Below are 56866 nucleotides of genomic sequence, written 5' to 3'. Positions count from 1 at the left end.
CGCTCGACGGCAAGCCGGTGCGGACGCCCGGCAAGCAGCCGCTCGTCCTCCCCACCCCCGCGCTGGCCGAAGCCGTCGCCGAGGAATGGCGCGCCGTGGCAGAAGGCGCCGAGATCGATCCCCGCGCAATGCCGCTGACCGGGCTCGCCAATGCAGCGATCGAGCGGATCGACCCCGCCGCCTTTTCCGCCGCGCTCGCTGCGTTCGGGGAGAGCGACCTGCTCTGTTACCGCGCCGAGAGCCCCGACGATCTGGTCGCGCGGCAGGCCGCCTTGTGGGACCCGATCCTCGACTGGGCGCGGACGCGCTACGATGTGCATTTCGAGATCGCCGCGGGCGTGATGCACAAGCCCCAGCCGCCCGCGACGATCGCGCGGCTGGCCGAAGCGATTGCCGCGCGGAACGCGTGGGAGCTGGCGGGCCTGTCCCCCATCGTCACCATCGGCGGATCGCTGGTCGCGGCGCTGGCGCTGGCCGAAGGCGCGGCGACGGCGGAGGAAGTGTGGCGCGCAGTCGAGCTCGACGAGGACTGGCAGGCCGAGCAATGGGGCCGGGACGAGCTGTCGCTCGGCGCGCTCGAATCGCGGCGTCGGGATTTCGATGCGGGGGTTCGGTTCCTAACCCTGATTCGCTAGGCTCACTCGCCCGTTGGAGAGGTCCGGATCAGCTTGCGGATGAAACCGATGATCCCGGTCTGGCGCGAGCGCTTCAGGCGTTCGGCCGCGAGGATCGTCGTCACGCACTCGAAGCAATGGTCGACATTGTCGTTGACCAGGACATAGTCATAGCCGTCCCAGTGGCTGACCTCGTTCGCCGCGCGGTCCATGCGCGCGTCGATCACTTCAGGCGTATCGGTCGCGCGGCGCTCGAGCCGGGTGCGCAGTTCGGCCATCGAGGGCGGCAGGATGAAGACGCGGACGATATCGCCGCCGGCGAGCTGGTGGAGCTGCTGCGCGCCCTGCCAGTCGATGTCGAACAGGATGTCGCGCCCCTGTTCGAGCACGTTCCAGACCTGCGCCTTTGGCGTGCCGTAGCGATGGCCGAAGACATGCGCCCATTCGAGGAATTCGTGATTCGCGACCATCGTCCGGAAGGTTTCGAGGTCGACGAAATGATAGTCGACGCCGTCCACCTCGCCCGGGCGCATCGGCCGGGTGGTGTAAGAAACCGAGACGACCAGCTCGGGCTGGTCCTCGCGCAGCTTGCGCGCGATCGTCGATTTGCCGGCGCCTGACGGCGAGGAAAGAACAAAGAGTACACCGCGGCGTTTGAAGCCGTGCGGATCGGGATCATGGGCGTCCATGCGCGCTAGTGGCGCGGGCGCCCTCCTCCCGTCAACCCGTCTTGCGGCAGATCAGCTTTCGGTGGGACGCTGGCCGAGCACTGAATCGGTCAGCTTGCTCAGGCCGCGAAGCGCCAGCCAGCCGACCGCGAAGGTCACCGCGATCGGCACGATTACCCGCGCCGCAGTCACCACTCCGGCGCCGATCAGCGCGCCGTCCACCGTACTGTCGTCGCCGCTGCGCTTGTCGATCGCGCTGCCGATCAGGCCGCCGATGATGGTGCTGGCTTTCATGGGGTGTCCCTCCGTTTCGAGGAGCACAGCGCGTGAGCGGGCGGGTGGTTCCCTTTAGTTCCTCCCCGGAACGGGGAGGGGGACCATTCGCCTCTTCCGGCGAATGGTGGAGGGGCTTGGAGTGCGGAACGTCAGTCACGCACTCCAAGCCCCTCCACCACCCGCTGAAGAAGCGGGCGGTCCCCCTCCCCGAGCAAGCTCGGGGAGGAATTTTCACACCATCGTTTCCGGCCGCACGAGCCGGTCGAAGGTCGCGGCGTCCACCAGGCCCAAGTCGAGCCCCGCCTCCTTGAGCGTCAGCCCCTCGGCATGGGCGTGCTTGGCGATCTTCGCGGCATTGTCGTAACCGATCTCGGGCGCCAGCGCCGTCACCAGCATCAGCGACCGGTCGACCAGCTCGGCGATGCGCCCGCGATTCGGCTCGAGCCCGTCGACGCAGCGTTCGGCGAATCCCTCCATGCCGACGCTCAGCAGATGGATAGAGCGCAGCAGGTTCGCCCCGATCAGCGGCTTGAACACGTTGAGCTCGAGATGCCCCTGCAACCCGCCGATGGTGATCGCGGCATTGTTGCCCATCACCTGGGCCGAAACCATGGTCAGCATCTCGCATTGGGTGGGGTTGACCTTGCCCGGCATGATCGAGCTGCCCGGCTCGTTCGCCGGCAGATCGAGTTCGCCGATGCCCGAGCGCGGACCGGAGCCGAGCAGGCGGATATCGTTGGCGATCTTGGTCAGCGCCACCGCCAGCGTGTTGAGCGTGCCCGAGAGATGGACGATCGGATCGTTCGAGGCGAGCGCCTCGAACTTGTTCTCGGCGGTGAAGAAGGGCAGCCCGGTGAGGTCCGAAAGCTGCGCCGCGATCGCCTCGCCGAAATCCTTCGGCGCGTTGAGGCCGGTGCCGACCGCGGTCCCCCCCTGGGCGAGCTGGCACATGCCGTGCACTACTCCGGGCGTGATGCGCGCGCGGCAGCGATAGAGCTGGTTGGCATAGCCGCCGAATTCCTGGCCGAGCGTGACGGGCGTCGCGTCCTGAAGGTGCGTGCGGCCGATCTTTACGATGCCGGTCCAGGCAGTCGCCTTCGCCTCAAGCGCATCGTGCAGCCGGTCGAGCGCGGGGAGCAGCCGCTGCGTCGCCGCCATCGCCGCGGCGATATGCAGCGCGGTCGGGAAGCTGTCGTTGGACGACTGGCTCATATTGACGTGATCGTTCGGATGGACCGGCACCTTGCCGCCGCGCGTGCCCGCCAGCATCTCGTTGGCGCGGCCGGCGATCACTTCGTTGACGTTCATGTTGCTCTGGGTGCCGGAGCCGGTCTGCCAGATGACCAAAGGGAACTGATCGTCGAGCTTGCCGCTCGCGACTTCGGCCGCGGCGGCTTCGATCGCGTCGGCGACCTTCGGGTCCAGTCCATGCGCCCGGTTCACCCGCGCGGCGGCCTGCTTCACCAGCGCAAGGGCATGGACGATGCCGATCGGCATGCGCTCGGTCGCGCCGAACGGGAAATTCTCGATCGAGCGCTGAGTCTGGGCGCCCCAATAGGCGTCGGAGGGCACTTCGATGGCGCCGATCGAATCGGTTTCGGTGCGGGTTTCCTGAGTCACGCAAACCTCCGTTCGCCCTGAGCTTGTCGAAGGGCTGCTTTTCTTGCCGCAGAAGTGGAGGCAGGACAGCGCTTCGACAAGCTCAGCGCGAACGGAAGGTCACTTCTTCCGCTTGAAATCCACCGAGACGACGTTCGATCCGTCCTCGACCGGCGTGACGGTCGGGCCGTCATTCTCCGCTTCATCGTGCGGATCGGGGCCTTCGGGGCCTTCCTGTGCCTGGAAACGCAGCTCGAAATTGACCGAGGGATCGTGGAAACCCGTCACCGCCGCATAGGGGATGACCAGTTTCGAGGGCACCTGATTGAAGCTCAGCCCGATCGAGAAGCCGGTATCGTCGACGACCAGATCCCAATAGCGGTTCTGCATCACGATCGTCATCTCGTCCGGGAAACGCTCGATAAGGCGCTGCGGGATGTCGACGCCGGCCGCCTGGGTCTTGAAGGTGATGTAGAAATGATGGTCGCCGGGCAGTCCGCCATTCTCGGCGACGGAGCCGAGAACACGGCCGACCACGGCGCGCAGCGCCTCCTGGACGATCTCGTCATAGGGAATCAGACTATCGGGCAGGCCATCGCTCATCGCGCATGGACTAGCGGCCTTTGAAAGCCCGTCAAGATTGTCCGAGCAAGATTGCATGATGAGACGTGGACGCTATGGGGATGCGCATGCGCACCGCCACCATCTCGCGCTCCACCAAGGAGACAAAGATCGACGTGACCGTCAACCTTGACGGCACCGGCAGCTACACGATCGAGACCGGCATCGGTTTCTTCGATCATATGCTGGAGCAGCTCTCGCGCCATTCGCTGATCGACCTGAACGTGAAGGCGGTCGGCGACCTGCATATCGACCAGCACCACACGGTGGAGGATGTCGGCATCGCGATCGGCGAGGCGGTCGCCAGGGCGCTTGCCGACAAGAAGGGCATTCGCCGTTATGGCGACGCGCTGTCGCCGATGGACGAGACGCTGACCCGCGTCGCGCTCGACATCTCGGGCCGGCCCTATCTCGTGTGGAAATGCGAGTTCTCGCAGAAGCGCCTCGGCGAGATGGACACCGAGATGTTCGAGCACTGGTTCCACAGCTTTGCCGGTTCGGCGGGCCTGACGCTCCATGTCGAGACGCTGTACGGCAGGAACAACCACCATATCATCGAGAGCGCGTTCAAGGGCCTGGCCCGGGCGCTGCGCACCGCGGTCGAGATCGACCCGCGCAAGGCGGACGCGATTCCCTCGACCAAGGGGATGCTGGGTGGCTGAGACGCTGGCGCTGATCGATTACGGCGCGGGCAATCTCCATTCAGTCGCCAATGCCCTGAAAGCGGCCGGCGCCGGCAATGTCGCGATCACCGATTCCGCTGATGTTGTCGCGCGGGCCGACCGGATCGTGCTGCCCGGCGTGGGTGCGTTTGGGGCCTGCGCCTCGGCGCTGCGCGCGGTGCCGGGCATGGTCGAGGCGATCGACCGCCGCGTGCGGCGGGAAGGCGCGCCGTTCCTTGGCGTCTGCGTCGGCATGCAGCTGATGGCCGATGCCGGCGAGGAGAATGGGATTCATCCGGGCCTGGGCTGGATCAGCGGCAGCGTTCGCCTGCTCACCCCCGCCGATCCCACGGCCAAGGTACCGCATATGGGGTGGAACGACGTCGTCCCTTCCGTGCAGCATCCGCTGATCGAGCCGGGCGAGGCTTATTTCCTGCACAGCTATGCGTTCGAAGGCGCGGATGTGATCGCCAGCACCGATCATGCCGGCCCCGTCGCCGCGGCGATCGGGCGCGACAATATGCTTGGCGTGCAGTTCCATCCCGAGAAGAGCCAGCGTTACGGGCTGGAGCTGCTCGCACGTTTTCTGGAGTGGCGGCCATGAGCCTCATCGTTTTCCCGGCGATCGATCTGAAGGGCGGCCAGGTCGTGCGCCTCGCCGAGGGCGATATGGACCGGGCGACCGTGTATGGCGACGATCCCGCCGCCCAGGCGATGATCTTCGCCGGACAGGGCGCCGAATACCTCCATGTCGTCGATCTCGACGGCGCTTTTGCCGGCGCTTCTGTCAATGGCGAGGCGGTGAAGGCGATCGTCGAGCGCTTCCCCGGCCATGTCCAGCTGGGCGGCGGCATCCGCGACYGCGCCGCGATCGAGCGCTGGTTCGATTTGGGCGTGTCGCGCGTGGTGATCGGCACCGCCGCGCTGGAGAATCCGGAGCTGGTGCGCGAGGCCGCGCGCGATTTCCCAGGCGGCATCGTCGTCGCGGTCGATGCGCGTGACGGCATGGTCGCGACGCGCGGCTGGGCCGATGTCTCGACGGTCGCAGTGATCGATCTTGCGCGGCGCTTCGAGGATGCGGGCGTGGCCTCGCTGCTGTTCACCGATGTCGGGCGCGACGGGATGCTCAAGGGGTGCAACGTCGAGGCTACCGTCGATCTGGCGCGGGCGGTGCGGATCCCGGTGATCGCATCGGGTGGCGTGAAGGGCATTGCCGAGATTCATGTGCTCGCCTTGCACGCGGCGGACGGGATCGAGGGCGTCATTACCGGGCGGGCGCTGTATGACGGCCGGCTCGATCTGGCGGCTGCGCTGAGCGTGGCGGCGGCGGCGTGAGGGGAGAACGCCTTTCCCTTTCCCTCTCCCTTGACGGGAGAGGGTTGCGCAGACTTGGGTCGCGTTCTTCACGCGGCCCTATTCGTAGCTGGGAGAGGGTGATTCTTTTCGGCCGCAGACGCGGCCGGCCCCTCTCCCCTACCCGCAGAGCCGCCCTTTGGTTCGTCCGGGGGACGAACCTGCGGCTCTGCGCCCGCAAGGGGGGAGGGCAAGAAGAATGACCGTCCGCGCGCGCGTCATCCCCTGCCTCGACGTCGCCAATGGCCGCGTCGTCAAGGGCGTCAACTTCGTCGATCTGCGCGACGCGGGCGATCCGGTCGAACAGGCCCGCGCCTATGACGCGGCCGGGGCGGACGAGCTCTGCTTCCTCGACATCACCGCCAGCCACGAGGCGCGCGGCACTATCCTGGACGTCGTGCGCCGCACCGCCGAGGTGTGCTTCATGCCCGTCACCGTCGGCGGCGGCGTGCGCAGCGCCGAGGATGCGCGCGCGCTGCTGCTCGCCGGCGCGGACAAGGTCGCGGTCAATTCGGCCGCCGTGTCCCGCCCCGAAGTGGTGTCGGACATCGCCGACCGCTTCGGCAGCCAGTGCTGCGTCGCCTCGATCGACGCGCGGCGGGTGGGCGACCATTGGGAGGTGTTCACCCATGGCGGCCGGCGCGAGACCGGCATCGACGCAGTCGAGCATGCGCTGAAGCTGGTCGCGCTCGGCGCGGGCGAGCTGCTCGTCACCTCGATGGACCGGGACGGCACGCGCGACGGATACGACCTGGCGCTGATCCGCACCATCGCAGATCAAGTCGCGGTGCCGGTGGTCGCCTCGGGCGGAGTCGGCGGGCTGCAGGACCTGGTGGCGGGCGTGCTGGATGGGCATGCGAGCGCCGTGCTGGCGGCGTCGATCTTCCATTTCGGCGAGGCAAGCATCGCCGACGCGCATGCCGCGCTGGCGGCCGCAGGCGTGCCGGTGCGGACACCCCTCGCCGCCTGAACCACCAACGGGATTGACCTTCGCGCCCGTCCGGGGCAGCCCGCGCGCATGGCCGATGATTTCCTCGACACGCTCGAAACCGTGATCCGCGCGCGCAAGGGCGGCGATCCCGACACCTCCTATGTCGCGAAGCTGTTCATGCGCGGCCGCGCCAAGATCGCGCAGAAGCTAGGCGAGGAAGCGACCGAGACAGTGATCGCCGCGATCCGCGACGACCGGGCCGAGATCACGAGCGAAGCGGCGGACCTGGTCTTCCACCTGCTCGTTCTGCTGGCCGATGCCAGTGTGTCGCTCGATGATGTCCGTGCCGAACTGCGCCGTCGCGAGGGCGTGTCGGGCATCGACGAAAAGGCGGGGCGGACCTCTTAATTCTCCCCTCGCGCTTGCGGGAGGGGTCGGGGGAGGGCATGTCCAGGATCGATGCCGCCGGGAGTCTATGGGGACAGGCCCTCCCCTGACCTCTCCCGCAAGCGGGAGGGGAATAGCCATGCCGATCGACGCCACCAAGCCCTATGACGACCAGAACATCTTCGCGAAGATCCTGCGCGACGAGATCCCATCGAAGCGCGTCTATGAGGACGATTTCGCCATCGCCTTCCACGACATCAATCCGCAGGCACCGACGCATATCCTGGTGATCCCGCGCGGCCCCTATGTCTCCTGGGACGATTTCAGCGCCAGGGCGTCCGATGCGGAGATCGCCGGCTTCGTCCGCGCGGTGGGTGCCGTGGCGCGTGCGAACGGCGGGGTCGCGCCGGGCTACCGGCTGCTCGCCAATACCGGCCAGCATTCCGGGCAGGAGGTGCCGCACCTCCATGTCCATGTCTTCGCCGGCGCGCCGCTGGGGCCGATGCTCGCGCGCTGATGCTTTTCGGCGCGCCGCCGGAGCGCCGCGCGTTTGGGGATTGCGCCCCCTTGATTTCAGGCTAGGCTCCCGCGATCGAAAAACTTGGCGGCGCCGTAGCGCTGCTATTGGCGAAATCCGGCGGCACCGCGGTGTCGCTCCTGGGGGGTTCCTCGTTCATGATATTCGGACGCATCAAGTCGCTCGACGCCATTCTGGCGACGGCCGAGAAGAAATCGCTCACGCGAACACTCGGCCCGGTCCAGCTCACCCTGCTCGGCGTCGGCGCCATCATCGGCACCGGAATTTTCGTGCTCACCGCTGAGGCCGCCCAGAAAGCGGGCCCCGGCATGATGATCAGCTTCATCATCGCCGGTTTCGTCTGCGCCGTGGCCGCACTCTGCTATTCCGAACTTGCCTCGATGGTGCCGGTCTCCGGCTCCGCCTACACCTATACCTATGCCGTGATGGGCGAGTTGCTCGCCTGGACGGTCGGCTGGGCACTCGTGCTCGAATATGCCGTCGCCGCCTCAGCCGTTTCGGTCGGCTGGTCGGGCTATATCGTCGGCCTGTTCCGCGATTCACTCGGCATAACCATTCCGCAGGCGCTGTCCGCGGGGCCATATGCCGGCGGCATCGTCAATCTGCCCGCGATGTTCATCGCGCTGATGGTCACCTGGTTGCTGATGATCGGCACCACGGAGAGCGCGCGCGTCAACGCGGTGCTCGTCGCGATCAAGGTTGCGGCCCTGTCGCTGTTCGTCATCATCACCCTGCCGCTGATTAAGGGCGGCCATTTCACGCCCTTCACGCCCAATGGCTGGGGCATCATCGGCGTCGGCGGCGCTGCCGCATCGATCTTCTTTGCCTATGTCGGCTTCGACGCTGTCTCGACCGCCGCCGAGGAAACCAAGAACCCGCAACGCAACGTGCCCATCGGCCTGATCGGCTCGCTCGTGATCTGCACGATCTTCTACCTGCTGGTCGCGGCCGGCGCGATCGGCATGGTCGGCGCTCAGCCAGTCGCTGGCGTCGACGGCGCCGTGCTGTCGCCCGGTTCGGTCGAGCTTGCCAAGCGCTGCGCCGAGATCGTCGCCTCGGGCGTGACCGAGCCGCTTGCCTGCTCCAAGGAAGCACTGGCGCACGTTCTCAAGGTCGGCGGTTATGACTGGGCCGGCTATTTCATGGGCCTCGCGGCTGGCCTTGCTCTGCCGTCTGTCATCCTGATGATGCTGTTCGGCCAGACCCGCATCTTCTTCGTGATGGCACGCGACGGCCTGCTGCCGGAGAAGCTCGCCAGCATCCACCCCAAGTGGAAGACCCCGCATATCGTCACTCTGCTCACCGGCATCTTCGTCGCGATCGCAGCAGCATTCCTGCCGGTCGGCAAGCTCGCCGACGTGTCCAACTCCGGCACGCTGTTCGCCTTCTTCATGGTCGCAATCGCGGTACTCGTACTGCGCCGCACTGATCCTGACCGCCGCCGTCCGTTCCGCACGCCGTTCGTCTATATCGTGGCGCCGCTCGCCATTGTCGGCTGCGTCGGCCTCTATCTGCTGCTGCCATTCGACGCGAAGATGGTGCTGCCGATCTGGGGCGGCCTGGGTCTGATCATCTATTTCGGCTATGGCTATCGCAAGAGCCATGTCGGTCGCGGCCTGGTGGAAACCCATGAGACCGACGCAGACGCGCCGCCACAGCCAGTGCCACCGCTCGCTGAATAAGCGAGCCCGCACGGGCAAAAGAAAAGGGGCCGGGGATCAACTCCCCGGCCCCTTTTTCATGGGCGAAAGACGCTCGGGGTTAGCCCAGCTTCTCCGCGACCAGCGCCTTCATGTCGCACATCGGCCGTGCGCCATAATGCGAGATGATCTCCGCCGCGCAGATCGCGCCGAGGCGGAGCGACTGCTCCAGGCTCTTGCCCTGCGCCTGGCCCGACAGGAAGCCGGCCGCGAACAGATCGCCCGCGCCCGTGGTGTCGACGACCTTCTCGATCGGCTCCGCCACCACCGACGCGCGCTGGCCGCTGGATATGGCGATCGCGCCCTTCTCGCTGCGCGTCACCACCAGGGTCGGCACCTGCGCCGCCGCGGCCTCGACCGCCGCCTCGAAATCCTCGGTCTCCATCAACGCAAGCAGCTCGGCCTCGTTGGCGAACATGATGTCGACCAGCCCCTTGGCCATCAGGTCGCGGAAATCGCCGCCATGGCGCGAGATGCAGAACACGTCGCTGAGCGTGAAGGCGACCTTGCGGCCGGCCTTGCGCGCAACCTCGATCGCGGCGCGCATTGCCTTGCGCGGTTCCTCGGGATCCCAGAGATAGCCCTCGAGATACAGGATCGCACCCGAGGCGATCAGCTCGCGATCGAGCGCACTCTCGGGCAGGAACTGCGACGCGCCGAGAAAGGTGTTCATCGTCCGCTGCCCGTCGGGCGTGACGAAGATCAGGCAGCGTGCCGTGGTCGGCTCGCCGTCGCGCGCCGCGGTGGTGAAGGCGACACCGGTCGCGCGGATATCGTGCGCGAACACTTCGCCGAGCTGGTCGTTCGCCACCTGGCCGATGAAGCCGGCGCGACCGCCGAGCGCCGCGATCGCCGCGACGGTGTTCGCCGCCGAACCGCCGCTCGCTTCGATCCCCGGGCCCATCTTGGCGTAGAGCGCGTCGGCGTCCTCGGGCGAGAACATCAGCTGCATCGAGCCCTTGGCCATGCCCTGTTCGGTGATGAACGCATCTTCGGCCTGGGAGAGCACGTCGACGATCGCGTTGCCGATCGCAACCACGTCATAGGTTGGGCTGGTCAAGTCAGTCTCCTGAATGGAAATACCGGCTGGCCGTAAAGGGGCACGCAGACGAGCGCAACCGTCTGGACTTGAGAGAAGGCCCGGCTACACCGGCCCAATGCTCAGCGCCTTCTTCCTGTCTGTCGGCCAGCTCGGCGATCCGAAGATCATCAGGGTCTTGCTGAAATCGCTCGGGGTGACGCTGACAGTGCTTCTCCTGGTCGGTGCCGCCCTATGGTACGGGGTAGTGCGGCTGGTCGCCTGGATCGGCGCCACGCCGGAGGCAGGTGGCTGGGCCGGCGCCGCAGCGGTGCTGCTATGGCTGTTCGCCGGCTTCTTCCTGTTCCGCGTGATCGCCGTCGCGGTGATCGGCATCTTTGCCGACGAGGTGGTCGCCGCCGTCGAGGCGAAACATTATCCCGAGGCGCTCGCCGAGGCGCGCGACGTGCCGTTCGGACGATCGGTGGCGATGGGGCTTGGCTCGGCCGGGCGGCTGATCCTGGTCAACCTTGCCGTGTCGCCGCTGTACCTGCTGCTGCTGATCACCGGGGTCGGCACGGCGTTGCTGTTCTTTGTCGTGAACGGCTGGCTGCTCGGCCAGGATCTGGGCGATATGGTCGCGGCACGCCATGTGCCGCGCAAGGACATGAAGAGCTGGCGCGGCTCGACCAGCTTCCAGCGTTTCTTGCTCGGCCTTGCCGGGACCGGTCTGTTCCTGATCCCGATTCTCAACCTCGTCGCCCCAGTGCTTGGCGCCGCGATGGCAACGCATCTGTTCCATGGAAAACGGCGGATATGAAGGTGTTTGCGTCATGAAGAAACTGGCCCTCGCGATCCTGCCGGCACTGATCCTCGCCGGGTGCGGCGACACGGGCGTGGCCCCCCGTCCGGCGCGCGCGGCGCCGGTACCGATTCCGATCCCTGGCGGCACTACCGGCCTGGACCGGGTGATCGGCCAGACCGGTAACGCGCTGATCGGCCTGTTCGGCAAACCGGCAGCCGATGTGCGCGAGGGCAATGCGCGCAAGCTCCAGTTCGGCAATGCGACCTGCGTGCTGGATGCCTATCTCTACCCAAAAGGCCGCGGCGAGGCCGTCGTCACCTATGTCGACGCGCGGCAGACCAACGGCAGCCCGATCGACCGCGCCAGCTGTGTCGGGGCGTTGAGCGTGGGACGAAACCCCGCAAGATAGTCGCCATCATGTCGGGCTTTTCACTAAAAATCGCAGCCAGGCTGTGATAGTCCGAATCGCGCCAGCGGAAAGTTAGAAGCGGAGGGACCGTAGGCAATCCGCCTGGCGGGGGGTTGGACATGAACATTTTGCAGCTTTGGCGATGTGCCTTGGGGCGTCACAAACGCGATCGACGATTGGTGAAGCATGACGGCGAGGATTTCCGCAGCGTCTGCACCGGGTGCAGAAGGCAGATGATCCGTAGAGAGGATGGCTGGCATCTGGCGAAAGCGGCTGACGCCGCGTGGCGCAACATATCGGCGTGATCCGGATGTCGGCATGAGTCGGAGCGCCCGTCTTACAGGGGCGGACGGGCGCTCCATTCCGCCAGAACCGTCTCGTCCGGCTCGCCCGGGCGCCGTAGCGCGCGTTCGTTTTCCCAGCGCTCCGGATCGAGCCGGCCAAGCGCCCAGATCGCCGCGCCGCGCACCACCGGTGCCGCGTCGTCGAGCAATCCTGCCGCCGGCTCGGCCAATCCCGCCGCCCCGCTGTTGCCCGCGGCGATCAGGCAGTTGCGCACCATCCGGTCCCGCCCGATCCGCTTGATCGGCGATCCGGCGAACACCTCGCGAAAGCCAGCATCGTCCAAGGCCAGCAAATCCGCCAGCGCCGGTGCCGCCAGTTCCGCGCGCGGCGCAAAGGCCTTGTTCGCGCTAGCCGCCGCCGCGAACTTGTTCCACGGACACACCGCCAGGCAATCGTCGCAGCCATAGATACGGTTGCCCATCGCCGCGCGGAATTCGTGCGGGATCGGACCGGCATGCTCGATCGTCAGATAGGAAATGCACCGCCGCGCATCGAGCCGGTACGGCGCCGGAAACGCGTCCGTGGGGCATGCCGTCTGGCAGGCGTCGCACGACCCGCAGGTCTGGCGGCCCGGTCTGTCCGGCACCAGGTCGAGCGTCGTGTAGATCGCGCCGAGGAACAGCCAACTGCCATGGTCCCGGCTGACCAGGTTGGTGTGCTTGCCCTGCCAGCCAAGCCCGGCCGCCTCGGCCAGCGGCTTCTCCATCACCGGCGCGGTGTCGACGAACACCTTCAGGTCCACGTCCTTCACCTCGGCGACGAGCCACCGCGCCAAGGCCTTCAGCGCGCGCTTCATCACGTCGTGATAATCCGCGCCCTGTGCATAGACCGAGATGCGCGCCTTCTCCGCCTCACTTGCCAGCGCGAGGGGGTCAGTGGCGGGCGCGTAGCTCATGCCCAGCGAGATCACGCTCTTCACCTCCGGCCACAGCCCGGCGGGGCTCTCGCGGTGATGCGCGCGGGCTTCCATCCAGATCATGTCGCCGTGCATGCCCTCGCCCAGCCATTGGCGAAGCCGCTGCGCGGTCAGCGGCGCCGCATCGGCACGCGCAATCCCGCACGCCACGAAGCCCAGCTCGGCCGCCTTCGCCTTCAGTGTTTCATTCAGGGCGATCTCGTCGCGCACGCGCACCCGCTACCATAGCGGCCGTAAAATGCGACCCACCTGCCATAAGTGTCGAGAGGTCGAGACACATTAACGAAGCGCTGGTATCTGGCCTGTGACGTCCCGTTCGGGACGAACGGAAGGTGAGACTTGATAACCGACAATCTGGCGATCAGCGCTACCGGGCTGGTCAAGAAATTCGGTGGCCGCCGCGTCGTGGACGGCATCGACATCGCGGTGCCCAAGGGCCTGATCTACGGCGTGCTCGGCCCCAATGGCGCCGGCAAGACCACCACCTTGCGCATGCTGCTCGGCATCATCGAGCCCGATGGCGGCACCCGCACCCTGCTCGGCCATGAATATCCGCGCGCAGTGAGCGACCGGGTGGGCTATCTGCCCGAGGAACGTGGCCTCTATCCGGCCATGCGGGCGAAGGACGCGATCGCCTTCATGGGGGCACTCCGCGGCCTCGACCTCAAGACCGGACGCAGGCGTGCCGTCATGCTGATGGAGGGCGCCGGCCTTGGCCACGCCGTCGACAGCAAGATCCGCAAACTCTCGAAGGGCATGGCGCAGCTCGTCCAGCTGCTCGGGTCCGTCGTGCACGAACCCGATCTGCTCGTGCTCGACGAACCCTTTTCCGGCCTCGATCCGGTCAACCAGGATCGGCTCGAGGCGCTGATCGTCGCCCAGCGCGATCGCGGCGCGACCATTCTCTTCTCGACTCATGTCATGGCGCATGCCGAGCGGCTGTGCGACCGGCTGACCATCATCGCCGGCGGCAAGGCGCGGTTCGAGGGCACGGTCGCGGATGCGCGCGGCAAGCTGCCGATGCGCGCCCATTATGTGCCGCATTTCGATGGAGAGGGCATCGCCGCCCTGCTCCCGCCCGATGCAGAACGCGACGGCGATGGCTGGCGCTTCATCGTGCCCGACAGCGGGGTGGAGGATATCCTGAAACGATTGATCGACGGAGGATTCGGCATCTCCGGCCTCGCGATGGAGCGGCCCGGCCTGCACGACGCGTTTGTCCGCATCGTCGGCCCCGAGGCCCTCAAGGACCCGACGGAAGACACGGAGGTCGCGGCATGAGCGCTTCCCCTCCCGGCAATCTCCGCCGCCTCGTCCGCCAGACCCTGACCATCGCGCGCCGCGATTTCGTCGCGACCGTGTTCACGCCGATGTTCCTGGTGTTCCTGTTCACGCCAGTGCTGATGCTGTCCTTCGGGCTGATCGGCGGCATGGGCGCCTCCTCCGTCACCAGCGCCTCGGTCGAAAAGGCGAGCATCGTCGCGATCGTCGATCCGGCCCGGCACGAGGCGATGCGCGCCGCCGACACGCGCCTGCGCCAGCTCTATGCGCGCGACGACCGGCCACCGGCGCTGGTGGTACAGACCCCCACCGACAATCCCGCCGGCCAGGCGCATATCGCGTTCAGCGACAAGGGCAGCGATGCCTCAGCGGCGATGTTCGGCGACCTAAGCCGCCCGACGATCCTTTATGGCGGCTTTGGCCGGCGCGACGCGAACTTCCTCGCCCAGCTCGCCGAGGAAACCCTGCGCATGGAGAAGAGCGGCACCGCCGCGCTCAGCACACCGACCCTGACTTCGATCGCCCGCGCCGAACCCAGCCCGACCGGCAACAAGCGATCGGCCTTTTTCGCTGTGTTCGGCATCTTCTTCCTCACCCTGTTCCTCGCGGGCCAGGCAGTCGGCACCATGGCGGAGGAACGCAGCAACAAGGTGGTCGAGATCCTCGCCGCCGCCGTCCCGCTCGAGGCGGTGTTCTTCGGCAAGCTGATCGGCATGTTCGGGTCGGCGCTGTTGTTCATCGGCTTCTGGGGCACGCTCGCCAGTCAGCTCGACGTGCTGGTGCCGGGTGGGCTAGGCGCGGCATTCCGCGACATCGGCCCGGCGATCGGCATGCCGGTCTTCTCGCTGCTGTTCGTCGCCTATTTCGCCATGGCCTATATGCTGCTCGGCGCCGTATTCATGGGCGTCGGCGCCCAGGCCAGCACCCCGCGCGAGCTGCAGCTCCTGTCGCTGCCGATCACCATCCTGCAGATCATCATCTTCGGCCTGTCGGTCCAGGCAGTATCGAAACCCAATAGCTGGATGGCAATCGCGGTGGAGGTTTTCCCGTTCAGCTCGCCTTATGCGATGGCCGGGCGCGCGGCGAACCTGCCGGATCTCTGGCCACATCTTGCGGCGCTGGCCTGGCAATTGCTGTGGGTCGCGATCGTCATCACCATCGCCGCCCGTGCCTTCCGCCGCGGCGTGCTCCAGTCAGGCAGCGGCAAGATCAACTGGAAGGGCCTGATCGGGCGCTGACGCGTCTGCCTGATGCGACTCTGGCATCCGTCGTGCGAACGGGATGACCAGCGAGTCCGGGAACTCGCCTCGCGCGAAACAGGCTTATTGTGAGAACGGCCGGCGCAGTAAGCCCTGCTCCTCGCCGTCGCCGCCAGTGGTTCTGGCATCCCAGCCGGCCATCGCGACATCCGTGACCGCTTCCAGCTCCGCGCGCGTGGCGCCATCCCGGGCGAGGATCGACATGCCGTTCTGGAGCGTCTGCACGAAGCGGGCGAGCCCGTGGATATCTGTCGAGGCCGGAATCTCGCCATCGGCCACGGCCTGACCGAGACGTGCCAAAAGACGTTCGAGCGTGACCGCACGGGCCGACCGGACGAGTTGGCCGAGCTCGGCATGGCCTTCGCTACCAACCGAGGAAAGCGTGACCATGCAGCCGCGGGGAATGTCCACGACGCAACCCGTCAACGCGGCCGCCGAATCCATGAGCAAGGCCCGGACGGCCTCGCGCGCGGTTTCGGCCACGCGGAAGCCTGCCCATACATAGCCCTCGTTGGTCTCGGCATAATGCCGCAGTGCTTCCGCGTAGAGCGCCTCCTTGGATCGGAAGGCGGCGTAGAGACTGGGGGCACCGATGCCCATCGCTTGAGTCAGATCGGCGATCGAGGTCGCCTCGAATCCCTTCGACCAGAAAAGCCAGGTCGCCCGCTCCAGCGCGGCATCGCGATCGAAGGCGCGCGGCCGCCCCCGGCCGCGGGCAGCGGCCGAACCGGTATCGAGCGGAGCATCAGAATTTTGCATCGATCGTTATATAATCCCGTTGACGTGACGCGGCAATGATCATATTAATTATGTATCGATCATTATATAAGGTAACCATGATGACGGAACTGGCTGGAAAACGCGCGCTCGTGACGGGTGGATCACGCGGGATCGGCGCGGCGATCGCAGTCGCGCTCGCGGAGAAGGGCGCCGATGTCGCCATCACCTATGAGCGCTCGGTCGAGCGTGCGGCCGACGTGGTCCATGCGATCGAGGAGAAAGGCCGCAAGGCAGTAGCGATCCGAGCCGACAGCGCCGATCCGTCAGCGGTGAAGCGCTCGGTCGACGAGGCGGCGGCGGCACTTGGGGGCCTCGACATCCTCGTCAACAATGCGGCGATCGCGCTCTATGCATCCATCGCGGACGTCAGTGTCGAGGCGATCGACGCTCTGCTCAAGGTCAACATACGCGGCCCGATCCTCGCGGCTCAGGCCGCCATCCCCCATCTTTCCGCGGGCGGGCGCATCGTCACGATCGGTTCCGCGGGTGCCGAACGCATCGTCGGCGATACCGGCACGATCTATTTCATGACCAAATCCGCGCTGCATTCCTTCACGCGCGGCCTGGCACGCGAGCTTGGCCCGCGCGACGTGACGGTCAACCTCGTCCAGCCGGGATCGACCGACACCGAGATGAACCCGGCCAATGGCGAGTTCTCCGACTTCCAGCGGAGCCTCAGCCCGCTCGGCCGCTACGGCACGCCGGACGATGTCGCCGCCGCCGTTGCCTTTTTGTCCAGCCCTTCGGCACGGCATATCACCGGCGCGATCCTGACCGTGGACGGCGGACAGACGACCTGACACTCCGCGGCGGCTGGGGGGGCGGTCAGCGCCCCTCCGTCGCTGTCACCCGGCCATCGCCGCTAACCACCATCTCGCCGATCCCGTTGCACATCGCAATTGACATGAGTGTCAGCTAAGGCTTTCCTGCACCCAAAGGAGAGGCGAAAATGGCGACACAGGCTCTGCACGCGGTGGAAACGAGGGTCGATCCGCTCGACGTAAGCCGGCCGGAACTTTACCGCGACGATATCTGGCAGGAACCCTTTCGGCAGCTCCGCGCCGAATCGCCGGTCCATTATGTCGAGCGGTCCGGCTTCGGCCCCTATTGGTCGGTCTCGACCTACAAGCCGATCGTCCAGGTCGAATCGCTGCCGGACATTTATTCATCCCAGGCCGGCGGCATTACGCTGGCCGACTTCATCGAACATTCGCCGACCGATGTGCGCATGCCGATGTTCATCGCGATGGACCGGCCCAAGCATACCGGCCAACGCCGCACCGTCGCCCCGGCCTTCACGCCGAGCGAGATGGTCCGCCTCTCCGACAATATCCGCATGCGCACGGCCGAGGTGCTCGACAGCCTGGAGTGGAACAGGGAATTCGACTGGGTCGACACGGTCTCGATCGAACTGACCACGCAGATGCTCGCGATCCTGTTCGACTTCCCCTGGGAGGATCGGCGCAAGCTGACCTTCTGGTCCGACTGGGCCGGCGATATCGAGCTGGTGAAGACCGAGGAGCTTCGCCTCGAACGCCTCAAGCACATGTATGAGTGTGGCGGCTATTTCCAGAACCTCTGGAACCAGAAGCTCGGCAAGGAACCCACGCCCGATCTCATCTCGATGATGATGCATTCGGATGCGATGGCCGAGATGGACCAGATGGAGTTTCTCGGGAACCTGATCCTGCTGATCGTCGGCGGCAACGACACGACGCGCAACTCGATGACCGCCGCGGCCTATGGCCTCGACCTGTTCCCGGACCAGCGCGCAAAGCTGGAGGGCGACCCGTCGCTGATCCACAATGCCGTGCAGGAGATCATCCGCTGGCAGACCCCGCTCGCCCATATGCGCCGCACCGCGACCGAGGACACCGAGTTGGAAGGGCAGCAGATCAAGGCCGGCGACAAGCTCGCGCTCTGGTATCTCTCGGCCAATCGCGACGAGAGCGTGTTCGAGAATGCCGACAAGATCATCGTCGACCGCCCCAATGCGCGGCGCCATCTGGCGTTCGGCCACGGCATCCACCGCTGCGTCGGCGCGCGGCTGGCCGAGTTGCAGATCGCGACGCTGTTCGAGGAGATGGCGAAGCGCCGCATGCGGGTGAACGTGCTCGGCGAGCCGGAGCGCGTGGCGGCGTGCTTCGTCCATGGCTATCGCAAGCTGCCGGTCGAAATTTCGAAGTACTAAAACCCTTCTCCCCTTGTGGGAGAAGGTGGCCCGAAGGGCCGGATGAGGGGGAGTGAGGTTCGGGACGCTCGCGAGTGTCCCCCTCACCCTTCCCGCTCCCACAAGGGGAGAGGGAGATAAGCGCTAGGCGAACTGGCTGCGCGCCCGCATCGCCCACACCGTAAACCCGATCCCAAGGATCGCCGGCACGGTCACCGCCGGGAAATCCCGCGCGAGGGCGGAGGTTCCGCAGATGCCGACCGCCACTTCCCACCAATGAAACAGCGCATGCCCGGCAAGCCAGAAGCTCGCCGCGGCCCATAACGGAACCCGCATCACCGGCCGTACGGCGCCCCAGATATAGGCCGCTCCGATCAATACGAAGATCAGCCCGATATCGCGGATGAAATGCTGGTTGAACGGACCGGTGGTGGTGACGCCCGGCACCGCGACATACCAGTCGGCCGGCACGGCGAGCATGATCAGGCCGTTGGCGACCGCGCCGAGGCCGAGAATAGCGGCGAGAATGGGAACCGTGCCCCGCATCATTGTCCTCCTGGAATAGCGGCCTGCCCCTGGCTGAAGGCGACAGCGACATGGGCCAGCTTGTCGGGGTTGCGCATGATGTAGATCGCCGCGATCCGCCCATCGCGGATCTCCAGCGCCGTGGTCTGCAGCAACTGTCCGCGGTCGATACTGACATAGCCGGGCAGCCCGTCGATCGAGACCGGCTTCAGCATGACCGGCCGCCAGGCATGTTTGCGCGCCAGCCCGGCAAACATGCGCAGCACCTTGGCCACGCCGATAATCGGGTTGCGGAAAGCGAGCACGCGCCCGCCGCCGTCGGAATAGACCGCCACGTCCTCCGCCAGCATCGACTGCAACGCCGCGACATCGCCGTCGCGCGCCGCGGCGAAGAAGGCCCGCGCAATGCGGTCCGCCTCGGCCTGCTCGACCGGATAGCGTGGCCGCGCGGTCTGGACATGCTTGCGGGCGCGCACCGCCATCTGGCGCACCGCCGCCGCATCGCGGTCGAGCGTGCCGGCGACTTCGCTCAGCGCGACGCCGAACACRTCGTGCAGCAGAAAGGCCGCMCGCTCCARCGGCGARAGCCGTTCGAGCGCAAGCATCAGGGTAAGAGTCAGGTCGTCGGCCTGCTCGTCCTCGGTCGAGCCGACCAGCGGCTCGGGCAGCCAGGCGCCGTAATAGGTCTCGCGCCGGGCGCGGGCCGATCGCATCTGGTCGAGGCACAGCCGGGTGACGATGCGGGTGAGATAGGCCGCCGGCACATCGACCGATTCCTCGACCTTCGACCAGCGCAGCCAGGCGTCCTGCACCACATCCTCGGCCTCGGAGACCGAGCCGAGCATGCGATAGGCGAGGCGCTGCAGCCGCGGCCGCTGCGCCTCGAATAGCGAAGCGGCCGGATCAGGCTGCGACACWGGAGCGCTCCACTGGATGCGGTGCGCGGAAACCGACCTGCAACCGGTTCCACACATTGATCGCGCCGATCAGCAGGGTGAGCTGGACCTGCTCGGCCTCGGTGAAGGCAGCCTTGACCGGCGCGTAATCGGCATCGGGGGCACCTGTCTCGCTCAGACGGGTCAGTGACTCGGTCCAGCCCAGCGCCGCCCGCTCGCGATCGCTGTACAGGGTCGATTCACGCCATGCAGGCAGCATGTACAGCTTCATCTCGCTCACGCCCTCTTCGCGCAGGTGAGTCGAATGCATGTGGATGCAGAAAGCGCAGCCGTTCATCTGCGACGCACGCAGCTTCACCAGGTTCCGCAGCACCAATTCGAGCGTCGAGGAGTCGAAGCTCGCCTCCAGCGCCATCATGGCCTGCACTGCTTCGGGAGCGAGCAGATGGGGATTGCGCAAACGTGGGGTCATGGTCTGTCTCCAAGCGTGCACCATGCACGCATGCAAACATGACGGGATAGCCCCGGCGAGTGTGACATGGGGGAGCGAATTTTTTCGCTGGGTCTCCGTAACCGACACTCGGGGTCCGACGAATAGCGTACGTGGTGATTCCGTTTCACGACGACCCTTCCGGACGCGCCGTGCATCTCGTCGGAGCGGACCCGCGTACCTACATATGCCCTATCAAGCCCTTCGAGGACGATCATGACCCCAGACCGCCGCAGCTTCCTCACCCTTGCCGGCACCGGCGCCGCGGCCTTCGCGCTGTTCGGCTGTCGCGGCAGCGCCTCGGCCGGAGCACCCGAGACGTTCGAAGTGACGATGACCGACGCGCAGTGGAAGGCGAAGCTCTCCCCCGCCGCCTATCGCACCCTGCGCCACGAAGCGACCGAGACGCCGTTCACCAGCCCGCTCAACGACGAGCACCGCGCCGGCATCTTCTCCTGCGCCGGCTGCGCGCTGCCGCTCTATTCGTCGAAGACCAAGTTCGAGAGCGGCACCGGCTGGCCCAGCTTCTGGGCGCCGCTGGAGAATGCGGTGCGCACTCGCGAGGACCGCACGCTCGGCTTCTCGCGCGTCGAGGTGCATTGCCGGCGCTGCGGCGGGCATCTCGGCCATGTGTTCGACGACGGACCGAAGCCGACCGGCAAGCGCTATTGCATGAATGGCGTGGCGATGACGTTCAGGCCGGGGAGGGTGTGACGACCTTCCTCTCCCTCGACGGGAGAGGATACGAAGACTTGGCAGCTTGCTGCCTAGTCGTAGTTGGAGAGGGTGGGGCCACAAACGCGCTCGCGGAAGGGCGAGCGCGCACCCTCACCCAGCTCCGACTAGGCCCGCGTGAAGAACGCGGACCAAGTCTGCGCAACCCTCTCCCGTCAAGGGAGAGGGAAAGAAATCAGAAGCTGATCTCGTCCGACATGCCGAGCGACGCGATCGTCAGCGGCGCCATCGGCTCCTGCGTCTCGCTCTCGACCATGTCGGTGCTCGCGTCACGATCCGAATAGATGAAACCCTTGGTCGGGTAGGCGCTGGTGCCGAGGCCGCCATTCGGGCCGTACCACACTTTGACCATGCTCCAGTCGCCGGCCTCGGATACGTCGACCGCGCGGACATTGCGCTCGATTCCGCCGCGGCGCGACCAGTTGGCGTGGGTGAGCAGGACCTCGCGGTCGCTGACGACTTCGCTGACCATCGCGACATGGCCGAGGCGCATCTTGCCGGTCGAGGAGAAAGCCAGCACGGCGCCGACCTTCGGCGCATGGCCGCGGGCGTAACGGCCGGCTGCCTGGTTCCACCAGGTATTGGCGTTGCCGTGGATCGCGATGCCGGAAATGGTGCGGGCATAGGGAGCGCACTGCCAGAACTGCGCCATGGCGGGGGTCGCCACCATCAGGCTGCACGAAGCCACCAGCGCAAAACGCGCTGCAAACGCCCGGAAATTCATGTGGCCCCCTCAGGTCCCGCTAAACTCGTGAGCCTGTAAGAGCAGGTCGAACCGGCATGGGGAACCCCATCGGCTCGACGAAGGGAACCTTTTAGGACGAACCGTGTTTACCGGGCGATGACTGCCCCTCGCCGCACGCCGATTGGCGCGCGCGGCGCAATGCGCGCTCGCCAAGGCGCCGCATCATCGGTAGAATCACCTATATGAAATCGTTCGTCCCGGCCCTGTGCCTGCTCCTTCTCGCCTGTTCGGACCGGAGCGGCGCCGGCGGCAATGACAATGTCCTGCTGAACGAGAACGAAACGTCGGTCGCGCTGAGCCCGGGTACGCAGCCGGTGCGGATCGGCGAAGGCGGCCCCGCTTTCCAGGCCTGCAACAGTCTTGGCCGCGTGGTGAACCTGCCCAGCGGTGAAGCCTATTTGCCGGTGCGCGCCGCGCCCTTCACCGAGGCCGACGAGCTCATGCGGCTCGAGGCCGGTACCCAGCTTCGCGTCTGCACCCGTTCGATCGACCAGCGCTGGATGGGCGTGGTGGTCGCGCCGGCCGAAGCGCCCGACACGGATTGCGGCGTCGCCGCCCCGGTGGCGTCGCCGCGCGCCTATAATGGCCCGTGCAAATCGGGCTGGGTGTCGAGCGCGTTCATTCGGCTGATCGCGGGATAGGCATCCTCCCCCGTTCGTGCGGAATGGTGGGACGTCGATCCCCGGGGTCAAGGCGCATGCGGCGCGCCCTCGCGTTCCGCCGCCGCGGTGCTCCGCGCCAGCCGCGCCTCATGCTCCGCCCGGCCGAACGGGAAGCGCGAATAGCACAGCGCGGCGAGGCCGTAGAACAGCAACTCGAGGCAGATGAAGACCATGGTCAGCCGGTCGATCGTCGCGACCGGCACCTGCCCGGGCCGCGCCGCGGCGGGGAAAGCCGCGAAGGCCAGGATCGCCCCGGCCATGAAGATGCCGACCCCGCCGACCATCTTCTGCACGAAGAAGCTGCCGGCATAGAAGACGCCCTCGGACCTTTTGCCGGTACGCGTCTCGGATTCCTCGACCACATCGGCCAGCATCGCCGCGCCGAGGATGAAGGCCCCGACGCTGCACGCGGTGTTGACCATGAAGATCAGCAGCAGGAGCGGCAGCATCAGCGCGGAGCCCGGCGCCGGGAACAGCCCGAGCAGCCGCAGCACATAGGGCGCCACCAACAGGCTGACGCTGACGAAGGACAGGATCATGCCGACACGCGGCTTGTTGCCGCCCCGCGTCAGCAGCGGCGCGATGAAGAAGGCACCGATCGCCCCGAGCAGCAGCGAGAGCGAGAGCCATTGATAGTCCGATCCCTCGAACCGCCAGACATAGGAATAGAGATAGTTGGACAGCGCGAAGGAGATGCCCTGCGCTGAATAGGCGAACACGCCGGCCGCCATCAGGATCAGGAACGCCTTGTTCGACACCGTCGCGCGAAACTGGGCGAGGTGCGTGCCGAAGCGTGCAGTCGATTTCGGGACCTTGGGCAGATATTTGATCTCGTGATGCAGGCCGATCGACGACAGCGTGATCGACACGGCCATCACGATCGCGCCGAACAGCGCCATGCGCGAATAGCCGTCGGCATTATGCAGGCCGACCGGATGAGTCGCATCCGGCACCAGGAATACACCATAGGCCAGCGCCAGCATCGCCAGCCCGCCGCCCCAGCCGAACAGGTAGCGATAGGAAAAGAGACGCGTGCGCTYGTCATAGTCGGAGCTCAGCTCGGGGCCCAGCGCCGAAGACGGAATCTCGAACGCGGACAGCGCGATGCGCACCAGCAAGGCGCTGCCGAAGACGTAGAACAGGGTCGCCGTCTCGGACCATTGCGGCGGATTCCACAGCAGCAGCCAGCCGATCGCGATCGGCAGGGCGGACGCGTACATCCAGGGATGCCGCCGCCCCCAGCGGCTGCGCGTGTGATCGGAAAGATAGCCGATCGCCGGGTCGACGAACGCCTCGACCACCATCGCGCACATGATGGCGATGCCGACGGTGCTCGCCGGCAGGCCGATCACCTGATTGTAGAACAGCAGCAGGAAGGTCGCGAAGCCATTGTCCTTCACGCCGTACGCGATCGATCCGAAGCCGAACGACCAGCGGCTCCGCGCGCTCAGGGTGCGCGGCGGCGGCGCGGCGATCAGGACTCCACTCAAGACGCGAACCGATCGAGCGCGGCGAACAGCGACGGCGCGGCGGGATCCCAGCTGTGACGCGGCCCGATCGTCATGCCGCCGTCCACCGTGATGTGCGTGCCGGTGACGAAGCTCGCATCGTCGCTCGCCAGATAGGCGACGGCAGCGGCGATATCCTCGGACTTTCCGGCGCGCTGCATGGGTTGGGCATGCGCCGCTATACCTCGAATCACGCCATTGGCCATCTCGCGCTTCTCGCCTTCTATGCCTAGCACCGCGGTAAAGATGTTCGTGGTGATGAACCCGGGGCATACGGCGTTTACCCGGATATTGTGACGGGAAAGATCGGCGGCGGCCATGGTCGTCAAATGCAGCACCCCTGCCTTGGCGACTGAATAGGCGGTCGGCGCCGCGCCGGTCTGCAGCGCCGCGATCGAGGCCGTATTGACGATCGCCCCGCCGCCCCGCGCGATCATCAGCGGCGCGGCATAACGGATGCCCATCGCGACCGACCGCAGCAGCAGCGCCTGGGTCCTGTCCCAGTCCTCGGGCGAGATCTCGTCGATCGGATCACGCGATCCGCCGGCGCCTGCATTGTTGAACACCACGTCCAGACCGCCCGCCGCATCGGCCGCCGCCATCAGCGCGGCGATGTCCCCGACCTCCATCACATCGGTGCGCAGGAAGTGGATCCGCCCGTTCGAGGTGGCGGCGACATCCTCCCCGCCGGCTTCGTCGATGTCGCCGATCCACACCTCCGCGCCCTCCTGGGCGAGCCGCAACGCCGTCGCGCGGCCGATCCCCGAAGCGCCGCCGGTCACCACGGCGCGCTTGCCTGAAAAGCGCATTTCATTCTCCTGCATCATGATTTTGGTCAGCATAGTATGGGGTTCGACCCGGTCAATGCGGCCTTTTTGGAATTTCGGGTTTGCGCGCGCTTGCGGGACCGCGTGCCCTTCACTACCAACCGTCACCCGGACTCGTGACGATGAGAGACTAAGCCTTGGCCCTCGATCCCGAAACTTTCGACGCCCTGATCGACATGGTCCGCCGCTTCGTCACCGAGCGCCTGCGCCCGCTCGAAGCCGCTGTCGAGGAAGCCGATGCGATCCCCGCCGAGGTGATCGGCGAGATGCGCGACATGGGCCTGTTCGGCCTGTCGATCGCCGAGGAATATGGCGGCCTGGGCCTCACCATGAGCGAGGAAGTGCGCGTCGCGATCGAGCTCGGCCGCACCACGCCGGCCTTCCGCTCGAGCTTCGGCACCAATGTCGGCATTGGCAGCCAGGGCCTGGTGATGGCGGGATCGGACGAGCAGAAGGCGCAGTGGCTGCCGCGCATCGCCAGCGGCGAGATCGTCACCAGCTTCGCGCTCACCGAGCCGGATGTCGGCAGCGATTCGGGCGCCGTGAAGACGAAGGCGGTGAAGGACGGCGACGTCTATCGCCTCACCGGCACCAAGCGTTTCATCACCAATGCGGACAAGGCCGACCTGTTCACCGTGATGGCCCGCACCGGCACGGAAGCCGGCGGCCGCGGCGTCTCCGCCTTCCTCGTGCCGCGCGACCTGCCTGGCCTGTCGATCGGCGAGCCCGAAAAGAAGATGGGACAGAAAGGCGCCAAGGTCGCCGATGTGATCTTCGACGACGTGCCCGTGCCCGCCGCCAACAGGCTCGGCGCCGAGGGCGAGGGCTTCAAGATCGCGATGCGCGTGCTCGATCGCGGGCGGCTGCACATCTCCGCCGTCTGCGTCGGCGTGGCCGAGCGGCTGATCGCCGACTGCGTGGCCTATGCCAGCGACCGTAAGCAGTTCGGCAAGCCGATCGCGGAGCACCAGCTGATCCAGGCGATGATCGCCGATTCCAAGACCGAAGCGCTCGCCGCCCGCGCTCTGGTGCTTGAGACGGCCGCAGCGAAGGATGCGGGACGCGATGTGGTGATGGAATCCGCCGCCGCCAAATATTTCGCGAGCGAGATGGTCGGCCGCGTTGCCGACCGCGCGGTGCAGATCTTCGGCGGCGCGGGTTATATCGCGGATTACGGCATCGAACGCCTCTACCGCGACGTACGCCTGTTCCGGATCTACGAGGGAACCAGCCAGATACAGCAACTCATCATCGCCCGTGAGACGATAAAGCGCGGGGGATAGGATTTCTCCCCTCCCGCTGGCGGGAGGGGTCGGGGGAGGGCCTGTCCCCGAACAATGACGCTCGCGGGGAGGACAGGCCCTCCCCTAGCCTCTCCCGCCAGCGGGAGGGGAATTCAGGAGACGACAATGGACACCACCAACCTCTTCCGCCTGGACGGCCGTATCGCCCTGGTCACCGGCGGCTCGCGCGGCATCGGCAAGATGATCGCGGCCGGCTTCATCGCCCAGGGCGCGACCGTCTACATCTCCTCGCGCAAGGCCGACACCTGCTTCGAGACCGCGGCGGAACTGGGCGAGAAATGCATCGCCCTGCCCCAGGACGTCTCAACCGTCGCCGGCTGCAAGGCACTCGCCGCCCAGCTCGCGGAACATAGCGACAAGCTCGATATCCTCGTCAACAACGCCGGCGCCGCCTGGGGCGAGCCGTTCGAGCAATTCCCTGAAAAGGGCTGGGACAAGGTGATGGATCTCAACGTGAAGTCGCCCTTCTTCCTCACTCAGGCGCTCCACCCGGCGCTCAAGGCGGCGGCGAGTCCCGAGCGCCCGGCCAAGGTGATCAACATCACCTCGATCGACGGTCAGCGGCTCAACCCGTGGGAGACGTACAGCTATCACGCGTCCAAATCGGCGCTGATCTACCTGACCAAGCGCATGGCCGCCCGGCTCATCACGGATTCGATCAACGTCACCTCGATCGCGCCAGGCGCCTTTGCCAGCGAGATGAACAAGGCCGCCCGCGACCATGGCGACGCCATCGCGCGCAGCATCCCGGCCAAGCGCATCGGCGTCGACGAGGACATGGCCGGCGCCGCCATCTACCTCGCCAGTCGCGCCGGCGATTATGTGGTTGGTGACACGATCACGGTCGATGGCGGCCTGGTGAACGCGGCACTGGGGACGTCGATCGACGCGTGACGCTAACTCCTCCCCGGAACGGGGAGGGGGACCGCCCGCTTCTTCAGCGGGTGGTGGAGGGGCTTGGAGCGCGGAACGTCTGCCCCGCGCTCCAAGCCCCTCCACCAGCTTCGCTGGTCCCCCTCCCCGAGCAAGCTCGGGGAGGAATTAATCAGCGCGCAATGCCGCCCGCAGCCAGCACCGCCAGGGTCACCAGCTCGCTCGCGGTGGAGGTCATCGGCGCGATCTGCACTGATTTTTCCATGCCGACCAGCATCGGGCCGATCACGGAGTCGCCGCCCAGCTCGCGCAGCAATTTGGCGGAGATATTCGCCGATTGCAGCCCCGGCATGATCAGCACGTTCGCCGGGCCCGACAGCCGCGCGAACGGATAATTCGCCAGCTGCTTCGGGTTGAGCGCCACATCCGGCGCCATCTCGCCCTCATATTCGAAACTCACCTGGCGCTCATCGAGCACCTTCACCGCAGCGCGGATATTCTCCAGCCAGTTTCCTTCCGGATTGCCGAAGGTCGAATAGCTGAGGAACGCCACACGCGGCTCATGCCCCATGCGCCGCGCGACCATCGCGGTCTGCTCGGCGATATCGGCCAGTTCCTCGGCGGAAGGCCGCTCGTTGATCGTGGTGTCGGCCATGAACACGGTGTGACTCTGCCCGACCATCAGATGGATGCCGAACGGCGTGCGGCCGGCCTCGGGATCGATCACGCGGCGCACTTCGCGCATGGTGTGCGCATAGGTGCGGGTGATGCCGGTGATCATCGCATCGGCCTCACCGAGCTGGAGCAGCACCGCGCCGAAGATGTTGCGGTCCTGGTTGATCATCCGCTCGACGTCGCGGCGCAGATAGCCGCGTCGCTGCAGCCTGTTGTAGAGGAAGTCGACCATCTTGGGCACCAGCGGCGAGTTGCGGCTGTTGTGCAGCTCATAGCTGTCCGGATCGGTCACCCCGAGTGCCTTCAAACGGTCATACACATCCTCGCGCCCGACCAGCACCGGCGTGCCGTAACCGCCGTCCTTGAACGCGATCGCCGCGCGCAACACGACCTCTTCCTCGCCCTCCGCGAACAGCACGCGCTTGGGATGGGCCCTGGCGCCCTCATAGGCCAGGCTGAGCACCGACGTCGTCGGGTTCATCCGCCCGCGCAGGGTCTGGCGATAGGCGTCCATGTCGAGGATCGGCTTGGTCGCCACGCCCGAATCCATCGCTGCCTTGGCGACGGCGGCGGGGACGATCTCCATCAGCCGCGGGTCGAACGGCGCCGGGATGATGTAATCGGGGCCGAAGGTGTGCCGCACGCCGTAGGCGACCGCGACTTCTTCCGGCACCTGCTGGCGGGCAAGCGCGGCCAGCGCCTCGGCGGCGGCGACCTTCATCTCGTCGTTGATCGTCGTCGCGCGCACGTCGAGCGCGCCGCGGAAGATGAACGGGAAACCGAGCACATTGTTGACCTGGTTCGGATAGTCCGACCGGCCGGTGGCGATGATCACGTCGGGCCGCGCCCGCTTCGCGTCGGGCGGAGTGATCTCGGGATCGGGATTGGCCATGGCGAAGACGATCGGCTTGGCCGCCATCTTCATCAGCAGCTCCGCCGGCAGCGCGCCTGCGGCCGAAAGCCCCATGAACACGTCGGCGCCGTCGAGCGCTTCGGCCAGCGAGCGCTTCTCGGTCTTCACCGCATGCGCCGACTTCCACTGGTTCATGCCGTCGGTGCGGCCCTGCCAGATCACGCCGGTGCGGTCGCACATCAGCAGCTGGTCGTGCGGCAGGCCCATCGCCTTGATCAGCTCGGCACAGGCGATCGCGGCGGCGCCCGCGCCGTTCATCACGACCGTCGTGTCCTTGATGTCGCGCCCGGTCAGGTACAGCGCGTTGATCAGGCCGGCGGCGGCGATGATCGCGGTGCCGTGCTGGTCGTCATGAAACACCGGGATGTTCATCCGCGCGCGCAGCGTCTGCTCGATGATGAAGCATTCCGGGGACTTGATGTCCTCCAGGTTGATGCCGCCGAAGCTCGGCTCCATCAGCTCGATCGCATCGATCAGCCGGTCGACATCCTCGGTCTTCAGCTCGATGTCGATCGCGTCGACATCGGCGAAGCGCTTAAACAGCACGGCCTTGCCTTCCATCACCGGCTTCGACGCCAGTGCGCCGAGATTGCCCATGCCGAGAATGGCGGTGCCGTTGGAGATCACCGCGACCAGATTGCCCTTGGCGGTATAGTCATAGGCGGTCGCCGGATCCTCGTAGATCGCGCGGACCGGCACCGCGACGCCCGGGGAATAGGCCAGCGCGAGGTCGCGCTGAGTCGCCATCGGCTTGGAGGCGATGATCTCGATCTTGCCCGGTCGGCCTTCCGAATGGAACAGCAGCGCCTCACGCTCGGAAAACTGGACGTTCGATTCGTCGGCCATGCATCTCTCACTTTCGTTCGTCACCATCAGCGGGCACGAATCCTATAGGATCATCGCCTTTAGACACGAAGTGACCCTACGTCATCCCGGAGTTGTATCCCGGCCCAACCCCGCCGCTCGTTGCTGGGGCTCTTGCGACAAGGATCGGGCCGGGACAAGCCTGTCCCGGCAAAAACCCCCTGTTCGGCAGAAAAGCATGGCGCACCCCGGCTCCTGACGGCGCCACGCATAACCCGTCCTTAACCGAGCATCGGCTAAGCCCGCGCCAGTGGTGCCAGGCCTTTCTGTCATCCGCAGCCGTTGCTTGCTCCGTTACAGGGTCCCCGCCGTGAATGATGCCGTCCAGCTCAAGCAAATGCCCGTCGCCGGAAATGCCGCCGACGCGATCGATCTCGCCGATCGCCTGCGCCTGTTTGGCTTCAGCGCTGAAGATCTCGCCATGGCGCGCCGCATGTGGACCATCGCCGAGCCCGAGCTGGCCAGAGTCGCCGAGACTCAGCAGGCGCAGTGGCGCCGCTTCTTCGGGGATCGCGGCCAGGGCCCCGAATGGACCGTGCAGGCGGGCGTCACCTATCTGCGCGACCGCTATGACCGCGCCGACCAGCTCGATTGGGTACGGGCAGCCGAGCGGATGGTCGCCCAGGCCTTTGCCGCCAATGTCTCGCTCACCGCGCTCATCTCGATGACCTGCGCCGGCGCGACTCAGATGCTGGAGATTCTCGGGCGGCTCTATGATTGCTCGAAGGAAGAGCGCCAGCAGATCAACGACGTGTTCTTCCGGCTGCGCTCGCTCGAATGCGACATCTACGCGTCGCTCTTCACGGCCTATATCGAGTTCGACGCGAAGCGGCAGCGCGACCGGCTCGCCGCCGAGTTCCGCGACGGGCTCGCCCATCTCGTCGAGGCGGCCACCCAGGAGGGCGGCGAGCTGCGCCGCCAGGCCGGGGCCAGCTCGACCTCGGCGCGCGGCATGCTCGGCAAGGCGTCCGAAGTCGCCGCCGCCGCCGAGCAATCGGCCATCGCGATGCGCGAGGCGGCCCGCACCTCGGCCGGCCTGATCCGCGCGATCGAGGATGCCCGCAGCGAAGTCGAGGCCGCCGCCGAAATCTCGACCCGCGCCCTCTCCGAGGCAGGCGCCGCGGTCGGCATGTCGGAAACGCTGAGCAGCCACGCCCAGTCGATCGAATCGATCCTCGGGCTGATCCGCGACATCGCCGGCCAGACCAATCTGCTCGCGCTCAACGCGACGATCGAAGCGGCCCGCGCGGGCGATGCCGGTCGCGGCTTCGCGGTGGTCGCGCAGGAAGTGAAGTCGCTCGCCAGCCAGACCGCGCGCGCCACCGACGACATCGCCAGCAAGATCGCCGCGATCCAGTCCGCCACCCGTTCCACGGTCGAGACCAACGCTTCGATCAAGTCGATCGTGACCGAAGTTCAGGAAAGCGCGAACCGCATCCGCTACGCGATGGAAGCACAGGCGCAGACGGTGACCGCGATCACGGCGGCCGTCGACGAGACGGCGCTGGCCGCCGATTCCATGTCCAACACGATCGCCGCGATCCGCGAGGATACCGAGGCGGTGGCCGAGGATATCGACGGCGTCGGCCGTGGTTTCGACCGGCTCGACGCCCGCCTCGGCACGCTCAAGGGCAGCGCCGGCGACTTCGCGGCGCGCGTGGCGGCCTGACCCCGCACCGTTCGTCCTGAGTAGGGGCTGAGTAGCCGAAGGCGTAGCGAAGACCCGTATCGAAGGACATGGCGTGAGGCCTGTCCTTCGATACGCCATTTCGACAAGCTCAATGGCTACTCAGGACGAACGGCGGGTAGGCTGACCTAGGGTTTCATAGCCTCCCACCCACCCACGTCGATCACCGCCTGGGCAAAATCCCCCGGTGCTTCCTGTGGCAGATTATGCCCCACCCCGCCGCCGATCGTCCGGTGCGCATATTTCCCCGAAAATTTCGCGCGGTAATTGGCCGGGTCCGGATGCGGCGCCCCATTGGCGTCGCCCTCCATGGTGATGGTCGGAACGCCGATGACCGGGCCCGCGGCCAGTCGTTTCTCCAGCGCATCATAAGCCGGCTCGCCTTCGGCCAGGCCGAGCCGCCAGCGATAATTATGGATCACGATCGCGACATGGTCGGGGTTGTCGAGCGAGGCCATGCTGCGCTCGAAGGTCGTGTCATCGAACCGCCATTTCGGCGACGCCGTCTCCCAGATCAGCCGGGAAAAATCGCGGCGATATTTGGCATAGCCCTCGCGGCCGCGCTCGGTCGTGAAATAATATTGGTACCACCATTGATATTCCGCCCTGGGCGGCAGCGGCATGCGGTTCGCCTCCTGGCTGCCGATCAGATAACCGCTGACCGACAGCAGCGCCCTGCACCGCTCCGGCCACAGCGCCGCGACGATGCACGCGGTGCGCGCGCCCCAGTCGAATCCGGCGACGATCGCGGTGCCGATCTTCAGCGCATCCATCAGTGCGATCACGTCCTGCCCCAGCGCGGCCTGCTGCCCGTTGCGCGGCGCATCGGCCGAGCGGAACAGGGTGGTGCCATGCCCGCGCAGATGCGGCACGATCACCCGGTGCCCCTTGGCCACCAGCAACGGCACGACCTCGACGAACGCGTGGATATCATAGGGCCAGCCATGCAGCATGATCACCGGCGGGCCGTCGGCCGGGCCGGCATCGACATAGCCGATGGTCAGCGGGCCGGCATCGACCTGCTTCAGCGGCCCGAAGGACGCGGGCGGGCTCGCCTGGGCCGACGCGATGGCGACGAATGGCGCGGCGGCGATGCTCACAGCCGTTGCCCCGATGAGGCGCCGGCGGTTCTGGTCGATCGTCTCGGACATGATCTTCTCGCCCCTGGCAGTGGATGGTGCGACCGACAGGTAACGCCTCCGGCCGCGTCACGCAGCTGACCAAAGGTATAGGCCGTCCCTTCGCGATCACCCGACGTGCAGGGGTAAGCGCGAACGCCAGGGAGCGGTTCGCCCGCCACGGACACGAAAAAGGCGCGGGCGGCACAAGCCGCCCGCGCCCCTGCCATCCGCTGCGAGCACGCTCAGACCAGGTTGACCTCGACCGGGATATTGCCGCGCGTCGCCTTGGAATAAGGGCAATGCTGATGCGCCCCGTCCACCAGCGCGCGGGCGGTGTCGGGGTCCACGCCGGGCAGGCTGACGTTCAGCCGCGCGCGGAGCGAATAGCCGTCCTCGCCGCTCGCCAGATCCACTTCGGTGTCGACCGCCAGCTCGGCGGGCAGCGTCACCTTCATCGCGCGGGCGACCACGCCCATCGCGCCGATGAAGCAGGCCGACCAGCCCGCCGCGAACAGCTGTTCCGGATTGGTGCCGGTGCCGGTGCTGCCGGGCGAGGACAGCTTGATGTCGAGCCGCCCGTCGCTGCTCTGCGCGGCGCCGTCGCGGCCGCCGGTGGTGTGAGTCCTGGCGGTATAAAGGGTCTTGGTCTCGGACATGGTCTGGCTCCTTGGTTGAATATTCATCGTATCCGCTTCAATCGGATGCGATCTAAATAGGCCGATCGAAACGCTAGTCAACCCCCTTCCGATTTAATCGCATACGATATATATAGCTGGCACCGGCGACATCCGCGCCGCCAAGGATCCGCCATGAACGTCGCCATCCCGCCCGACCTGAAACTGTCGGACTTTCTCTGCTTCTCGATCTACTCGGCCAACCTCGCCTTCGGCCGGGCGTACAAGCCGCTGCTCGAACAATTCGGCATCACCTATACCCAATATATCGTGATCGTCGCGCTCGCGGAGGAAGACAATCAGACCGTGGGTGGCCTGGGCGAAAAGCTGTTCCTCGAATCCAACACCCTCACCCCGATCCTGAAAAAGCTCGAGGCGATGGGGTTCCTCAGCCGCACCCGGGCCGCTGCGGACGAGCGCCAGGTGCTGATCAGCCTTACCGATGCCGGCCGCGACCTGCACCGCCGCAGCCTGTGCGTGAACCTCGCCGAGGCGACCGGCCTGACCGCGGAGGAATTCCCCGTCCTGCAACGGGCGATCGGCAAGCTGCGCGACAATCTGCTGAAATCGACCCGGAACCAGACCTGAGTCCAGCCGGACCGGCCTTCCTCCTTCCGTTCGTTTCGATCGACGTGGTGATCGGTCCCTAAAGCCGCTTGGCCGCCGGGGTGAAGGAGCCAATCGCCATCACCGTCAACTGCTGCACACAGCCCCCCTGCACCGCGATCCGCACCGCACCGATATCCACCGACACCGGCGGCGCCTCCGCCAGCCCCACCTTGAGCCGCACCGCCTGAGCGGGCGTCAAACTCACCTTGGTCGCAAGTCCCGTCAGCAGCAACGGGATCGCCCGCTCGACATCCGCCGGGTCGCCGCACTTCTTGCCCACGCCCGAGGTCAGCGCGACCTGCCGGATCCAGCCATCGGGCAAGCGATAGAGCTTCGCATCGCCTCCATCCCCGCTGGTCGCGATGATCGTCCCGCCCGCGGGATCGGGCACGATCTCGTCCTTGCTCGGCTTGGCCCAGGGCGCGCCCAGCCCGGCGATCGTCGCCCGCACGCCCGGCACCGTCTGGTCGAAGCTCGGCTTGGCCGGCGCCGCGGCGGGCGCCTGCGCCTCCTCCGCCGACCCGCAGGCCGCAAGCATCGACAGGACGCCAAGGCCGCCAATGGCGCGCAAGCTGTGGATCAAAGGTGCCTCCCCGTTCGCATCACCCCCGCGGATAGCACGCGCGCTCGGCCAAAGACGAGCCGCGATCGACCGGCGTTCAAACGACAGGGACCATGTCCCTTATCCACGCCGCGATGACGCCCGCGCTCGTTTTCGCATCGCGATGCGTGGTGTCCACCGCCAGGCGATAATCCGCACCGTCATCGAACAACGCGCGACCAAGCACCATCCGCTCGATGACCGTCGGGTCGCGCAATTTCTTGCTGACTCGTCGAGCCGGCTCGGCAACACGCCGCGCGCGCTCGTCCGGCAAGCATTCCAGCGTTATCGAGATCAGGGGAACGCCCCGCGCCTGTGCGAGATCGCGCACGGCGATCCAATGCTCCTCGGCGAAACCGCTCGGTCCACCGCTCGCATTGACGCTGGTAAGGATGAGCGGCGTGCGGGGAGGCAAAGCCCGGGCGTAGTGGAATGCTATGTCCCGCAGCGCTCGAGCGGCTTCATAATAAGCGGGGCCGGGATAGTCCGTGAGCGCGATGGCGATGTTCAGCAACGAATGATTGTCGAGCAACCGCGCGCCGAGAAGTTCGGCCAGTTCGAGGCCGACTGTCAACTTGCCGACGCCCGGCCATCCGTTGAGATTGATGATCACACTTCGATCTGACGCCTTAACCCGACATCTACAAGAGCGACCGATCTGACGCGCCTCGCCTCCGTCCAGCCAAAGGCTGGAGTCCATGATGGTTCGCGCGGAGGCGCGGAGGCGCAGAGAGTTTGAGGTGCGATTGTCGCGTGTTGCCTGCGCCGCAACCGGACCATCTCCGCGCCTCCGCGCCTCCGCGCGAACATCTTCCTGCCGCACCCACACGCGGGACGTTCGACCCCGCTCGCGTGTCGTTGGTGGGAACCGCATTGGCGCGCGGCCCCGACCGTCCTAGCGTCATAGAACAACATAACGCGCAAGCGGGGGATGCGGATGGTCCGGACAACAACAGCGTTAGTCGTAATGGCCGCCTGTTGCGTCGCCCTCCCCGCCGCCGCCCAGGACCGCAGCAGCGACAACGCCGTCACCCAGGCCGAGGATGCGTTCGGCTATAGCGTCGGGCGGGAATCGATCGGCATCTATACCGCCAACAGCGCGCGCGGCTTCTCGCCCACGTCCGCCGGCAACGTCCGCATCGACGGCCTGTATTTCGACCCGCAATTCACCCTGACCAGCATCGTCTCCGAATCCTCGAGCATCAAGGTCGGCCTGTCCGCGCAGGGCTATCCCTTCGCCGCGCCCAGCGGCATCGTCGATTATACGCTGCGCCGCCCCTCGGCCAAATCCTCCGCGTCGATCGTGCTCAACGGCGATTCCTATGGCAGCTTCGGGCTGGAGATCGACGGCTCGCTCCCCGTCACCGGCAATCTCTCGCTCGGCTATGGCCTGACCGTCAATCATGTCGAATTCCCTGACGGCACCGATAACTGGAACCACGCGCAAGGCCTGCTCGCCCGCTGGACCCCGGCGCCGGGCGTCGAGATCCTGCCCTTCTGGACGCTCTCCAACGATTATAACGATGAGGCCGGCCCCTTCTACATCTCCGCCGGCGCGTACCTCCCGCCCCAGCCGCCCGCGCGCCGGTTCGACGGCCCGGGCTGGGCCGATTTCCGCTACAGCGCGACCAATCACGGCGTGCTCGCCTCGGTTGTCCCGGCCAAGGACTGGGTGATCCGTATCGGCGCGTTCCGCTCGGTGTTCGACCAGGCGACCAGCTTCACCAACCTGCTGATCGACGTGCAGCCGGACGGCACCGCCAGCCGCCTGATCATCGCCGATCCCCGTGCGAAGAACGTCTCGCTCAGCGGCGAGGCCCGCGTCACCCACAGCATCGCCGACGGCCCGCGCCTTCACGTCCTCCATCTCAGCATGCGCCAGCGCGACGCGCGGCGGATGTTCGGCGGATCGGACGAGGTCGATCTCGGCCCTACCCGCATCGGCACGCCGGTCACCGCGCCGCGCCCCGCTTTCGTGTTCGGCCCGCAATCGCACGACCGGGTGCGCCAGGCGACGTACGGCGCCGCCTATGACGGCCGCTGGAAGGATGTGGGCGAGCTGAGCTTCGGCGTCTCCCGCGCCGATTATACCAAGACCACCAGCCTGCCCGGCCTCCCCGGCGTGACGGCGCGCTCGCATCCCTGGCTCTACAACGGCACGGTGGCGATCACCGCAATCAAGCGGCTGACCTTCTATGCCGGATATGCCCGCGGGCTGGAGGAAAGCGGCCTCGCCCCGCCCAACGCCGCCAACCGCAACCAGCCGCTGCCGACCATATTGACCGAGCAGAAAGATGCCGGCGTGCGCTGGCTCGTCACCGGCAACATCAAGGCGGTGGCAGGCGTGTTCGACCTGCGCCGCCCCTATTTCAGCTTCGACACGGCGAACACTTATACCCAGACCGGCACGACGCGCAGCCAGGGCGCGGAATTCTCGGTCTCGGGCAACCTCACGCCGCGGCTCGGCATGGTCGCCGGCGGCTTCGTCCTGCGCCCGCGCATCACGCGCGACGCGAATGCGGTCGGCACCATCGGCAAGCGCCCGGTCGGGCTGCCCGACCACCTGTTCAACCTCAACCTCAACTGGCGCACGCCGATGCTCGAGGGCCTGTCGCTCGACGCCGCCCTGTTCCACCGCGGCACCGTCGCCGCGCGGATCGACAACCTGGTGATCATCCCCTCCCGCGCGCAGCTCAACCTGGGCGGGCGGTACCAGTTCAAACTGGCGGGCAAATCAGCGACCTTCCGGCTGCAGGCGGGCAATATCTTCGACCAGCAGGGGTTCGGCACGAACGGGCCGGGAGTCTATGCGGCGAACAGCGGGCGGTATCTGACGGGGTATCTGGCGGTGGATGTTTGAGCGCGCGGTCAGACGTGGCTTCGCCAGGTTCGATACATCGGGAAATGACGCTTCGAAGAAAGTTTCGCCGCGACCAGCCGGACGTAGCGGAGCAAGGCTGGCGCGCGACTCCCGCCAATTGAACCGGCAAAGCCGACACCCAGACCGGCGGGCCCCGCTCCTCCCGCCGATCCGCGAGCATTAGCGGCAGATACGCACCCGGTACCCGTACCGCCATTCGGTCCAGCACCGCGGCCCATACCAGCCATAGCCGCCGCGCCAGCGATAAGGCCGGTGCCGATAGCGTGGCCCGTACCAGCCGCCGCGATAGCCGCGATAGTCCCGGCCCTGCCAGCCACGGTCCCAGCCGCGGCCATCATCGCCGCGATAGCCGCGATCGTTCCAGCCGCCGCGATGGCCGTCCCATCGCTGCGCGTCGGCGCTTGTGCTGAGGGTGAGTGAAGCAACCGCCAGGCCGGTTGCGGCAAAGATGTGCGAGATCTTCATCGTCTGGTCCCTTCCTGCCCGCTGAGTCGGGCAGGCAGAAGCTATGCCGGCGATCGCGTCGGGACGCTGAACGCGGCAGTCATCCGGGGTACAGCTACCGCCGGCCGGTTGACGCTGCCCCCGCCCCGCCCGATGCTCGGGCTTTGCAGCGAAAGGCCGTGCCATGACCGACCATTCCCTGAACGCGCCCTTTCCCGGCCGGGCGGGCATCGGCGGCCTGCCCGTCGGCGCCGTCTCGGCCTATGCCGGCGCGATCGATCCGGACCGGGGCGCCGCGCTGCTCGAGGCCTCGGGCTGGATGATCTGCGACGGCCGCGCGCTGACGGCGGCGCAGTATCCCCAGCTCTTCGCCGTGCTCGGCACGCTCTATGGCGGCGGCGACGGCACCTTCAAGATCCCCGATTATCGCGGCGCCTTTCTGCGCGGCACCGATCTGGGCAGCGGCAACGATCCCGACGCCGCCATCCGCCGCGCGCCGGCGGGGGGCAGCGGCACCGGCGCCGGATCGACTCAGGACAGCGCGCTGCAGGATCATGGGCACAGCTATCAGGCGGTCGATGCCCAGTCGGGCGGAGAGCCCGGCGCGGCCCCCGGCGGCCCAACCCTGCAGGCGGCCGAGACGACCGGCCGCCCGGTCCCGGCCATGGACTCGGATCATCCGGTCCGCACCAGCCGGTACGAGACGCGCCCGGCCAATATCGCGGTCAATTACATCATCAGAGTCGCGAGCCTGTAACCCCGCCAGCGTGTCGGCGGCGGAGTCGCCGTGCCCGGACACGCTTGTGGGCCGCCTCTCGCGAGGCGACCCACAATCAACCATCTCTTCCGCTGAAGATCAGAAGCGGAAGCGCAGGCCGGCGCGGCCGCCATAGCCCTCGTAATCGCCGCCATTCGCATAGCGACCCTCGAAGAATCCGCTGACCGCCCCCTGCTGCGAGCCGATGTTGAGGCCCACCAGGCCCTCGACATAATCGCGCAGCTTGCGATCGCCGAACGCCACCGTCTGCGTGCCGCTGGTGAAGGCAACCTGGTCCTGGCCCTTGAACTCATGGACATAGTTGCCGCCACCATACAGCGTCACCTTGGAGGCGCCGACGTCGGTCGTATAGCCCAGTCGCGCGCCGCCCTTGCCGCGCACGCCGTCCTGATCGTTAAAGGCGAAGCTGCCCGAGGACGCACTGAAGTCATCGAAATCGGAGTGGGTGTAGGAAACGCTCGCCGCCGGCTCGAGCCACAGCGTGCTGCCGACACGGAAACCCGCCTCGGCCTTGCCGCCATAGACCGACCCCTTGACCTTCTGCTTGTACCGACCCGAGATGCTGAGATTGTCACCCCAGTAATAGTCGTATTTGCCGAGCGCGTTGATGAAGAACATCCCCGAGCTGTAGCTGGCATAGACGCCGCCGTTGATCGCATCGAAATTGATCCGGTCGGCGGAGTTCGCGAAGCTCAGGTCCGAGTTGATGTAGCCGCCGGTCACGCCGAAGGCGAATTCGCCATTGCCGGCAGGCGCACCCAGATCGAGGCCGATCTGGCCACCGAAATAGTCCTGCTTGTAGCGCATCGACACCGGTGTGTTCAGGCCGTTGTACGCAAAGGTGCGGTCGCCGCCGCGCTCTTCGACCTGGCCGATCGCCTGCATCCAGAAGCGACCACCGGCGGCACCGGGGCCGTTGGCCGCGATGGTGTCGCGCAGTTCGCGCATATGGCCCGACCAGCTGTCGCCCGACTGCAGCCACAGGTTGCGCGCGCCCTGGGCGAACAAGGCGGTGCGGTAGACGCCCGCACCCGGCGCGGCGACCAGGCTGTAGGCGAAGGTCGTCGGATTATAGACGATGCCATACTGGATCAGCCCCTGGTCGACATTCGCACTGTTGAGCGTGAAGGCCGCTGCCGAGGAAGCCGCGCCGGCCTGTGCCACCACGGTGCCGGCGCTGGTGCTGAGCACGGCAGGCGTAGTGTTGAGCGGCGTGATCGACACGACCGTCGATCCCGTCGCCGCGCCACCGATCCGCAGCTGATCGCCGGTAAAGGTCGAGGAGCCGAGATTGACGTCGAGGCCGAGCTGCGCCGCGCCGCTGCCCGTATAGGTGCCCGGCAGGGCCAGCACGTCGCCGACATGGCCGTTGCGCAGGTCGACGAGGCCGCTGTTGTTGAACGTCTCCAGGCCGGTCAGCGTGACCGTGCCCGCAGTCGTCGACTGGCCCAGCACGCGCAAGGTACCGCTATTGTTGAACACGTCGGCGCCCGCGCCGAAGTCGCTGTTGCTGTTGGCGTTGAAGATACCCGTGTTGTTAACCGTATCGCCATTGGCGGTCAGCAGGACGCGGCCGTTGATCGTGCCGCTATTGTTGACCGTCGCCGCGCCGCCGGTGATCGCGAGCGCGTAATTGCCGCCGTTGATCGTGCCGGCGTTGGTCACCGTGGTGCCCGTGCCCGAGAGGATCGTGGCACCATTGTTGGCGCCCGAGAGCGTGCCCGAGGTCAGCGCGAGATTGGCGGTGGTCGCCGCGGCGATGTTCGCGCCGTCGAGGCTGGCCGAGCTGTTGGTGCCGCTGAGCGAGACCCCGACCGGACCGGCCGTGCTGTTCGCGACGATGCCCGTCGCGGTTGCGCCCGTGGTGGTGACGCCGGTCGCCGACACGGTGACCGCGCCGCCGCCATTGGCACCGATGCCGCGGCTGTTGGCGCCGCTCGTCGCGACCTGGCCGCCGGTGATGGCGATCGTGCCTGGCGTGACGATGGTTATACCGTCCGAATTGGCGCCCGTCGTGGTGATCGTGCCGCCGTTGACGAAGGTCACCGGGCCGGTGCCGGTGATGGCGACCGCCGTGCCGGTGCCCGTGGTCGCCGCGCCGGCGACCGTGGCGTTGATCGCGCCGGCACCACCGGTGATGCGCAGCGCGTTGGCGCCATTGGCCGTCTGTTTGCCGCCGGTGAAGGTCACCGGGCCGGCGGTGTTGACGACCGTGCCGGTTGCGCCGGCCTGAGTCGAAGTGACCGCGCCGGTGGTGAGCGTGACGGCACTGGTGCCGGCATTGACCGTCAGGCCGTTGCCGGTGGTCGACACGGTACCGACGGTCAGGCTGACCGGGGCCGTGGAGGTGATGATCGCACCCTGCGCGCCCGTGCCCGTCGTGGTGACGTTGCCGAGATTGCCGGTCACGCCCGCGCCGGTGACGACCGCCGCGGTGACGCCCGCGCCGTTGGTCCGCAAGGTCGAGCCGTTACCGCGCAGGCTGATCGCGCCGGTCGAGGCGAGATCCAGCGCGCTGGCGCTGTTGACGCCGGCAGCGATGCCCGATGTCGTGATATTACCATAGCCCGCGTCGATCGCGCCGGTGCCGGCGCGGCTGAAGAGGCCCGTTGCGCCGTCGCCAATGGTGGTGATCGCTCCGACATTGGTGGTGACCGTGCCGGCGCCGACGGTGTTGGCGGTAACGCCATAGGATCCGATGCCCGAGGTCGTCGCCGACGTCGTGGTGACGGCCACGTTGCCGCCGTTCGAGGTCGCGAACACGCCGTTGCTGTTGTTGCCGGTGGTGGCAAGCGCGCCGCAATTGATCGTCACCGATCCGGTGCCGCCTGCCTGAGCCGAGATGGCGCTCGCATTGTCGCCGGTCGTGGCGACGCTGGGGCAGCCACCGACATCGACCGAGCCGGTCGGGCTGAACGCGCTGGCGATGATACCGGCGCCATTGACCGTGCTGACCGCGCCGGTGCGGACCGTCACATTGCCCGTGGCGGCCTGCGCCGCGATGCCATAGCCGCCCGGCGTGGTGCCGCCATTGGTCGAGGTGGTGACGTTGCCGGTCGTGACCGACACCGTCCCGCCATTGGCCAGGATGCCGCGATCGCCCGCCACGACATTGCCGACGACGATGGTGTTCGAGCCGTTGGTGGTCGATCCGGTACGGATCCCGCGGCCGGTCGTGGTGACGTTGCCCGCGTTGATCGCGATGTCGCCGGTCTGGGCGCCGGCGTCGATCCCGGTGCTGTTCGCGCCGGTGGTGACGATGTTGCCGGTCTTCAGCGTCAGGTCGCCGCCCGCCATCGACAGGACGCCGAACGAGGTGGTGCCGGCGGTCGAGATGTCGCCGACGGTAACGGTCGCAGCCTGGCCTGGGGTGGTGAGCAACACGCCATGGGCGGCAACGCCGCCGGTGGTGTTGATCGTGACCGGCGCGGTGGCGCCGGCGGGGGTGAAGCTGAGCGCGCCGCCGGTCGAGGTCAGGTTGACTGCGGTGACGCCCGTCGTCGAGATCGGACCGGTCGCGGTATAGCTGGTCGTCGCGGGGCCGGTCGTGTCGATGGTGGTGAGCCCGGCGCCCGGAATCGTGACGTTGCCGGCGGTCGTGGTGGCGGTCAGCACGGTGGTGGTGCCGTCGACGCACGTGATCGTGGTGCCCGTGGGCGCACAGGTCGTCGCCTGCGCTGCGGCGCTGTTGGGAACGAGGAACATCGCCGCGGCGGTTGAAACACTGCCGAGCAGGGCAAGGCGGCGTTTGGTAGTCGGGATGGCAGACGCCATCACATGCGAAACGAACATTAAAACCGGTCTCCTGGAACAGGTCCCCCCGGATAAATTCGCGCTTAGCCGCAACCTTCTCGCGGTGATACGCGTAGGACTACTAGGCCAAGTGAATGATTTGTCGGCCGAAATAGCCAACGATAATGGCCACTAAAGGGAGAGCTCGTCATTTCAGCCATTGTGCAACGGACCGTCGCGACGTCCATCGAGACCCTTCCAGCGTCCCTGATCCAAGCCGCCTTTACTCAGTCCTCGGTCGGTGTCGCGCTGTGCGATGCGGACTTCGCCGTGCATGTCCGCAACCCGGCGATCGAGCGGCTGATCGCCCCTGCCTCAGCCAATGAAACGGGGGTCCTGCATGGGCTGACGCTGATCGCGCTGCTCGGCGTCGAGGAGCTTCCGGTACAGTCGGAGATCGTCTCGCGCCGCGGCTGGCGCGGCATTGGACGACTGGCGGCATGCGGCCGTGAGATCCATGTGACCGTCGAGGCCTTTCACGGCGAGAACCGGGCGTTGAGCTGGCTGATCACGGCGCGCGAGCACGTCGCCCAGCCCGTGCTCGTCGCCCTGACCGATCGCGAGCTGATCGCCCAGTCCGGGAAATTGACCGCGCGCGAACGCGAAGTGATGCTCGCGCTGCACGAAGGCGCGGGAAACAAGGCGATCGCGCTGCGCCTCGGCATCAGCCCCCGTACCGTCGAGTTTCACCGCGCGCGCATCCTGCAACGCTTCTCCGCCACGTCGATCGTCGATCTGGTGCGCAAGGTGACCAGCGACGTGCAGGCGTCCCTGGGACTGGCGCTCCCGTCTCACCAGTGAGAAAGGGGCGGTCCACCGCGTACCGCGCCGGTCGTCGTCCCAAACCGCAAGATCGGTCGAGCGCGTGATGGCCCTTCGCGCCTAGCTGAGGCCGCCACGGAGGAATGGACGATGAAGGCGGCGCTCGAGACCTATTATGCCCGGATGCAGCGGGTGCTGGACCATATCGACCGGCATCTCGACGATGATCTGGACCTGGAGACGGTAAGCCGCGTCGCGGCCTTTTCGAAATTCCATTTCCACCGGCAGTTCGGGGCGACCTTCGGGCTGTCCGTGCATCGCTATGTCCAGCTTGCCCGGCTGAAGCGCGCCTCGCACCGGCTCGCCGATCGGGGCAATGCCCAGAGCGTCACGGATATCGCGATGGACGCGGGCTATGACGCGCCCGATGCCTTTGCCCGCGCCTTCCGGCGCCGGTTCGGGCAGTCGCCATCGTCGTTCCGCAAGGCGCCGGACTGGCAGCCGTGGCTCGCGGCCTTCGGGCCCTTCGAGAACGCAAGGAGCAAGCTCATGGAAAAGACCTTTACCAACGACGACGTGACGATCCGCGACGAGCCGCCGATCCCGGTGGCGATCCTGGAGCATCGCGGCGACCGGGCCATGCTCGGCGACACGATCGAGCGGTTCATCGCCTGGCGCAAGGCCGCCGGCCTGTCGCCCGCGACCAGCCCGACCTTCAACATCTTCCGGTCGGAACGCACACCGGCGAACCCGGCCGAGTACAGCATGGACATCTGCGTCGGGACCGACCAGCCGATCGCCGCCGATGACGCGACGATGAAGGCAGGTTTAATCCCCGGCGGGCGCTGCGCGGTGCTGCGCGTCAACGGCGCGAGCCACAATCTGGAGGCACCCGCGCTCTACCTCTATCGCGACTGGCTCCCGGCCAGCGGCGAGGAAACCCGCGACTTCCCGCTCTATTGCCGGCGATACCTGTCCATGTCACCGGACGCGCCGGGGCCTGACGTGGTCGCGGAATTGTTCCTGCCGCTGAAATAGGGCGGACGGGCGGCGCGACCTCGAGAGCGGCCGTGCCGCCGCCAACCCATCGCCCTGGAGTCTGATGACGTTACCTTCACCCGTTCGTGCCGAGTGAGACCGAGTAGCGCCGCAGGCGCGTATCGAGGGCTCGTATCGAGGCACTGTTCCGGGCGACACGTCTCTCGATACGCCATCTCGATACGCTCCTGCGGAGCTACTCGATGGCTACTCGAGACGAACGGCGAAGGGTGGCTCGATCGACCTGAAGTCATCTCACCCTAGCCGCGGACCTTGCAATAACGATCAACCTCCGCCCGCGTCCATTGTTCCTGCGCGGCAAACGGGCACCGTTCGGGGGACCGCGCCTCCACCACAGGAACGACGGCAACCTTGAAAGCGACGTCGGCCGTCGAACAACTCATGCGCAGCGTGTTGCGCTTCGGCACCGCCGACCTGCCGGTCGCAACCCCGGTCCCCACCTCCAGCTTCAGCGCACCGTCGCGCGCGAAATCGAGCGTGAAGGTGACCGGCTTGTCATAGGGGACGAGCCCGAGCGGAACCTGTTTGCCATCGACCGAGAGGGAGACGAGGAAGGTCTCCGGGTTCTCCGGATACCAGGTGGCGACCACGCCGTTGCACGCGCACCCGGCGGCGGCGAGATCGCGGTCGGTGAACACGACCTTCGCCGTTGGATGCCACCGGCTGAGCCCATTGGCCCTGTGGATCACCATCTCGCCGCTGAACTGAGTCGTCGCCTCGGACACCTCGATCTCGTGGTTCGCGAAGCTGCCCTCCGGCGCGCGGCATTGCCACGACTGCGCATCCGCCACCGAGCAGAAACTGGAGAATAGCAGGCACAACGCGATCGACGCGCCGGTGCGGCCGAGCCGCCGGCGTGCGCGACCCGTGGCGAAGGCAACAAACACGCTCATTCCGCCTTCTCCCGATGTGTAAGGCCGCGATACCGGTCAGGCGTAAAACTCTGGTGAAGGTCTTGCTCGCGGGCAGGGACGGCGACCGGTTATTTCGGTGACAGTTTACTTAATTCCAAACCGCCATCTCGCCTCCGCGACGTGGACCGCAAGCGACTCCAGCCGCCTGCCCCGCAATATGGCGCGCAATAAACGCCACCGGTTCGACGCTTCTCCGTCGCGCGCCGATTGCGGGCCGCCCGCCCCAGGCGCATGGTCTATGATGCCGAACATGGGGGGAGACCCGCCAATGAACATGCGCGCAACCACGCTTCTGCTGTCGGCGCTGCTGCTGACTCAGACGGGGTGCGACCAGCGTTCCGCCAGCACGAACACGGTCGCCGTCGTCGAGAACGAAGTCGTCGCCGCAGGCACGCTGCATCCGTGCCGCGTCACCGGCACCCGGCTCACCGAGGAGGATTGCGCCGACGCGCAATATTGGCTCGACCGGTCGCGCCGCGGCAACGCCTCGTTCAAGGCGCCGTCGAAGATGCGCCAGGGCGAAACCACCTTCGTGACGCTTGCGCTCGGCACGGCGCCGGCCCAGCCTCCTGCACCGACGCCCACCCCGACCCCCGCCCCGAGCCCCACACTCGCGACAGGGAACGAGACGGTCGCCGAGGACGGCACGCCGGAAGGCAATGAGACCGCGGCGCTGCGCCCCCTGCCCGGCGACCGCACGCCGCACGAGATGGCCGACGAGGCCGGCGGCACCGGCACCACGGTCGATTACCACCCGTTCGTCGGCCAGAAGATGAAGGCGACGCTCGAAGGCGCCGGCTTTGAGGTGAAGCCGCTCTCGCCCGAGATCCAGACCGTGTCGGAGGATTCGAACGCGCTCTGGCGCTGGTCGGTCACCGCGCGGTCCCGCGGCGACCTCTCGCTCGTCCTGCGCACCACCGTCGTGATGATCGACAGCCAGGGCAATGCGCAGGAACTGCGACCCACGGTCGAGCCGCAACCGATCCATGTCTCGATCGGCGCGGCGACCTTGTGGGGCTGGCTCACCGGCTTTCCCGACTGGCTGAAGGCGCTCACTGCCGTCCTGGTGGCGGCGGCTGCGCTGGTCGCGGCATGGAAGGGGCTGCGGGCGTCGGTGCTGGGCAACAAGGCGCCGCCCCCGACCCCCTCGAAGGACGAGCCACCGACGCCACCGGCTCCATAAACAGCGATCATCCCGGAGCGCGCGCCGCCCCGAACACGAAGCGCGACCCGACATAGGGCCGCACGACCTTTTGCGGCATCAGCCGCAGCGCTTCGGCGATGAACACTTCGCCGGTGCAGTGCATCGGGATGATATAGGTCGGGTCGATCCGCGCGAATTCGGCGACCGTGCGCCGCGCCTCGTCCTCGGTGCGCGGACGGACCAGATGGAAACCGCCGATCACCGCATGCACCTTGTCGATGCCCGACACCGCCTGCGCGCGCCGCACCGAGTTGATCACACCGCGGTGGCTGCACGAGGCGATCACCACCAGCCCCAGGCCCTTCACCGCATAACAGGTCGCCAGCTCATGCTCGCCGTCATCGGCCGGCTCGACGAGATCGCGCTTGGCCGGCGAGAGCAGCGCGCGATCGCATCCCACGCCCGGCCGCATCCGGGTCGGGATCGCCGCCCGCTCGAAACTCTCCAGCGGAATCACGCCCGTCGTGAAGGCCTGATCCGCGATGATCGCCGGCCTGGGGTTCACCCTGACGGCAAAGCCGGCCCTGGCAAGCGCCCCGCGATCGAGCGCGCCCATCACCGGCGGCGGATCGCCGATCAGCGCGACCCGCTCGCAGAATGTCTCTTCCTCGCCGACCGTCAGCGGCACTGGCCGGGCCGGCGCCTTCCCGCCGAACAGGCCGGGAAAGCCGCCATAATGATCGAGATGTCCATGGCTCAGCACCGCCGCGTCGATCGAGTCCGGATCGATGCCCAGCAGTGCCAGATTGTTGGCCAGCACCTCGCGCGAATAGCCGAAATCGATCATCACCCGGCGTACCTGCCCCGCCAGCCGCGATTCCCCGACGATCGACAGGCCGAACTCGCCCAGCAAGGCGTGCGGCAGCATGCGCGGCGCATGCGCCGGCCCGCCGCCGGTGCGCAGCACCTTCATGCCCGGCAAGTCCAGATTTTCGAGGAACGGCCCGAAGGTGGCGTTGTCAGTCACGACCTGCACGCTCAGGCTGTCGACCTCGGGCACGGCGAGCAGCGGCGGAGCGGCAGTTGACCGCGTGGCCGCGGCGAGCAACCCCACCGCTCCCGCCCCAAGCACCGCACGCCGTGTCAAGACAAGCCTCTGCGAATCCGCCATTCCGTGCCTCCTGTCGAGCGGAAGCTATCACGACATCGGTACACGCACCTAAGCACATCTTGCGCCGAAGCAGCGCCCCTGGACGCGCCTGCCTCTATTCTTTTTTTGCTTCCCCGGCGCAGGCCGGGGCCCAGTTGGAAAGGTCTCTGAAACGGCGCTGGTCGCGCAGCTCCCGGTCGATTCAACCATAGCCCCATCTCTGTTGAAATCTCCCGCCACGTGCCGGCCTGCGCCGATCTCGACGATATCCGCCAACACTATTCATTTTCGACCCGAAGAAGAGCCTGATGAAAAAACGATACCCCTCGCGTAATTCGTCGAATAAATCTAAAATACGGGTGAAGCATGCAACCGCGCGGCGGGCGGCCTTTCGTTCCTATTCGCGGATCTGTGATGTCGCACGTTCCACTAATTCGCGTACAGTCACCAAGAAACACCCGATTCTTCCCCCTTCGCAGGTACCTCGCGAAATTCGACGAATACTCGAGCCTTTTCCGCAAACCGGGACCGTCTCCAACACCTGTTCCACCCGGTTACTGCACGCCCGCATGCCCCTCCAACACCGCCACTGCGCATTCCCCGGCGGCGCGCTCACAGGCCCCATGACGACGCCGGAAAATCCCGCTACCCAGCCCGGGATGCACGCCCCTTCCCCCGCCCCGACTCCGATGATGGCGCAATATCTCGCGTTGAAGGCCGAGGCCGCGGATTGCCTGCTCTTCTACCGCATGGGCGATTTCTTCGAGATGTTCTTCGAGGATGCGAAGATCGCCGCCGCCGTGCTCGACATCGCGCTCACCGCGCGCGGCGAGCATGACGGCGCGCCGATTCCGATGTGCGGCGTGCCGATCCATGCGGCGGAGGGGTATCTCGCCCGGCTGATCAAGGCCGGCCACCGCGTCGCCATTGCCGAGCAGACCGAGAGCCCGGCCGAGGCCAAGGCGCGCATGGGCTCCAAGGCGCTCGTCTCCCGCGCGATCATCCGCGTGGTCACGGCGGGCACGCTCACCGAAGAGGCGCTGCTCGACGCCCGCACCGCCAACTGGTGCGTCGCCATTGGCGAAGTGGCAGGCGGCGTCGCCCTCGCCGCTGCCGATGTCTCCACCGGGCGGTTCGAGCTGATCGAGACCGACGCCGCGGGCCTCGGCGCCGAACTCGCCCGCCTCGCCCCGGCCGAGACGATCGCCTCCGAAACCAGCGCCTTTGCCGAAGCCGCGACCACGCTGCGCCCCCGCAGCGAGTTCGACAGCGCGACCGGCGAAGCGCGGCTCAAGGCGTTGTTCGGCGTCGCCACGCTCGACGGTTTCGGCCAGTTCAGCCGCGCAGGGCTCGCCGCGGCGGGCGGGCTCGTCGCCTATCTCGATCACACCGCGAAGGGCGCCTTGCCGTTCCTCCGCCCGCCGCGCCTGCTCCAGGCGGCGCAGCAGATGGCGATCGACGGCGCCACGCGCGAAAGCCTGGAGCTGACCGCGACCGCTTCCGGCCAGCGCAAGGGCAGCCTGCTCGACGCCATCGACCGCACCGTMACCGGCGCCGGTGCCCGCGCCCTCGCCGCCGATATCGGCGCGCCGCTGGTCGATCGCGCCCGCATCGAGGCGCGGCTCGATCTCGTCCAGCTGCTCCACGACGATAGCGGCCTGCGCGAGGCGCTGCGCTCCACCTTGCGCAGCCTGCCCGATGTGGGCCGCGCGCTCGGCCGCCTCGCCGCCGGCCGCGGTTCCCCACGCGATCTTGGCCAGCTCCGCGACGGCCTGGACGGCGCGTGGAAGCTCGGCGAACGGCTCGACCGCATCGATCAGCCCCCCACCCTGCTCGCCGAGCTTGCCCCGCAGCTGCGCGGCCATGGCGGCCTGATCGACCTGCTCGCCCGCGCGCTCGTCCCATCGCCGCCGATCGACGCCGCGGCCGGCGGCTATATCGCCGAGGGCTATGACGCAGCGCTCGACGATCTGCGCGACGCCGGCGCCGGCGGCCGGCGCGCCATCGCCGCGCTGGAGGCAGAATTCCGCGCCCAGACCGGTGTGTCGGTGCTCAAGATCCGCCACAATGGCGTGCTCGGCTATCATATCGAAGTGCCCGCCCGCGCCGCCGATCCGCTGATGAAGGCGGAGAGCGGCTTCACCCACCGCCAGACGCTCGCCGGCGTGGTCCGCTTCAACGCCCCCGCGCTGCACGACGTGGCGATGAAGGTGACTCAGGCCGGTGCCCATGCCCTCGCCGCCGAGGCGTCGCATCTCGAGGACCTCACCGCCGCCGCCCTCGACCGCCGCGAGCCGATCGCCGCGACCGCCGACGCGCTCGCCCGTCTCGACGTCGCCGCCKGCCTCGCCGAGCGCGCGGCGGAGGGCGGCTGGGTCCGTCCCGCCCTGGTCGAGCATAGCTGTTTCGAGATCGAGGGCGGCCGCCACCCCGTGGTCGAGAACGCGCTCGCGGCACGGGGCGAGCGCTTCGTCGCCAATGACTGCAAGCTCTCCGAGGATTCGCGCCTCTGGCTCGTCACCGGCCCCAACATGGGCGGCAAATCGACCTTCCTGCGCCAGAACGCACTGATCGCCGTGCTCGCCCAGGCCGGTGCCTATGTGCCCGCCACGGCGGCGACGCTCGGCCTGGTCGACCGCCTGTTCAGCCGCGTCGGCGCCTCCGACAATCTCGCGCGCGGCCGCTCGACCTTCATGGTCGAGATGGTCGAGACCGCCGCGATCCTCGCCCAGGCAACGCCGAAAAGCTTCGTCATCCTCGACGAGGTCGGCCGCGGCACCAGCACCTATGACGGCCTCGCCATCGCCTGGGCGGTGGTCGAGGCGATCCATGAGGACAATCGCTGCCGCTGCCTGTTCGCGACCCACTATCACGAACTGACTCGCCTCGCGGAACGCTGCGAGGCGCTGACCCTCCACCATGTCCGCGCCCGCGAATGGAAGGGCGAGCTGGTGCTGCTCCACGAAGTCAGCGAAGGCCCCGCCGACCGCAGCTACGGCCTCGCGGTCGCGCGGCTCGCGGGCCTGCCCCCGGTCACCATCGCGAGGGCCAGGGCAGTCCTCGCCAAGCTGGAGGCCGGACGCGCCAAGACCGGCGGGCTGGCGGCGGGGCTCGACGACCTTCCCCTGTTCGCCGCGATGGCGGCCGAGGTGGAGGAGGAAACCGACGCATTGAAGGCCGAGGTCGAGGCGATCGACGTCGATGCGCTGACACCGAGAGAGGCGCTGGAGGTGCTGTACCGGCTCAAGGCGCTGGCGAGAGAGTCGTGAGTGGAGCGGGCCCCTTATCCCCCTCCCGCTTGCGGGAGGGGCTAGGGGAGGGCCTGTCCTCACGCGACCCGGCGCGGCTCCAGCAGGCCCTCCCCCGACCCCTCCCGCCAGCGGGAGGGGAGAAGAACTACTGTCGCCCCACCAACCGCACCACCGAGGCCGCGCCCCCAATGGACAGCGCCACGAACAACATCGTCCACTCCATCCGGCTCCCGGGATCGCCGACAACCCGCGGCAGATGCAGCAGGACCGCAAACCCCCAGCACATCACGGCCAGCAACCCGGCCGCCAGCCGCACCCGCACGCCCGCCAGAATCGCCACCCCGGCCGCAAAATGACACGCGCCCGTGACATAAGCCCAGAACAGATGCCCCGGGATCCAGCCCGGCACCATCGCGGCGGTGAAGTCGGCATAGACGAAATGCGCCGTCCCGAACTCGATCGCGCACAGCCCGAACAGCACGCGCATCACCGGCACGCTCCTTTCCGGCAAACGCCCGGGCGCCCGAACCGCGAGCAGCAGCGCCGCGCCCAGTGCGATCGCACCCTGCTCGGCAAGGCCGAGCAGCGGCGCGACGCCGGGCGCGCCGATCACCAGCGGCAGATGCAGCCCGATCGCGAACAGCCCGAACCACAAGGCCAGCACCGCCGCTCCGAATACGCTGGTCCGCCGCGCAATGACCGCCACCCCGCCAAGCAGCAGCACCGCCCCGCTCAGCAGTGCCAGCGCCTCGCGGGCCGGCCAGCCCATCGGCACCGGCTGCCACTGGAACGCGAAGTCCCGCGAGATCAGCCCCAGCACGCCCAGCCCCACCGCGCCCAGGCCGATTGCCAGCCCGTCCGTATCGATCAGCGACCGAAGCCGCGATGGCGTTGCGTCCATGTCGTCCCTCCCCAGGCGGCGCCCCGCGCCTGCCCGGGTGAATGCTGTGCCAAAGAGGGTCCGGACGCAATTCCGCTGCCCGCCAACGTCCGGGGGAACAGCGCGAACGTGACGCCACTCACCGAAGCCCCTATCTCCCGATCATGACCGGCCGCTTCGACTCCCTCCCCCATCGCCGCGCGATCATCGATCGCCGCACCCTGGCCGATGCGCTCGCCGCGCTCGAAGGCGAGGACAAGCTCGCGCTTCGCCGCGCCGCGACCGATATCCTCAAGACCGCGCTCGACGCCGGCCGTGCCGAGATCGGCCGCCGCCTGATCGAGCACCCGTCGCGTGGGCTGGAGGCAGCCGCCGCCCAGGCCTTCCTGACCGACCAGATCCTGCGGCTGCTCTACGATTTCACCACCACCCGCCTCTACCGGCTGAGCAACCCGACCGTCGCCGAGCGCCTGACCCTGATCGCGGTCGGCGGCTATGGCCGCGGCGAGATGGCGCCCTATTCCGACATCGATATCGGCTTCCTTACGCCCTGGAAGCAGACCGGCTGGGCGGAACAGGTCATCGAGACCATGCTCTATGCGCTCTGGGACCTCGGCCTGAAGGTTGGCCATAGCAGCCGTTCGCTCGACGAGATGGTGCGCCAGGCCAAGGGCGACGTGACGATCCGCACTGCCCTGCTCGAGGCGCGCTACGTCTGGGGCGATCAGCTACTGTACGACGAGGCGGCGGCCAAGTTCCACGCCGAGGTCCAGGCCGGCACCGCCCGCCAGTTCATCGCCGACAAGCTCGCCGAGCGCGACGTGCGCCACAAGAAGATGGGCGACACGCGCTACGTCGTCGAACCCAATGTGAAGGAAGCCAAGGGCGGCCTGCGCGATCTGCACACGCTCTTCTGGATCGGCAAATATGCCTATAATGTCAGCGAGCCGGCGCAGCTCGTCGACGCCGATCTGCTCAGCCCCGCCGAATACCGGCTGTTCCACCGCGCCGGTAATTTCCTCTGGGCGGTGCGCTGCCACCTGCACAGCATCTCCGGGCGCGCCGAGGACCGGCTGACCTTCGACCTGCAGCGCGAGATCGCCGAACGGATGCGCTTCGCCGACCGCCCGGGCAAGTCGAGCGTCGAGCGCTTCATGCAATATTATTTCCTGCAGGCGAAGACGGTCGGCGACCTGACCGGCGTCTTCCTCGCGCATCTCGACGAGAAGTTCGCGGCGCGCGGCCGCCGCTTCGGCCTGCCCACGCTGCGCCGGGCGCCGGGCAAGCTCAACGGCTTCACCGTGGATCGCGGCCGGCTCGCCTTGCCTTCGGACGACTTCCTGCGGAAAAAACCGGTGCGCCTGATCGAGATGTTCGCGCTGGCCGACCGGCACCACATGGAAATCCATCCGCTCGCCATGCGCGCCGCCGCGCGCGACGCGAAGCTGGCCGACGATATCCGCCGCGATCCTGAGGCCAATGCGCTGTTCCTCGAAGTGCTGACGTCACCGCGCGATCCGGAGACGGTGCTGCGCTGGATGAACGAGGCCGGCGTGTTCGGCCGCTTCGTGCCCGATTTCGGCAAGGTCGTCGCGCAGATGCAGTTCGACATGTATCACCATTATACCGTCGACGAGCACACCATCCGCGCCATCGGACTGCTGGCGAAGATCGAGCGCGGCGAGCTCAGCGAGGATCATCCGCTCTCCTCGGCGATCATGAAGCAGATCGTCTCGCGCCGCGTCCTCTATGTCGCGGTGCTGCTGCACGATATCGCCAAGGGCCGCGGCGGCGATCACTCGCTGCTCGGTGCCGATGTCGCGCATCGCCTGGGCCCGCGCTTCGGCCTCAACCCGGCCGAGACCGAGACGGTCGCCTGGCTGGTCCGCTGGCACCTGCTGATGTCGGCGACCGCGTTCAAGCGCGACCTGTCGGACTTCAAGACCATTCTCGATTTCTGCGACATCGTGCAGAGCCCGGAACGGCTGCGCCTCCTGCTCGCGCTGACCGTGGTCGACATCCGCGCGGTCGGGCCGGGCGTGTGGAATGGCTGGAAACGCCAGCTCCTGTCCGACCTCTACGAATCGGCCGAGGAAGTGCTCCGCCTCGGGCACAAGCAGAAGGGCCGCAGCGAACGGGTCGCCGCCAAACAGGAGACACTTCAGGCGGCGCTCGGCTGGGACGACACCCGCTTCGCCGCGCTGGTGAAACGCCTGCCCGAACCCTATTGGGTCGCCGAGCCCGAGGATGTGCTGGTCCGCAACGCCCGGATCATCGAGGAAGCCGGCTCGGCCCAGCTGTTTATCGCAGCCCAGGTCTATCCCGAACGCGGCGCGACGCTCGTCACCGTCTATGCCGCCGACCATCCCGGCCTGTTCTACCGCATCGCCGGGGCAATCAGCGTGGCGGGCGGCAACATCATCGATGCGCGCATCCACACCACGCGCGACGGCATGGCGCTCGACAATTTCCTCGTCCAGGATCCCGTCGGCCGCCCGTTCGACGATTCAGCGCAGCTCAACCGGCTGAAGGGTGCGATCGAGGATGCACTGGCCAACCGTTCGAGGCTCGCCGACCGGCTGATGGCCAAGCCCCTGCCCCGCACCCGTGCCGAGGCATTCGACATTGCCCCCAACGTCCTGATCGACAACCGCGCCTCGAACCGCTTCACCGTGATCGAGGTCAATGCGCGCGACCGGCCCGCGCTGCTGCATCAGCTGGCGCATGCGCTGTTCCAGTCCAAGGTGACGATTCACTCGGCGCATGTCGCCACCTATGGCGAGCGCGCGGTGGACACCTTCTATCTGACCGACCTGATCGGCGACAAGATCGCCGGCGGGACGCGCCTCAAGGCCATCGAGAAACGCCTGCTCGACGCGGCGGCGGGCACGCCAGCGAGGGAAGCCGCCTGATCTGACATGGGAGAAACGACATGCCGGTACTGGGAATTGGAGGATTGTTTTTCCGCGCGAAGGATCCGGACGCCCTGTCCGCCTGGTACCGCGAGCATCTGAACGTCGGGGCGGGCTGCATGGCCACCGCCGAAGGCACGCCGGACGAATGGTCGTGGACGACGCAAGGCGGCCCGGTCGTCTTCGCCCCCTTCAAGGAAAACACCGATTATTTCGCCGAAGACAAGCAGTGGATGATCAACCTGCGCGTCAGCGATCTCGATTCGCTGCTCGACCAGCTCAACGCCGCCGGCATCGACATCATCACCAAGCCCGAATGGAACGACCCCTCGGTCGGCCAGTTCGCCCGCATCCACGACCCGGAAGGCAATGCGATCGAGCTGTGGGAGCCGCCGGCTTGATTCAAACGACGTACGCTGCCGGGTAGAGCAACCTTCGCTGGGTACGATCCACCCCTCACCGTTCGTGCTGAGCTTGTCGAAGCACTGCTCTTTCTCTTGGACGGCAAAAGGAAGAACAGCCCTTCGACAAGCTCAGGGCGAACGGGGGGGAGGCAGCCCCCGACAAAGGCTGCGGTGGCGCCGAAACGCCACCGCTCTCGATCAGAAACGCTTGCGCAAGGTCACGCCGTACGTACGCGGCTCAGCCAGGAAGGCGGAGAAGATCTGGTTCCCCGTCGCAAAGGCCGGCGCGCCGAACTTCTGCACCTGGGACTGCGATCCGGCACCCTGGAACGGCGCGTTGAACGCGACCTGCTCGTACTTGGTGTCGAGCAGGTTCTGCGCCCAGAATTCCAGGCTCCAGTTCTGGTCGGCCCCACGAATGCCGACCCGCGCGTTCATCAGGAAGAAGCTGTCCTGTGCCTTCTCGACGAACAGGTCGGACCCGGTGTTGTAGTCCGAGCTGAGGCGGCCATCGACATAGAACAGCGCGGACATGCCGCTGGTCCCGATCTCCGGCGTCCAGCTGGTCGACATGGTCACCACGTTGCGCGGCGCGTTCGACATCTGCTGCCCGGGCAGCAGCGCGAGGAACGGATCGAGCGCCTCACCCGATTTGCTGCCGACCAGATTGTTACGGTATTTGGTGGCGGCCAGGGTATAGCCCAGGTTCACCGCGAAGTTCCGCGCCGGGTACAGCCCCGCCTCGATCTCCACGCCCTGCGACAGTACGCCGTACTTCACGCCCGCGGTGCAGGTGCCGGTCGTGGCGCTGTTGTCGCCATCGGCGCCGTTCAGGCTGGTTTTGCACGATCCGATATTCTGGACGATGTAGTTGGTGCCGTTGAAGGTGTTGAGCTGGAAGTTGCTGAACTCCTGACGGAAACCGGCGACGTTCAGCGTGAACTTGCGCGAGCTGTACTTCAGGCCGACCTCGTAGGAATTGACTGTCTCCGGGTCGAAGCGCAGCAGCGCCGCATTCGGGGTCGCCGTGGTCGAGGCGAGATAGGCCGGGCCGAGGTCCGAACGGTCGAGATTATAGCCACCCGCCTTGTAGCCGCGCGAATAGCTCGCATAGACCATCAGCCCGTCGACCGGCTTGTACGAGACGACGCCGGTGCCGGTGAACTCGCCTTCGCTCAGGCTGTCGCTGATCGTCTTGCCGTTGAGCCCGATCGTCGAGTTGCCGGTGCAGCCGAGCGTGATGATGCCCGCGGCCGTCGACGCCAGCGCCGGATTGGTCAGCAACCCGCCGAGACCACCCTGCGCGGTGCCAGCCTGAAGCGCTGGGCAGATCGTGTTGTTGTTCTGGAAGCTGGCGTTGAAGTCCTTCTTCTCATGCGTGTAGCGCGCGCCGATAGTGATGCTCAGCCGGTCGGTGACCTTGAAGATGTTGTGGGTGAAGGCCGCGAAATTCTCACTGCGCTGATTGTAGACATCGCGGATCGACCCGAGGTCGTTGAGCGTGCTCAGCCGGTTCAGGTTGCCGATGACGAGCGGCGCCGCGGCGCCGAGCGCGCCGTTCAGCGTCGCGATGCCGGTCGCGCTCAGGCAGCCCGGCGCGTTCGGATTGCGCAGCACCGCCGCCGGGCTGACGCCCGAGACGACGCGGCAGGCAGCGAACATGCCGTATTGCGTACCGAACTTCAGGTTGTCGACGACCTGCAGGTCCTCACGGCTGTAATAACCGCCGATCAGCCAGTCGAGCTTGTCGCCGAACGCCGAACCGTTCAGCCGCAATTCCTGGCTGAAGGTATGGAACTGGCGGTAATTATTGCCGTCCGCAGGACGGTAGCCGATGTCGAGGCTGCCATAATCGATGTCGGACGCGCCGCCCGCCTTGTATTCGCGATAGGCGGTGATCGAGGTCAGCGAGGCGCCGCCGAAATTCCAGTCGATCTGGGCCGAGCCGCCATAATCCTTGGTCACGTTGCTATAGGCGCGGCCCGCGGTGTTCGCGATGCGGCGGTTGTACGGATCGTTCGCGCTCGGGAAGACGGCGCCCATGCTCGTCATGATGTCGACGATGCGGTTGGTTGCCGACACGGCATAGTCGCCGGGCACGCCAGGGGTCGGGTCGGTCTTCTCGCGCAGATCGACATAGACCGCGCCGCAGCATTTCTCGTTGCGATAGGTGTAATCGCCGATCAGGCGGATCGAGAAGTCCGAGCTTGGCTGGAACAGCAGCTGGCCGCGCACGAAATAGCGGTTGCGGTCATTATAGTCGGTCTTGTTGACCGTGTCGTAATAGAAGCCGTCGCGCTTGCCATAGACGCCGTCGATGCGGAAGGCGAGCGTGTCGGTGATCGGGCCGGTCACGGCACCGGCGACGCGGATATTGTTGTAATTGCCGTAGCTTGCCTCGCCATAGCCGCCGAATTCGAACGCCGGCGCCTTGGTGATGACGTTGATCAGGCC

52 protein-coding genes (2 of these 52 only partly in view) are annotated in these 56866 nt (G+C 66.9%); 28 read left to right on the top strand and 24 right to left on the bottom strand.

From position 1 onward, the window contains the following. Positions 1 to 635, top strand: partial view of an ATP12 family chaperone protein gene (locus AC1DX5_RS15340; protein WP_465170097.1) — the 3' portion only. It extends 49 nt beyond the left edge of the window; 635 of the gene's 684 nt are visible here — the last part of the coding sequence; its start codon lies off the left edge, out of view; it ends in the stop codon at positions 633 to 635. Positions 636 to 637: 2 nt separating this feature from the next. Here the strand turns inward: AC1DX5_RS15340 and gmk are convergent, their stop codons facing one another. The 4 genes from gmk to AC1DX5_RS15320 form a co-directional block, all read right to left on the bottom strand. Then, positions 638 to 1303, bottom strand: a complete 666-nt coding sequence (gene gmk / locus AC1DX5_RS15335) for a guanylate kinase (RefSeq protein ID WP_465170098.1) — start codon at positions 1301 to 1303, stop codon at positions 638 to 640. 51 nt (positions 1304 to 1354) lie between these two features. After that, positions 1355 to 1576: a hypothetical protein gene (locus tag AC1DX5_RS15330; RefSeq protein WP_478016263.1), complete on the bottom strand. Its 222-nt coding sequence runs from the start codon at positions 1574 to 1576 to the stop codon at positions 1355 to 1357. A gap of 213 nt (positions 1577 to 1789) precedes the next feature. Then, positions 1790 to 3178, bottom strand: coding sequence for a class II fumarate hydratase (fumC, locus tag AC1DX5_RS15325; RefSeq protein ID WP_465170100.1), 1389 nt, complete (start codon positions 3176 to 3178; stop codon positions 1790 to 1792). A 99-nt stretch (positions 3179 to 3277) separates the two neighbouring features. Continuing rightward, entirely contained in the window at positions 3278 to 3760 is a 483-nt protein-coding gene (locus AC1DX5_RS15320; protein ID WP_272625331.1) for an SspB family protein, read from the bottom strand. A gap of 86 nt (positions 3761 to 3846) precedes the next feature. Here AC1DX5_RS15320 and hisB point away from each other — a divergent pair, with 86 nt between their 5' ends. From hisB to AC1DX5_RS15285, 7 genes are all read left to right on the top strand, one after another. Continuing rightward, positions 3847 to 4440 (top strand): imidazoleglycerol-phosphate dehydratase HisB, encoded by a 594-nt coding sequence (hisB, locus tag AC1DX5_RS15315; protein ID WP_478016262.1) that lies wholly within the window; start codon positions 3847 to 3849, stop codon positions 4438 to 4440. Continuing rightward, positions 4433 to 5044 (top strand): imidazole glycerol phosphate synthase subunit HisH, encoded by a 612-nt coding sequence (hisH, locus tag AC1DX5_RS15310; protein ID WP_465170102.1) that lies wholly within the window; start codon positions 4433 to 4435, stop codon positions 5042 to 5044. The genes hisB and hisH overlap by 8 nt, the downstream gene beginning before the upstream one ends. Continuing rightward, positions 5041 to 5775, top strand: coding sequence for a 1-(5-phosphoribosyl)-5-[(5-phosphoribosylamino)methylideneamino]imidazole-4-carboxamide isomerase (gene hisA, locus AC1DX5_RS15305; RefSeq protein WP_478016261.1), 735 nt, complete (start codon positions 5041 to 5043; stop codon positions 5773 to 5775). Before hisH ends, hisA begins: the two co-directional genes overlap by 4 nt. Positions 5776 to 5992: 217 nt before the next feature. Then, entirely contained in the window at positions 5993 to 6763 is a 771-nt protein-coding gene (gene hisF, locus AC1DX5_RS15300) for an imidazole glycerol phosphate synthase subunit HisF (RefSeq protein WP_478016260.1), read from the top strand. Positions 6764 to 6811: 48 nt separating this feature from the next. Further along, the gene (locus AC1DX5_RS15295) at positions 6812 to 7132 is read left to right on the top strand and encodes a phosphoribosyl-ATP diphosphatase (RefSeq protein ID WP_478016259.1); all 321 of its coding nucleotides are present in this window, start codon (positions 6812 to 6814) and stop codon (positions 7130 to 7132) included. A 118-nt stretch (positions 7133 to 7250) separates the two neighbouring features. Then, positions 7251 to 7628 carry a histidine triad nucleotide-binding protein gene (locus AC1DX5_RS15290; protein WP_478016258.1) on the top strand — a complete coding sequence of 126 codons (378 nt, stop codon included), beginning with the start codon at positions 7251 to 7253 and terminating at the stop codon, positions 7626 to 7628. A gap of 158 nt (positions 7629 to 7786) precedes the next feature. After that, positions 7787 to 9331: an amino acid permease gene (locus tag AC1DX5_RS15285; protein WP_478016257.1), complete on the top strand. Its 1545-nt coding sequence runs from the start codon at positions 7787 to 7789 to the stop codon at positions 9329 to 9331. 79 nt (positions 9332 to 9410) lie between these two features. Here the strand turns inward: AC1DX5_RS15285 and AC1DX5_RS15280 are convergent, their stop codons facing one another. After that, the gene (locus tag AC1DX5_RS15280; RefSeq protein WP_465170108.1) at positions 9411 to 10409 is read right to left on the bottom strand and encodes an adenosine kinase; all 999 of its coding nucleotides are present in this window, start codon (positions 10407 to 10409) and stop codon (positions 9411 to 9413) included. A gap of 97 nt (positions 10410 to 10506) precedes the next feature. On the opposite strand from AC1DX5_RS15280, the gene AC1DX5_RS15275 reads away from it, so the two are divergent. Continuing rightward, the gene (locus tag AC1DX5_RS15275) at positions 10507 to 11187 is read left to right on the top strand and encodes an EI24 domain-containing protein (RefSeq protein WP_478016256.1); all 681 of its coding nucleotides are present in this window, start codon (positions 10507 to 10509) and stop codon (positions 11185 to 11187) included. A 13-nt stretch (positions 11188 to 11200) separates the two neighbouring features. Beyond that, positions 11201 to 11581: a hypothetical protein gene (locus AC1DX5_RS15270; protein ID WP_465174410.1), complete on the top strand. Its 381-nt coding sequence runs from the start codon at positions 11201 to 11203 to the stop codon at positions 11579 to 11581. 337 nt (positions 11582 to 11918) lie between these two features. Here the strand turns inward: AC1DX5_RS15270 and queG are convergent, their stop codons facing one another. Beyond that, positions 11919 to 13052 carry a tRNA epoxyqueuosine(34) reductase QueG gene (gene queG, locus AC1DX5_RS15265; protein WP_465174411.1) on the bottom strand — a complete coding sequence of 378 codons (1134 nt, stop codon included), beginning with the start codon at positions 13050 to 13052 and terminating at the stop codon, positions 11919 to 11921. A gap of 132 nt (positions 13053 to 13184) precedes the next feature. Here queG and AC1DX5_RS15260 point away from each other — a divergent pair, with 132 nt between their 5' ends. Then, positions 13185 to 14123: an ABC transporter ATP-binding protein gene (locus AC1DX5_RS15260; protein WP_478016308.1), complete on the top strand. Its 939-nt coding sequence runs from the start codon at positions 13185 to 13187 to the stop codon at positions 14121 to 14123. Beyond that, positions 14120 to 15361 (top strand): ABC transporter permease, encoded by a 1242-nt coding sequence (locus tag AC1DX5_RS15255; RefSeq protein ID WP_465170112.1) that lies wholly within the window; start codon positions 14120 to 14122, stop codon positions 15359 to 15361. Before AC1DX5_RS15260 ends, AC1DX5_RS15255 begins: the two co-directional genes overlap by 4 nt. An 84-nt stretch (positions 15362 to 15445) precedes the next feature. Here the strand turns inward: AC1DX5_RS15255 and AC1DX5_RS15250 are convergent, their stop codons facing one another. Continuing rightward, a complete protein-coding gene (locus AC1DX5_RS15250) occupies positions 15446 to 16141 on the bottom strand; it encodes a TetR/AcrR family transcriptional regulator (RefSeq protein ID WP_478016255.1) in 696 nt (231 codons plus the stop codon). A gap of 77 nt (positions 16142 to 16218) precedes the next feature. Between AC1DX5_RS15250 and AC1DX5_RS15245 the strand changes: the two genes are divergently transcribed. Then, positions 16219 to 16962 carry an SDR family NAD(P)-dependent oxidoreductase gene (locus tag AC1DX5_RS15245; protein ID WP_478016254.1) on the top strand — a complete coding sequence of 248 codons (744 nt, stop codon included), beginning with the start codon at positions 16219 to 16221 and terminating at the stop codon, positions 16960 to 16962. Between the two features lie 149 nt (positions 16963 to 17111). After that, positions 17112 to 18353, top strand: coding sequence for a cytochrome P450 (locus tag AC1DX5_RS15240; protein ID WP_478016253.1), 1242 nt, complete (start codon positions 17112 to 17114; stop codon positions 18351 to 18353). Positions 18354 to 18476: 123 nt separating this feature from the next. Here AC1DX5_RS15240 and AC1DX5_RS15235 read toward each other — a convergent pair whose 3' ends face one another. The 3 genes from AC1DX5_RS15235 to AC1DX5_RS15225 are packed head-to-tail and all read right to left on the bottom strand — an operon-like array spanning position 18477 to position 20225. After that, positions 18477 to 18881 (bottom strand): hypothetical protein, encoded by a 405-nt coding sequence (locus tag AC1DX5_RS15235; protein ID WP_478016252.1) that lies wholly within the window; start codon positions 18879 to 18881, stop codon positions 18477 to 18479. Then, on the bottom strand, positions 18878 to 19774 hold the full coding sequence (locus AC1DX5_RS15230; RefSeq protein ID WP_465170117.1) for a sigma-70 family RNA polymerase sigma factor: 897 nt from the start codon (positions 19772 to 19774) through the stop codon (positions 18878 to 18880). Before AC1DX5_RS15230 ends, AC1DX5_RS15235 begins: the two co-directional genes overlap by 4 nt. After that, positions 19761 to 20225, bottom strand: a complete 465-nt coding sequence (locus AC1DX5_RS15225; RefSeq protein ID WP_478016251.1) for a carboxymuconolactone decarboxylase family protein — start codon at positions 20223 to 20225, stop codon at positions 19761 to 19763. The genes AC1DX5_RS15230 and AC1DX5_RS15225 overlap by 14 nt, the downstream gene beginning before the upstream one ends. Before the next feature lie 234 nt (positions 20226 to 20459). Between AC1DX5_RS15225 and msrB the strand changes: the two genes are divergently transcribed. Next, positions 20460 to 20957 (top strand): peptide-methionine (R)-S-oxide reductase MsrB, encoded by a 498-nt coding sequence (msrB, locus tag AC1DX5_RS15220; protein WP_478016250.1) that lies wholly within the window; start codon positions 20460 to 20462, stop codon positions 20955 to 20957. A gap of 196 nt (positions 20958 to 21153) precedes the next feature. Here msrB and AC1DX5_RS15215 read toward each other — a convergent pair whose 3' ends face one another. Then, positions 21154 to 21702, bottom strand: a complete 549-nt coding sequence (locus tag AC1DX5_RS15215; RefSeq protein ID WP_465170120.1) for a CHAP domain-containing protein — start codon at positions 21700 to 21702, stop codon at positions 21154 to 21156. Positions 21703 to 21905: 203 nt separating this feature from the next. Between AC1DX5_RS15215 and AC1DX5_RS15210 the strand changes: the two genes are divergently transcribed. After that, positions 21906 to 22364 (top strand): hypothetical protein, encoded by a 459-nt coding sequence (locus AC1DX5_RS15210; protein WP_465170121.1) that lies wholly within the window; start codon positions 21906 to 21908, stop codon positions 22362 to 22364. Positions 22365 to 22411: 47 nt separating this feature from the next. Here AC1DX5_RS15210 and AC1DX5_RS15205 read toward each other — a convergent pair whose 3' ends face one another. Together AC1DX5_RS15205 and AC1DX5_RS15200 are read right to left on the bottom strand one after the other, a co-directional pair. Then, positions 22412 to 23875, bottom strand: a complete 1464-nt coding sequence (locus AC1DX5_RS15205; protein ID WP_478016249.1) for an MFS transporter — start codon at positions 23873 to 23875, stop codon at positions 22412 to 22414. Beyond that, on the bottom strand, positions 23872 to 24702 hold the full coding sequence (locus AC1DX5_RS15200) for an SDR family NAD(P)-dependent oxidoreductase (RefSeq protein ID WP_465170123.1): 831 nt from the start codon (positions 24700 to 24702) through the stop codon (positions 23872 to 23874). The genes AC1DX5_RS15205 and AC1DX5_RS15200 overlap by 4 nt, the downstream gene beginning before the upstream one ends. A 155-nt stretch (positions 24703 to 24857) precedes the next feature. Here AC1DX5_RS15200 and AC1DX5_RS15195 point away from each other — a divergent pair, with 155 nt between their 5' ends. Both AC1DX5_RS15195 and AC1DX5_RS15190 read left to right on the top strand, forming a co-directional pair. Then, complete coding sequence (locus tag AC1DX5_RS15195) at positions 24858 to 26003, top strand: acyl-CoA dehydrogenase family protein (protein WP_478016248.1); 1146 nt, start codon at positions 24858 to 24860, stop codon at positions 26001 to 26003. Positions 26004 to 26129: 126 nt separating this feature from the next. Further along, positions 26130 to 26918 (top strand): SDR family oxidoreductase, encoded by a 789-nt coding sequence (locus tag AC1DX5_RS15190; RefSeq protein WP_478016247.1) that lies wholly within the window; start codon positions 26130 to 26132, stop codon positions 26916 to 26918. Positions 26919 to 27069: 151 nt separating this feature from the next. On the opposite strand, the gene AC1DX5_RS15185 is transcribed toward AC1DX5_RS15190, so the two are convergent. Beyond that, positions 27070 to 29331: an NADP-dependent malic enzyme gene (locus AC1DX5_RS15185; protein WP_478016246.1), complete on the bottom strand. Its 2262-nt coding sequence runs from the start codon at positions 29329 to 29331 to the stop codon at positions 27070 to 27072. A 355-nt stretch (positions 29332 to 29686) separates the two neighbouring features. Here AC1DX5_RS15185 and AC1DX5_RS15180 point away from each other — a divergent pair, with 355 nt between their 5' ends. Continuing rightward, positions 29687 to 31018 carry a methyl-accepting chemotaxis protein gene (locus AC1DX5_RS15180; protein WP_478016307.1) on the top strand — a complete coding sequence of 444 codons (1332 nt, stop codon included), beginning with the start codon at positions 29687 to 29689 and terminating at the stop codon, positions 31016 to 31018. Between the two features lie 146 nt (positions 31019 to 31164). Here the strand turns inward: AC1DX5_RS15180 and AC1DX5_RS15175 are convergent, their stop codons facing one another. Together AC1DX5_RS15175 and AC1DX5_RS15170 are read right to left on the bottom strand one after the other, a co-directional pair. Next, the gene (locus AC1DX5_RS15175) at positions 31165 to 32187 is read right to left on the bottom strand and encodes an alpha/beta fold hydrolase (protein ID WP_478016245.1); all 1023 of its coding nucleotides are present in this window, start codon (positions 32185 to 32187) and stop codon (positions 31165 to 31167) included. Between the two features lie 212 nt (positions 32188 to 32399). Next, complete coding sequence (locus AC1DX5_RS15170) at positions 32400 to 32813, bottom strand: organic hydroperoxide resistance protein (protein ID WP_465170128.1); 414 nt, start codon at positions 32811 to 32813, stop codon at positions 32400 to 32402. Between the two features lie 153 nt (positions 32814 to 32966). On the opposite strand from AC1DX5_RS15170, the gene AC1DX5_RS15165 reads away from it, so the two are divergent. Further along, positions 32967 to 33419, top strand: coding sequence for a MarR family winged helix-turn-helix transcriptional regulator (locus AC1DX5_RS15165; protein WP_478016244.1), 453 nt, complete (start codon positions 32967 to 32969; stop codon positions 33417 to 33419). A gap of 58 nt (positions 33420 to 33477) precedes the next feature. Here AC1DX5_RS15165 and AC1DX5_RS15160 read toward each other — a convergent pair whose 3' ends face one another. Both AC1DX5_RS15160 and AC1DX5_RS15155 read right to left on the bottom strand, forming a co-directional pair. Continuing rightward, on the bottom strand, positions 33478 to 34023 hold the full coding sequence (locus AC1DX5_RS15160; protein WP_478016243.1) for a hypothetical protein: 546 nt from the start codon (positions 34021 to 34023) through the stop codon (positions 33478 to 33480). Between the two features lie 76 nt (positions 34024 to 34099). Then, entirely contained in the window at positions 34100 to 34870 is a 771-nt protein-coding gene (locus AC1DX5_RS15155) for a P-loop nucleotide/nucleoside kinase family protein (RefSeq protein ID WP_478016242.1), read from the bottom strand. A 138-nt stretch (positions 34871 to 35008) separates the two neighbouring features. Between AC1DX5_RS15155 and AC1DX5_RS15150 the strand changes: the two genes are divergently transcribed. After that, positions 35009 to 36901 carry a TonB-dependent siderophore receptor gene (locus AC1DX5_RS15150; RefSeq protein ID WP_478016241.1) on the top strand — a complete coding sequence of 631 codons (1893 nt, stop codon included), beginning with the start codon at positions 35009 to 35011 and terminating at the stop codon, positions 36899 to 36901. A 180-nt stretch (positions 36902 to 37081) separates the two neighbouring features. Here the strand turns inward: AC1DX5_RS15150 and AC1DX5_RS15145 are convergent, their stop codons facing one another. Continuing rightward, positions 37082 to 37387: a hypothetical protein gene (locus tag AC1DX5_RS15145; RefSeq protein WP_465174425.1), complete on the bottom strand. Its 306-nt coding sequence runs from the start codon at positions 37385 to 37387 to the stop codon at positions 37082 to 37084. Between the two features lie 163 nt (positions 37388 to 37550). Here AC1DX5_RS15145 and AC1DX5_RS15140 point away from each other — a divergent pair, with 163 nt between their 5' ends. Next, positions 37551 to 38123, top strand: coding sequence for a phage tail protein (locus AC1DX5_RS15140; protein ID WP_478016240.1), 573 nt, complete (start codon positions 37551 to 37553; stop codon positions 38121 to 38123). Between the two features lie 99 nt (positions 38124 to 38222). On the opposite strand, the gene AC1DX5_RS15135 is transcribed toward AC1DX5_RS15140, so the two are convergent. Further along, a complete protein-coding gene (locus tag AC1DX5_RS15135; RefSeq protein WP_478016239.1) occupies positions 38223 to 41936 on the bottom strand; it encodes an autotransporter domain-containing protein in 3714 nt (1237 codons plus the stop codon). 162 nt (positions 41937 to 42098) lie between these two features. Between AC1DX5_RS15135 and AC1DX5_RS15130 the strand changes: the two genes are divergently transcribed. Together AC1DX5_RS15130 and AC1DX5_RS15125 are read left to right on the top strand one after the other, a co-directional pair. Further along, a complete protein-coding gene (locus AC1DX5_RS15130) occupies positions 42099 to 42737 on the top strand; it encodes a LuxR C-terminal-related transcriptional regulator (protein WP_478016238.1) in 639 nt (212 codons plus the stop codon). A gap of 111 nt (positions 42738 to 42848) precedes the next feature. Continuing rightward, entirely contained in the window at positions 42849 to 43736 is an 888-nt protein-coding gene (locus AC1DX5_RS15125) for an AraC family transcriptional regulator (protein ID WP_478016237.1), read from the top strand. Between the two features lie 260 nt (positions 43737 to 43996). Here AC1DX5_RS15125 and AC1DX5_RS15120 read toward each other — a convergent pair whose 3' ends face one another. Then, on the bottom strand, positions 43997 to 44650 hold the full coding sequence (locus AC1DX5_RS15120) for a hypothetical protein (protein WP_478016236.1): 654 nt from the start codon (positions 44648 to 44650) through the stop codon (positions 43997 to 43999). 289 nt (positions 44651 to 44939) lie between these two features. Here AC1DX5_RS15120 and AC1DX5_RS15115 point away from each other — a divergent pair, with 289 nt between their 5' ends. Then, a complete protein-coding gene (locus AC1DX5_RS15115) occupies positions 44940 to 45854 on the top strand; it encodes a hypothetical protein (RefSeq protein WP_478016235.1) in 915 nt (304 codons plus the stop codon). Positions 45855 to 45861: 7 nt separating this feature from the next. Here the strand turns inward: AC1DX5_RS15115 and AC1DX5_RS15110 are convergent, their stop codons facing one another. Continuing rightward, positions 45862 to 46929, bottom strand: a complete 1068-nt coding sequence (locus tag AC1DX5_RS15110; RefSeq protein WP_478016234.1) for an MBL fold metallo-hydrolase — start codon at positions 46927 to 46929, stop codon at positions 45862 to 45864. A gap of 725 nt (positions 46930 to 47654) precedes the next feature. Here AC1DX5_RS15110 and mutS point away from each other — a divergent pair. After that, positions 47655 to 50234 carry a DNA mismatch repair protein MutS gene (gene mutS / locus AC1DX5_RS15105; protein ID WP_478016306.1) on the top strand — a complete coding sequence of 860 codons (2580 nt, stop codon included), beginning with the start codon at positions 47655 to 47657 and terminating at the stop codon, positions 50232 to 50234. A gap of 127 nt (positions 50235 to 50361) precedes the next feature. Here the strand turns inward: mutS and AC1DX5_RS15100 are convergent, their stop codons facing one another. Continuing rightward, positions 50362 to 51117 carry a DoxX family membrane protein gene (locus AC1DX5_RS15100; protein ID WP_478016233.1) on the bottom strand — a complete coding sequence of 252 codons (756 nt, stop codon included), beginning with the start codon at positions 51115 to 51117 and terminating at the stop codon, positions 50362 to 50364. A gap of 143 nt (positions 51118 to 51260) precedes the next feature. On the opposite strand from AC1DX5_RS15100, the gene AC1DX5_RS15095 reads away from it, so the two are divergent. Both AC1DX5_RS15095 and AC1DX5_RS15090 read left to right on the top strand, forming a co-directional pair. Next, the gene (locus AC1DX5_RS15095) at positions 51261 to 54008 is read left to right on the top strand and encodes a [protein-PII] uridylyltransferase (RefSeq protein WP_478016232.1); all 2748 of its coding nucleotides are present in this window, start codon (positions 51261 to 51263) and stop codon (positions 54006 to 54008) included. A gap of 20 nt (positions 54009 to 54028) precedes the next feature. After that, positions 54029 to 54409, top strand: coding sequence for a VOC family protein (locus tag AC1DX5_RS15090; protein WP_478016231.1), 381 nt, complete (start codon positions 54029 to 54031; stop codon positions 54407 to 54409). Between the two features lie 201 nt (positions 54410 to 54610). Here AC1DX5_RS15090 and AC1DX5_RS15085 read toward each other — a convergent pair whose 3' ends face one another. Beyond that, positions 54611 to 56866, bottom strand: partial view of a TonB-dependent receptor gene (locus AC1DX5_RS15085; protein ID WP_478016230.1) — the 3' portion only. It continues 492 nt past the right edge of the window; the window shows 2256 of its 2748 coding nt (coding positions 493-2748); its start codon lies beyond the right edge, outside the window; its stop codon occupies positions 54611 to 54613.

The sequence above is a fragment of the Sphingomonas sp. P2_B6 genome, from assembly GCF_056404755.1.
Note: the sequence above shows the minus strand (reverse complement) of the source record. Positions and strands in the feature narration are given on the sequence as shown.

Coding starts and splice junctions, on each gene's coding strand:
- gmk (WP_465170098.1), bottom strand. CDS start 1,303: ATGGACGCCCATGATCCCGATCCGCACGGCTTCAAACGCCGCGGTGTA.
- AC1DX5_RS15330 (WP_478016263.1), bottom strand. CDS start 1,576: ATGAAAGCCAGCACCATCATCGGCGGCCTGATCGGCAGCGCGATCGAC.
- AC1DX5_RS15320 (WP_272625331.1), bottom strand. CDS start 3,760: ATGAGCGATGGCCTGCCCGATAGTCTGATTCCCTATGACGAGATCGTC.
- hisB (WP_478016262.1), top strand. CDS start 3,847: ATGCGCACCGCCACCATCTCGCGCTCCACCAAGGAGACAAAGATCGAC.
- hisF (WP_478016260.1), top strand. CDS start 5,993: ATGACCGTCCGCGCGCGCGTCATCCCCTGCCTCGACGTCGCCAATGGC.
- AC1DX5_RS15295 (WP_478016259.1), top strand. CDS start 6,812: ATGGCCGATGATTTCCTCGACACGCTCGAAACCGTGATCCGCGCGCGC.
- AC1DX5_RS15290 (WP_478016258.1), top strand. CDS start 7,251: ATGCCGATCGACGCCACCAAGCCCTATGACGACCAGAACATCTTCGCG.
- AC1DX5_RS15285 (WP_478016257.1), top strand. CDS start 7,787: ATGATATTCGGACGCATCAAGTCGCTCGACGCCATTCTGGCGACGGCC.
- AC1DX5_RS15275 (WP_478016256.1), top strand. CDS start 10,507: ATGCTCAGCGCCTTCTTCCTGTCTGTCGGCCAGCTCGGCGATCCGAAG.
- AC1DX5_RS15270 (WP_465174410.1), top strand. CDS start 11,201: ATGAAGAAACTGGCCCTCGCGATCCTGCCGGCACTGATCCTCGCCGGG.
- AC1DX5_RS15255 (WP_465170112.1), top strand. CDS start 14,120: ATGAGCGCTTCCCCTCCCGGCAATCTCCGCCGCCTCGTCCGCCAGACC.
- AC1DX5_RS15250 (WP_478016255.1), bottom strand. CDS start 16,141: ATGCAAAATTCTGATGCTCCGCTCGATACCGGTTCGGCCGCTGCCCGC.
- AC1DX5_RS15245 (WP_478016254.1), top strand. CDS start 16,219: ATGATGACGGAACTGGCTGGAAAACGCGCGCTCGTGACGGGTGGATCA.
- AC1DX5_RS15240 (WP_478016253.1), top strand. CDS start 17,112: ATGGCGACACAGGCTCTGCACGCGGTGGAAACGAGGGTCGATCCGCTC.
- AC1DX5_RS15235 (WP_478016252.1), bottom strand. CDS start 18,881: ATGATGCGGGGCACGGTTCCCATTCTCGCCGCTATTCTCGGCCTCGGC.
- msrB (WP_478016250.1), top strand. CDS start 20,460: ATGACCCCAGACCGCCGCAGCTTCCTCACCCTTGCCGGCACCGGCGCC.
- AC1DX5_RS15215 (WP_465170120.1), bottom strand. CDS start 21,702: ATGAATTTCCGGGCGTTTGCAGCGCGTTTTGCGCTGGTGGCTTCGTGC.
- AC1DX5_RS15210 (WP_465170121.1), top strand. CDS start 21,906: ATGAAATCGTTCGTCCCGGCCCTGTGCCTGCTCCTTCTCGCCTGTTCG.
- AC1DX5_RS15200 (WP_465170123.1), bottom strand. CDS start 24,702: ATGCGCTTTTCAGGCAAGCGCGCCGTGGTGACCGGCGGCGCTTCGGGG.
- AC1DX5_RS15190 (WP_478016247.1), top strand. CDS start 26,130: ATGGACACCACCAACCTCTTCCGCCTGGACGGCCGTATCGCCCTGGTC.
- AC1DX5_RS15185 (WP_478016246.1), bottom strand. CDS start 29,331: ATGGCCGACGAATCGAACGTCCAGTTTTCCGAGCGTGAGGCGCTGCTG.
- AC1DX5_RS15180 (WP_478016307.1), top strand. CDS start 29,687: ATGCCCGTCGCCGGAAATGCCGCCGACGCGATCGATCTCGCCGATCGC.
- AC1DX5_RS15175 (WP_478016245.1), bottom strand. CDS start 32,187: ATGTCCGAGACGATCGACCAGAACCGCCGGCGCCTCATCGGGGCAACG.
- AC1DX5_RS15170 (WP_465170128.1), bottom strand. CDS start 32,813: ATGTCCGAGACCAAGACCCTTTATACCGCCAGGACTCACACCACCGGC.
- AC1DX5_RS15165 (WP_478016244.1), top strand. CDS start 32,967: ATGAACGTCGCCATCCCGCCCGACCTGAAACTGTCGGACTTTCTCTGC.
- AC1DX5_RS15150 (WP_478016241.1), top strand. CDS start 35,009: ATGGCCGCCTGTTGCGTCGCCCTCCCCGCCGCCGCCCAGGACCGCAGC.
- AC1DX5_RS15145 (WP_465174425.1), bottom strand. CDS start 37,387: ATGAAGATCTCGCACATCTTTGCCGCAACCGGCCTGGCGGTTGCTTCA.
- AC1DX5_RS15140 (WP_478016240.1), top strand. CDS start 37,551: ATGACCGACCATTCCCTGAACGCGCCCTTTCCCGGCCGGGCGGGCATC.
- AC1DX5_RS15135 (WP_478016239.1), bottom strand. CDS start 41,936: ATGTTCGTTTCGCATGTGATGGCGTCTGCCATCCCGACTACCAAACGC.
- AC1DX5_RS15125 (WP_478016237.1), top strand. CDS start 42,849: ATGAAGGCGGCGCTCGAGACCTATTATGCCCGGATGCAGCGGGTGCTG.
- AC1DX5_RS15120 (WP_478016236.1), bottom strand. CDS start 44,650: ATGAGCGTGTTTGTTGCCTTCGCCACGGGTCGCGCACGCCGGCGGCTC.
- AC1DX5_RS15115 (WP_478016235.1), top strand. CDS start 44,940: ATGAACATGCGCGCAACCACGCTTCTGCTGTCGGCGCTGCTGCTGACT.
- AC1DX5_RS15100 (WP_478016233.1), bottom strand. CDS start 51,117: ATGGACGCAACGCCATCGCGGCTTCGGTCGCTGATCGATACGGACGGG.
- AC1DX5_RS15095 (WP_478016232.1), top strand. CDS start 51,261: ATGACCGGCCGCTTCGACTCCCTCCCCCATCGCCGCGCGATCATCGAT.
- AC1DX5_RS15090 (WP_478016231.1), top strand. CDS start 54,029: ATGCCGGTACTGGGAATTGGAGGATTGTTTTTCCGCGCGAAGGATCCG.